The 43,026-nt window shown below is 70.8% G+C and carries 38 protein-coding genes and 1 pseudogene; 22 read left to right on the top strand and 17 right to left on the bottom strand.

The window, feature by feature from the left end; all coding sequences use genetic code 11:
• Window positions 1–304 (bottom strand): hypothetical protein (locus tag AB0389_RS34455; RefSeq protein ID WP_366399494.1); only part of this gene is annotated, 304 nt, incomplete at its 3' end.
• A 71-nt stretch (window positions 305–375) separates the two neighbouring features.
• Here AB0389_RS34455 and AB0389_RS34450 point away from each other — a divergent pair.
• The gene (locus tag AB0389_RS34450; RefSeq protein WP_366399493.1) at window positions 376–807 is read left to right on the top strand and encodes an NUDIX domain-containing protein; all 432 of its coding nucleotides are present in this window, start codon (window positions 376–378) and stop codon (window positions 805–807) included.
• An 88-nt stretch (window positions 808–895) separates the two neighbouring features.
• On the opposite strand, the gene AB0389_RS34445 is transcribed toward AB0389_RS34450, so the two are convergent.
• Window positions 896–1,930: an amino acid--tRNA ligase-related protein gene (locus tag AB0389_RS34445; RefSeq protein WP_366399492.1), complete on the bottom strand. Its 1,035-nt coding sequence runs from the start codon at window positions 1,928–1,930 to the stop codon at window positions 896–898.
• Window positions 1,930–2,811, bottom strand: a complete 882-nt coding sequence (locus tag AB0389_RS34440; RefSeq protein WP_366399491.1) for a class I SAM-dependent methyltransferase — start codon at window positions 2,809–2,811, stop codon at window positions 1,930–1,932. The genes AB0389_RS34445 and AB0389_RS34440 overlap by 1 nt, the downstream gene beginning before the upstream one ends.
• 227 nt (window positions 2,812–3,038) lie before the next feature.
• Here AB0389_RS34440 and AB0389_RS34435 point away from each other — a divergent pair, with 227 nt between their 5' ends.
• Genes AB0389_RS34435 through AB0389_RS34425 form a run of 3 tightly spaced genes read left to right on the top strand, consistent with a single transcriptional unit; the run spans window position 3,039 to window position 5,830 of the window.
• On the top strand, window positions 3,039–4,373 hold the full coding sequence (locus AB0389_RS34435; protein ID WP_366399490.1) for a helix-turn-helix transcriptional regulator: 1,335 nt from the start codon (window positions 3,039–3,041) through the stop codon (window positions 4,371–4,373).
• Window positions 4,370–5,188, top strand: a complete 819-nt coding sequence (locus tag AB0389_RS34430) for a methyltransferase domain-containing protein (protein WP_366399489.1) — start codon at window positions 4,370–4,372, stop codon at window positions 5,186–5,188. The genes AB0389_RS34435 and AB0389_RS34430 overlap by 4 nt, the downstream gene beginning before the upstream one ends.
• Window positions 5,189–5,242: 54 nt before the next feature.
• Window positions 5,243–5,830 carry an SMI1/KNR4 family protein gene (locus AB0389_RS34425; protein ID WP_366399488.1) on the top strand — a complete coding sequence of 196 codons (588 nt, stop codon included), beginning with the start codon at window positions 5,243–5,245 and terminating at the stop codon, window positions 5,828–5,830.
• Window positions 5,831–6,138: 308 nt separating this feature from the next.
• On the opposite strand, the gene AB0389_RS34420 is transcribed toward AB0389_RS34425, so the two are convergent.
• Together AB0389_RS34420 and cutA are read right to left on the bottom strand one after the other, a co-directional pair.
• Complete coding sequence (locus AB0389_RS34420) at window positions 6,139–6,732, bottom strand: hypothetical protein (RefSeq protein ID WP_366399487.1); 594 nt, start codon at window positions 6,730–6,732, stop codon at window positions 6,139–6,141.
• A 344-nt stretch (window positions 6,733–7,076) separates the two neighbouring features.
• Window positions 7,077–7,400 carry a divalent-cation tolerance protein CutA gene (gene cutA, locus AB0389_RS34415; RefSeq protein ID WP_366399486.1) on the bottom strand — a complete coding sequence of 108 codons (324 nt, stop codon included), beginning with the start codon at window positions 7,398–7,400 and terminating at the stop codon, window positions 7,077–7,079.
• Between the two features lie 345 nt (window positions 7,401–7,745).
• Here cutA and AB0389_RS34410 point away from each other — a divergent pair, with 345 nt between their 5' ends.
• Window positions 7,746–8,810: a hypothetical protein gene (locus AB0389_RS34410; RefSeq protein ID WP_366399485.1), complete on the top strand. Its 1,065-nt coding sequence runs from the start codon at window positions 7,746–7,748 to the stop codon at window positions 8,808–8,810.
• Between the two features lie 53 nt (window positions 8,811–8,863).
• On the opposite strand, the gene AB0389_RS34405 is transcribed toward AB0389_RS34410, so the two are convergent.
• Window positions 8,864–9,739: a CDP-alcohol phosphatidyltransferase family protein gene (locus tag AB0389_RS34405; RefSeq protein WP_366399484.1), complete on the bottom strand. Its 876-nt coding sequence runs from the start codon at window positions 9,737–9,739 to the stop codon at window positions 8,864–8,866.
• Between the two features lie 108 nt (window positions 9,740–9,847).
• On the opposite strand from AB0389_RS34405, the gene AB0389_RS34400 reads away from it, so the two are divergent.
• The 5 genes and pseudogenes from AB0389_RS34400 to AB0389_RS34380 all read left to right on the top strand — a co-directional run.
• Window positions 9,848–10,843 carry a zinc-binding alcohol dehydrogenase gene (locus AB0389_RS34400; protein ID WP_366399483.1) on the top strand — a complete coding sequence of 332 codons (996 nt, stop codon included), beginning with the start codon at window positions 9,848–9,850 and terminating at the stop codon, window positions 10,841–10,843.
• A 192-nt stretch (window positions 10,844–11,035) separates the two neighbouring features.
• Window positions 11,036–11,434, top strand: coding sequence for a 6-carboxytetrahydropterin synthase (locus tag AB0389_RS34395; RefSeq protein WP_366399482.1), 399 nt, complete (start codon window positions 11,036–11,038; stop codon window positions 11,432–11,434).
• Window positions 11,435–11,451: 17 nt separating this feature from the next.
• Complete coding sequence (locus AB0389_RS34390) at window positions 11,452–12,624, top strand: glycosyltransferase family 4 protein (RefSeq protein ID WP_366399499.1); 1,173 nt, start codon at window positions 11,452–11,454, stop codon at window positions 12,622–12,624.
• Window positions 12,621–13,610 (top strand): class I SAM-dependent methyltransferase, encoded by a 990-nt coding sequence (locus tag AB0389_RS34385; protein WP_366399481.1) that lies wholly within the window; start codon window positions 12,621–12,623, stop codon window positions 13,608–13,610. Before AB0389_RS34390 ends, AB0389_RS34385 begins: the two co-directional genes overlap by 4 nt.
• A gap of 29 nt (window positions 13,611–13,639) precedes the next feature.
• A pseudogene (locus tag AB0389_RS34380) lies at window positions 13,640–14,545 on the top strand (lysylphosphatidylglycerol synthase transmembrane domain-containing protein); the annotation flags it as partial.
• Between the two features lie 21 nt (window positions 14,546–14,566).
• On the opposite strand, the gene AB0389_RS34375 reads toward AB0389_RS34380, so the two are convergent.
• Both AB0389_RS34375 and AB0389_RS34370 read right to left on the bottom strand, forming a co-directional pair.
• A complete protein-coding gene (locus tag AB0389_RS34375) occupies window positions 14,567–15,562 on the bottom strand; it encodes a RibD family protein (protein WP_366399498.1) in 996 nt (331 codons plus the stop codon).
• A 32-nt stretch (window positions 15,563–15,594) separates the two neighbouring features.
• Window positions 15,595–16,320 (bottom strand): creatininase family protein, encoded by a 726-nt coding sequence (locus tag AB0389_RS34370; RefSeq protein ID WP_366399480.1) that lies wholly within the window; start codon window positions 16,318–16,320, stop codon window positions 15,595–15,597.
• Between the two features lie 155 nt (window positions 16,321–16,475).
• Between AB0389_RS34370 and ribA the strand changes: the two genes are divergently transcribed.
• On the top strand, window positions 16,476–17,141 hold the full coding sequence (gene ribA, locus AB0389_RS34365; protein ID WP_366399479.1) for a GTP cyclohydrolase II: 666 nt from the start codon (window positions 16,476–16,478) through the stop codon (window positions 17,139–17,141).
• 1 nt (window position 17,142) lies between these two features.
• Here the strand turns inward: ribA and AB0389_RS34360 are convergent, their stop codons facing one another.
• Both AB0389_RS34360 and AB0389_RS34355 read right to left on the bottom strand, forming a co-directional pair.
• Window positions 17,143–18,639, bottom strand: a complete 1,497-nt coding sequence (locus AB0389_RS34360; protein WP_366399497.1) for a HAMP domain-containing sensor histidine kinase — start codon at window positions 18,637–18,639, stop codon at window positions 17,143–17,145.
• Window positions 18,614–19,390 carry a response regulator transcription factor gene (locus AB0389_RS34355; protein WP_366399478.1) on the bottom strand — a complete coding sequence of 259 codons (777 nt, stop codon included), beginning with the start codon at window positions 19,388–19,390 and terminating at the stop codon, window positions 18,614–18,616. Before AB0389_RS34355 ends, AB0389_RS34360 begins: the two co-directional genes overlap by 26 nt.
• Before the next feature lie 131 nt (window positions 19,391–19,521).
• On the opposite strand from AB0389_RS34355, the gene AB0389_RS34350 reads away from it, so the two are divergent.
• The 3 genes from AB0389_RS34350 (at window position 19,522) to AB0389_RS34340 (ending at window position 23,635) form a co-directional block, all read left to right on the top strand.
• Window positions 19,522–21,021 (top strand): glycosyltransferase family 39 protein, encoded by a 1,500-nt coding sequence (locus AB0389_RS34350; RefSeq protein WP_366399477.1) that lies wholly within the window; start codon window positions 19,522–19,524, stop codon window positions 21,019–21,021.
• 114 nt (window positions 21,022–21,135) lie between these two features.
• Window positions 21,136–21,909 carry a glycosyltransferase gene (locus AB0389_RS34345; protein WP_366399476.1) on the top strand — a complete coding sequence of 258 codons (774 nt, stop codon included), beginning with the start codon at window positions 21,136–21,138 and terminating at the stop codon, window positions 21,907–21,909.
• A 202-nt stretch (window positions 21,910–22,111) separates the two neighbouring features.
• A complete protein-coding gene (locus AB0389_RS34340; protein ID WP_366399475.1) occupies window positions 22,112–23,635 on the top strand; it encodes an ATP-binding protein in 1,524 nt (507 codons plus the stop codon).
• Window positions 23,636–23,672: 37 nt separating this feature from the next.
• Here the strand turns inward: AB0389_RS34340 and AB0389_RS34335 are convergent, their stop codons facing one another.
• The 3 genes from AB0389_RS34335 to AB0389_RS34325 all read right to left on the bottom strand — a co-directional run bounded on the left by AB0389_RS34335 (window position 23,673) and on the right by AB0389_RS34325 (window position 26,913).
• Entirely contained in the window at window positions 23,673–24,725 is a 1,053-nt protein-coding gene (locus tag AB0389_RS34335) for a DUF4232 domain-containing protein (protein ID WP_366399474.1), read from the bottom strand.
• Window positions 24,726–24,825: 100 nt separating this feature from the next.
• Window positions 24,826–26,268 (bottom strand): S1 family peptidase, encoded by a 1,443-nt coding sequence (locus AB0389_RS34330; protein ID WP_366399473.1) that lies wholly within the window; start codon window positions 26,266–26,268, stop codon window positions 24,826–24,828.
• 141 nt (window positions 26,269–26,409) lie between these two features.
• Window positions 26,410–26,913 (bottom strand): flavoprotein, encoded by a 504-nt coding sequence (locus tag AB0389_RS34325; RefSeq protein ID WP_366399496.1) that lies wholly within the window; start codon window positions 26,911–26,913, stop codon window positions 26,410–26,412.
• Window positions 26,914–27,706: 793 nt separating this feature from the next.
• Between AB0389_RS34325 and AB0389_RS34320 the strand changes: the two genes are divergently transcribed.
• The 6 genes from AB0389_RS34320 (at window position 27,707) to AB0389_RS34295 (ending at window position 34,770) form a co-directional block, all read left to right on the top strand.
• Window positions 27,707–28,969, top strand: coding sequence for an AbfB domain-containing protein (locus AB0389_RS34320; RefSeq protein ID WP_366399472.1), 1,263 nt, complete (start codon window positions 27,707–27,709; stop codon window positions 28,967–28,969).
• Between the two features lie 273 nt (window positions 28,970–29,242).
• The gene (locus AB0389_RS34315; protein ID WP_366399471.1) at window positions 29,243–31,066 is read left to right on the top strand and encodes a glycoside hydrolase family 9 protein; all 1,824 of its coding nucleotides are present in this window, start codon (window positions 29,243–29,245) and stop codon (window positions 31,064–31,066) included.
• Window positions 31,067–31,500: 434 nt separating this feature from the next.
• Window positions 31,501–32,007, top strand: a complete 507-nt coding sequence (locus AB0389_RS34310; protein WP_366399470.1) for a hypothetical protein — start codon at window positions 31,501–31,503, stop codon at window positions 32,005–32,007.
• 149 nt (window positions 32,008–32,156) lie between these two features.
• The gene (locus tag AB0389_RS34305; RefSeq protein ID WP_366399469.1) at window positions 32,157–32,735 is read left to right on the top strand and encodes a toxin; all 579 of its coding nucleotides are present in this window, start codon (window positions 32,157–32,159) and stop codon (window positions 32,733–32,735) included.
• 122 nt (window positions 32,736–32,857) lie between these two features.
• Entirely contained in the window at window positions 32,858–34,132 is a 1,275-nt protein-coding gene (locus AB0389_RS34300) for an MAB_1171c family putative transporter (RefSeq protein WP_366399468.1), read from the top strand.
• Window positions 34,133–34,224: 92 nt separating this feature from the next.
• Window positions 34,225–34,770: a hypothetical protein gene (locus AB0389_RS34295; protein WP_366399495.1), complete on the top strand. Its 546-nt coding sequence runs from the start codon at window positions 34,225–34,227 to the stop codon at window positions 34,768–34,770.
• Window positions 34,771–34,841: 71 nt separating this feature from the next.
• Here the strand turns inward: AB0389_RS34295 and AB0389_RS34290 are convergent, their stop codons facing one another.
• A complete protein-coding gene (locus AB0389_RS34290) occupies window positions 34,842–36,452 on the bottom strand; it encodes an alginate lyase family protein (RefSeq protein ID WP_366399467.1) in 1,611 nt (536 codons plus the stop codon).
• A gap of 76 nt (window positions 36,453–36,528) precedes the next feature.
• Window positions 36,529–38,529 carry an ABC transporter ATP-binding protein gene (locus AB0389_RS34285; RefSeq protein WP_366399466.1) on the bottom strand — a complete coding sequence of 667 codons (2,001 nt, stop codon included), beginning with the start codon at window positions 38,527–38,529 and terminating at the stop codon, window positions 36,529–36,531.
• A gap of 269 nt (window positions 38,530–38,798) precedes the next feature.
• On the opposite strand from AB0389_RS34285, the gene AB0389_RS34280 reads away from it, so the two are divergent.
• A complete protein-coding gene (locus tag AB0389_RS34280; protein ID WP_366399465.1) occupies window positions 38,799–39,245 on the top strand; it encodes an SSI family serine proteinase inhibitor in 447 nt (148 codons plus the stop codon).
• 18 nt (window positions 39,246–39,263) lie between these two features.
• Here AB0389_RS34280 and AB0389_RS34275 read toward each other — a convergent pair whose 3' ends face one another.
• Both AB0389_RS34275 and AB0389_RS34270 read right to left on the bottom strand, forming a co-directional pair.
• On the bottom strand, window positions 39,264–40,322 hold the full coding sequence (locus tag AB0389_RS34275) for an L-idonate 5-dehydrogenase (RefSeq protein WP_366399464.1): 1,059 nt from the start codon (window positions 40,320–40,322) through the stop codon (window positions 39,264–39,266).
• Window positions 40,323–40,357: 35 nt separating this feature from the next.
• Entirely contained in the window at window positions 40,358–41,149 is a 792-nt protein-coding gene (locus tag AB0389_RS34270; protein WP_366399463.1) for an SDR family oxidoreductase, read from the bottom strand.
• 107 nt (window positions 41,150–41,256) lie between these two features.
• Between AB0389_RS34270 and AB0389_RS34265 the strand changes: the two genes are divergently transcribed.
• Entirely contained in the window at window positions 41,257–42,066 is an 810-nt protein-coding gene (locus AB0389_RS34265) for an IclR family transcriptional regulator (protein ID WP_366399462.1), read from the top strand.
• Window positions 42,067–43,026 lie beyond the last annotated feature (960 nt).

Here is a 43,026-nt window from a genome sequence, read left to right as displayed (position 1 = left end):
CGGGCGAATAGACCTTCATCACCATAAGAGATCCCTCCTCCCCGGCCCCTGGCGGGGCCGGGCTCAGAGGTGTCCACCCTTCGGGGACAGGTCCCAGGAACAGACGCTTTCTGTCGCTGCCCTCAATGACCATCTTCCGGCTGGTCTGCGACCGCACGTCGATCAGCGTGCAGCAGTCGCCGTCCAGGAGGATCGGGCGGAACCCGGTCAGCGGCCCCAGCCCGTACGCGTCCGAAAGCTGTTGCAGCAACCCGCCGTCGAAGGTGAAGAATCCGTACTGTGCCGGCTTGGGCAGGATTGGCATGATCAGTACACCTCTCGTATGAGGGATCGTCGCTACGATCGGCGCACCTGATGGGCGATGGAGGAGATCCCTTGAAATACGCGATCAATGTGGATGTGGCACTGCGCCGTGGCGCCGAGTGGCTGCTCATCGTCCGCGGGTTGAACGAGGAGCACGCCGCTGGGCAGTTGTCTCTGGTCGGTGGGACAGTGGACGCGGACGCTCCTGGCGGGGATGTTCTGTCTGACACCGCCCGTCGCGAAGTTCTGGAAGAGATCGGCGTGGACTTGGCGGGCGCTGATCTCAGCTACGCCGAGAGCGTGTTCTTCGTGACGGACTCCGGCAACCCGGTCATCAACGTGGTGCTCGCCGCGCAGATGCCTCCGGACGCCCAGCCCGTTGTCGCCTCCCCGGAGGAGGTTGCCGACATCCGTTGGGTGACTCTCCCCGACTTGGAGCAGGACGGAAGCTGTCCGCCGTGGACGCTGCAAGGGATCAAGCGCGCTGCGCTTGCTCTGGGCTGACACACCGAGCCGACCGCCGAGGACCCGCCCACGGTGGTTCCGCGCGGGTCCTCGGCGGCCAGGCCGCGAGAGGAAGGCGGAACAGGGTTCAAGGCGTGCAGTTCTCGCCGTTGCGACGAACCAGGATTTGCAGGTCTCTGATGTCGTCGTGATCGAGCGCCCACATCAGCAGCCGCTCCACCCCCATGCCGAACCCCGAGGTGTGCAACGGCCGGTGCTCACGCATCTCGACGTACCACTCGTACGGCTTCTCACTGATGTGGTGGAGTTCCAGCGCGTCGCGGACCTCGGCGGCCGTTGTGTGCCGCTCACCTGCGCCGACCACCTCCCCCACACCAAGGAGCAGATCCGCGTTGAGTGCAGTGCGGCGGGAGTCGTCGGCGTACGCCTGGTAGAAGGGCACCGCGAGGTGGTCGTAGTTCGTGACCCACACCGGCGAACCACAGAGGGTGAGCAGCTTCTGCTCGGCCGCGCGGGTCACGGTACGCCACGGTGCGCTGCCTGGGGCGGTGCCGGTTCGGATCAGCTCCGGATCGCCGGCGAGCAGGTGAACGGCTTCGGAGAATGTGATCCGCTCGAAGGGGCCGTCGTGGTCAGCGATCCCCTCCAGGTGTGTGACGGTCCCGGCGATGTCTCGGATGGTGTCGGCGCAAGTGATGAGCAGGTGCCGCGTCAGGTGACGGAGGTAGTCCTCCACGACCGACATGGTGGTGTCCAGTCCGCCGGGCAGTTCGGCCTCACTGTGGAAGAACTGACACAGGTGGCTGGCGTCCGGGTCCTCACCGCGGAAGGACGGCATCAGGTAGTAACAGCCGCTGTCCGAGAGCCGGCATCCGTACTCCAGCGAGAACTGCATGGAGTCCGCCAGATAGGTGGGCTGACCGAACATGTCGACCCTGACAGGCTGGGAGTCGGAGCCCAGACCCAGCGGAGAGGACACGGCGCCGGTGGTCACCGGCAGATGCAGGGTGGGTACGCCCTGAGCAGCCCAGAACTGGGCCGTGGCGAACGAGACCGCGTCCTGCACGGTGACCAGAACCTTGCCCCACGGGGAGTCCATCAGTTCCATGTACCGGTCGGGTGCAGACCACAGTGGGGGCTTGACCGAAGTGGGCTTGCTCATCAGCGGTTCTCCGATTCCGTCGACGGAATGAACGCGTGCGTGAAGTGCGGGTCGAAAGCTCCGGGTTCGAGGAACAGCTCCGGCTGCTCAGGGATGTCCGCGATGACCGGAAGTCGCAGCACCAGTTCCATCACGCCGAGGTGCCGATGGTTGTCGTTGAACACCTGGCAGGTGGTGCGCCACTGCTCACGGACCCGATCCCGCGTGGCAGCGGGCAGTGCTTTCATGCGGTTGCTGCCGCTCAGTTCCCGGACGTAGGCGTCCACGACGTCGGCGGAGCGAGCCGTCAGCGGTCGGCGATCCAGGTGGTACATCTCCCAGTCCGGCGGAGCAAGCTCAGCCAGCCACTCATCCCATCCCCAGCCCGGGACGGGAAAGCCAAGAATCTCGGCAAGCCGGCCGGACAGTTCCCGGGAGGGTGCTCGGCGGTAGTACAGGTGCGTGATCGACACCATGCCCAGCGGGCGCAGCACTCGACGGATCTCGCGGAACGCCGACTGACGGTCGTTGATGAAGCCGAGCGCTCCGCCGCAGACAACGGCGTCAAAGGTATCTTCGTCCCAGGGCATGGACCGCACGTCGCCGTGGTGGAAGGCGATCCGTTCCGCGACGCGCGAGGGCAGGGCGGTCGCGGTCCGCTTCGCTTCCGCCACAGCACCAGGGTTGATCTCCACTCCGTCGACTCGGCAACCGGTGATGGATGCCAGCTCGATCGAGGTGAACCCGGTGTTCGATCCGACGTCGAGCACGCGGTGAGCGGCTCCGATGTGCATCGTATGGGCGAGGCGGGAAATGGCGCGCTTGCCGCCGGGGCAGCGGTTCGTCTCCCCGACGATCGAGATCAGATCCACATAGCCGAGCGGCAATTCAGGCTCTTCCATGCGTCCTCCCAGGTGGGTATGGAATCTCGTGAGACGGCGGGCTGGGCCGCCCGGAATACCAGGCAGGACGTCCGTGTCATGCCTGAGCGGTCTCTACGAAACCCTTCCCAAGCGTCCCTGGCCAGAGAAGAATTGATGCACTGATGAGGCATTGATGCCGCGAACCTGGCCTTGGCCTGGTTCGTTACCCACGGAGAGCGAGCTGAAGCAGATCCGCAGGAGGACCGTTGAAGTCACCAAGGCACCAGTTCGTCGAGCGCAGGAAGGCCATCGGTCTCACTCAGGAGTCGCTGGCCGAAGCGCTCGGGGTCGACCGGACGACCGTCGGCCGGTGGGAAGCCGGAAGGGGAACTCCACAACCTTGGATGCGGCCCAGACTGGCCCAGGAGCTGAAGATCTCCATGGAGCAGTTGGCCTTGCTGCTGACGGTACGAACCCCCCAGGTGTACCGGGTCGCCGCGGCGATTCCTCTGACGCCGACCGGCCGAACACCGGCAGTCCCGGCCTTCGAAGGAACTCAGGGGATTCGGAATGTCAACCTGGCAGTGGAGACTGTTGCGGATGACGCGAACGAATCGGCCCTCTTCCTTCACTTCGCCGGCGCATCCAATGTTGACGACACGGTGCTGGAACAGCTCGACGCTGACATCGTTCGGCTGGCGACGGTCTACGTGAGTAAACCTGTCTCCGAAGTCTTCCAGGAAATCAGCAACCTCCGGCGGACCGCGTTTGCCCTTTTACGCGGTAGACAGCACCCGCATGAAACGACGCGGCTGTATCTCGCGGCCGGTCGCCTGTGCGGTCTGGCAACCCATGTGGCTCTCGACCTTGGCCAGTACGCGGCTGCGGCAACTCATTCCCGTACTGTCTGGAGGTGCGCGGAATCCGCAGACGACAACGGGCTCCGCGCCTGGGTCCGGTCCATCCAGTCATTGATCGCCTACTGGCAGCAGGACTACCGCCAAGCCGCCGATCTGGCCCGGGCCGGGCTGCTGTGCGCGCGCACGGGCACCATCGCCGCCAGACTGCTGAGTCTCGAAGCACGGGCCGATGCCGCAATGGGAAACAGCGCGCGGGCGCTACGAGCGGTGGAAGCCGCCCAGGATGCCCGAAACGCGTACGCCTCGGACTCCGAACCGGCCGGAGTGTTCGCCTTCCCCGAAGCCAAGCAGTGGGCCTACGCGGGGACGACATTTCTCGCCGTTGGCAATCGTCATCACATGGCACGAGCAGTTGAGGCGTCGACTCGTGCGATCACCCTGTACGAGTCCGCGCCGCGACAGGACCGCTCCTCCGGAGATCTCCAGGCCGCCCGCCTGGACCTCGCCACGGCGCACCTCGTGAACGGCGACATCGATGGCGTCCGCGACGCACTGGCCTTTGTACTCAATGCCGGACCCGATCGTCGTACGGCAAGCATCTCCAGGCGGCTCCAAGCGCTGCACACCCATCTCGCCGACCCCGTCTACGCCCGCTCCCCGAGGATCCTGGGTATCCGCGAGAATGTTGGGGAAGCCTGCTCCCGCCCTGCTCTCACCAACCCCCCGGAGCCAGCCGCATGACACACATCACCGAACAGCAGAGCGCGGCCGTGTCCAACAGGCGCCTCCTCGCACACACCGCCTACGCGGACGAACGCCACCTCGCTGCCAGGCAGTCCCTCTACCGATGGCAGCGGCCTCAGTACGATCTGCCGGAGATCGTCGTGGGCGAACTGGCCTACGTCAAGGGAACGGTGCTCGACATCGGCTGTGGAAACGGCACGTTCGTGAACCGGATGCGTGCGGACCGCCGGGACCTACGGGTGGTCGGCATTGATATCTCGGCGGGCATCCTCGCCCACGTCGAGAAGCCTGCTTTCGTGGCTGACGCGCACGCCCTTCCTTTCGCGGACGGGACAGCCGACGCAGTCCTGGCCCTGCACATGCTCTACCACATGGCCGACATACCGGCCGCCGTCCGGGAAATGGCGCGCGTTCTCCGGTCGTCAGGCCTGGCCGTCGCGTCGACCAACAGCGAGAACGACAAGCGTGAACTGGACCAGCTGTGGCAACGGGCAGCCGCCGACGTCCTGGGCATCCCGGAAGGACCCAGTCGGCTCTCCCTCAGTTCACGCTTCTCCCTGGAGAAGGCCCCTGCCTTTCTGGGCGCGGAGTTCAGTGACATCCGGGTACGGGAACTGCCCGGCACCGTCGAGGTGACCGACCCGGCTCCGGTCGTCGCCCACCTCGCGTCCTACGAAGCCTGGTCCGAACAGTGCGGGGTGCCCTTCCGGGAGACCGTAGCCCGAGCACACCAGCTCGTCAGTGCCACCATCGCCTCGGAAGGGTCGTTCACCATCACCTGTCTCGGCGGCTTCCTGATCTGCCGGGCGTAGACTCTCCCTCCCGGGGACCACCTATAGGGTGACCGGGACGAGAGAAGACGCACCATGGATCCCCGCGTACCCCGCCTGCGTCGCAAACTGGCCGCGATCCCGTTCCAGCCCCTGCGCAGCCACTCCTTCGGGGAAGAGGAACACAAGTTCTGCCTCGGTCCGAAGCTGGCGGAAGCCCGAATCGCCGCCTTTGAGGATGAGCACGGCATCTCCCTGCCCGACGCCTATCGGCAGTTCCTCACGCACATCGGCGGCTCGGGCGCGGCGCCGTTCTACGGCCTCAAACCTCTCAGGCAACGTTCCCTGCTGGCCATGAATCCGCGCGGAGAACCAGGGACCCCCCGAGGCTTCACCGCCGCGGACCCCGGGGCACACGAACGTGACCTCTTTCTCCACATCATCGAGATGGGCTGCGCCGACGTATGCGTCATCGCGGTCACCGGTCCTCTCACCGGCCGCGTCCTCATCGGCAACAGCGACGGCTACTGGGGCCCCAACGTCTCCTCCGCCACCGACTTCCTCGACTGGTACGAACGCTGGCTCAACCACATGAGCGCCGGTCGCGACAACCGGGCCCTGGAACTCACTTCACCTCGCCTTCGCGCCCATCCCAACCGCCACCGCATGGCCCCGAAAATCTGACCCTCCGTCAAGTTCCGCGGTTGGTGCCGCCTGGGGGCCGGTTACTTGGCCAGGTGAACGGGCGGCCGTCAGGCGCCGAGACGAGCCCCGCTGCCCCGCTGCCCCGTGGAAAGTGTGCGCAGCCCCGGAGGGTTCACTGGCCCGAGGCCACCCCCATGACATCGTCATTCATCCGCGGCACGCAACGCAGCCACATCGGTCTCGTCCCGAGCCCGCAGTCCGACCCGCTCTCCTCGCAGCCTGCCGTTCCTCTTGTCGGACCGTTACCCCGAGATCAACTCGGTTTCCACGTGCGTGCGGTCACCCTGTCAGTCCGCCGCAAACGCAAGAAACGTGGTGAGCCCCGCTCTGACAGCACCACCCCATGTGAGGTGTGCTCTGTTGGCACCTGCGAACACGACTCCAAGCGAAATATCGGCAGGGCCGGCCGGGCCATCTACGTTCACCATAATGTACTTACTTTCCCCCCTTCCCTTCTCGGTGACCAGGATGCGAACTCCACTGCGGGTGAACGTATAGCTCTTCCTGTTGACCGCAGTACACCTGTATTCGTTTCCCTCAAAGGCCAAACGTAGAGCGCGTCCCTTTTTTCTGAGCGCCCAGCTTCTCCTCCTCGTCTCGACTACCTCTCCGCCTACCCGAAGTCGCGCCAGAGTCAAGCGAGGCCGGTCTCCGAGCGAAAACCCTTCAAAGAATACGTTGGGCACAGATTCGCCACGCACCTCAGCTGCAGGGCCGCCTTCTTCTGCACTGTCCGACGAGTGCACCAACTTCATCTCGCCAAATTCGTGGGAGATGCCCTGCCAAGTGTGCTTGGGAGATCGGTGGCCGTTTCTGGCCATGGGACTGAACTTGAGGGGATCCACCTTCGACCCCTGGTATTCAAGAGTGAATTTGGGCACGCAATCTTCCTTGATTTTATGTTGATGACGCCGGGGCCGGAGAGGAGAGAAGGTGAGGGGTTCTCAGCCGGCGTGCCGTTGAGGCGAATGGCGGAGTGGTGGGCGACAGCGCGGGTGCGCGGGCGGCCGGCTCCGGGGGTACACGACGAAGCGCACCCTGCTCTCCGCGGAGGAGAGAAGGGGGCGCAGTGCGTCAGCGGTCGGCGGGCGCGCGTTGGAGTTGTGCCGCGGCGTGGCGTCCGTGCGTCCTCGGCAGCGGCTCGCCCCCGTGCTGCGACGCCTGAGCGCGCACCATGGCCTTCCCGCAGTGGACGACGCGCTGGTGAAAGCGGCGACCTGACCTGCTACTCGGGGTCGGTGCTCGACCGCACCCACCGGAGGCAGGTCTCCGCGCCGGCCACGATAGGGATGGCGCTGACCTCGGGGCTCGCCCACGGGTGATGTTCCAGCAGGTGTGCTTCGAGGGCCGGATACCGGTCGACTCGGGTCTTCATGAGGAGCTGCCACTCCTCGCCTGTGCCGAACTCTCCGTTGTGCCAGAACACGGACGTGACGGGACCGATGATCTGAGCCCCGGCGGCCAAGCGCTCGCGTACGACGGACCGCGCCAGCTGGACGGCCTGCTCGCGGGTCTCGGTGGCGGTGGACACCTGCACAAGGTCAGTCATGATCCGGAGCCTATCCAGCCCCCGAACTTCCCGAACATGACGAACATGACGACGTTTGCGCAGGTCGTTCCGGAGCTTGGGCCCCGGGTTTCAGGCTTCGGGCTTCGAGCCCTACCTCCCTGGGTGGTTCTTTGGGGAGGGAACCTCCCTACCTCCCTACCTGCTCCCGGCACCCCCACAGGCAGGCAGTATGACAATTAGTCACTGACTTGCCACGTAACGTTGTGAAGGTCTAGCGTTCGCGGCATCCGCCGCATAAAGCGGCCCCAGCCGGTGTATCAGCACCGAACCAGGGCCTGACCTACGGGTCATGTGTGGCTGTCCAACAGGAGAAAACAGGAGCACATGAACGTGGCTGCCGCCGACTTTAGCCCCGCCCTCCCCACACCCGCACACCCCTTAGCCAATCCGGGGTACGGCAAGCGCTCCGCACCCGAACAACTTCCGCGCGGCGACGCCGACTTCGCACACCTGTGCCCGCGAGAAGCGGCCATCGCCGCGTACATCGACCGGCTGCCCGAAGGCTCCGCCATCGGATACAAGGCCCTCGCCGCGAACATCGCCGCCTACGGCCAGCAGGCGTGCGCCACCTCGCTGCGTTCGCTCTCCCACACCGGGCATCTGCGCCTGATCAAGGAGCACCTGGTGCTGGCGGACAGCAGCTTCCGCTGGGTGACCCGGACCTACTTCTCTCGCACGGCCAGGGACGACGCCTGGTGGAAAGCGTTCGTGCAGGGCCTGCACGGCATCGACATCACCGAATTGGAGCGGCGCGGGCAGTGCCGGGACGCCCCGGACCAGGAGGCCGGTGAGGCTGGTGAGGCCGGCGAGGCCGACACCTCCGAGTACACGCCCGCTCCCGCGCCCGGGTCCGCCTCAGGGCCCTCCCTCGCGTACCGCACTCTCGCCCAACTCGGCCACGCCGAAGCCCGTATGACCCTGTCCGCCGCCGAGTGCGCCGCTCTCGAAGAGCTCGCCGCCGAGTGGCTGGCACGAGGCGCGACCACGGATCACCTGACCGTCGCCCTCACCGCCGGACTTCCGCAGCCCCTTCACAGCCCCGCCGCGATCGCCCGCAAACGACTGGAGACCAAAATGCCGCCCAAGCCCGTCAGCGCACAGTCCGCAGCACAGCCCGTACGCGTCCTCCGCACCATCATGATGTGCATCACCTGCGAAAACGACGAGACGAACTCCACGATCATCCGAGGCGTCTGCGTCGACTGCCGCAAGGAATCCGGCATGGAGACGGAGAACGGTGCGGAGGACGGTGCGGAGGACGGCACCGGCACTGGCCCCAGTCCCGTCGGTGCCACGCGCAGCCTCGTCGACACCGCCCGGCGCGCCGCCGAGATCCGCGCCGCCGCTGGACTCAAGTCCCGTAAGGGCCAGGGAAAGCGCAAGCGCTGACCGCAGTTCACCCGCGACCGGGTGGCGCGGCGCCTTGAGGCTCACCGGCTTCTTCAGCGCGAACCTCTGAGGCCGCCGAGGCCGCCGCCCGGCTTGCCGCCCGCCAGGGCCAGGTGGGCCGTCGGCGTCGGTACCGCAGGGGCCTGCGGGGCCACCGCAGCGGTGTGGCGGCCGTGCCACAGGCCCAGGATGTCCCGGCCGAAGGACCACACCAGCGTGGCCAGGGCCGTCAGGACCACCGCGTACAGCGGTACGCGCGGCAGTGCGCCCGTGGTCGCTGTCAGGAGCAGGACGCCCTGGAGCGCCGCCACCGTCTTGCGCGCCATGCTCGGCGGCAGCGGGGCGTTGAGCCAGGGCGCGACGCGGGCCGCCGCGACGAAGACGTACCGCATGGCGCCGATCAGCAGGACCCACGCGCCGAGCATCGTCGCCACGTACACACTGAGCACCATGATCAGGAACGCGTCGACCTCCATGTCGAAGCGCGCGCCCAGCGGGGAGGCCGTGCCCGTGCGGCGGGCGACCTTGCCGTCCACCGCGTCGAGGAAGAGCGCGACCGCCGTGAGCCCGGTGAGGAGGACGACCGGCGCCCCGGCCACGGTCTCGCCGCTCGCCACGGACTCCGCGACCAGCGCCGTCACCCCGCCGACCAGCGTCGTACGGGCCAGGGTTACGGCGTTCGCCGGGCCGAAGCGCCGGGCGGGCGGCCACTGGCGGCTCAGTGCGCGGGTGAGCAGTGCCCAGGTCGCGGCCGTGAAGGCCAGGCCCGTCAGCCACCCCGCCGGCCCCAGTCCGACCGTCGTCCCGAGCGCGGCCAGCAGCAGAAGCTGCGCGCCCGCACCGGCGGTCGTCTCCTGGCGCAACACCCTCGGCACTCTCGTGTCGTACGTGCTGTTGCAGGTGTTGTACGCGTCGTTCAGGGCGGCCACTGTGCACCCTCCGGCTGTGTGACAGAGTCGTTGTGGGCCGCGTACGGTGTGCGCGGCCTCGTGTTTATCAGAACGTGAACCATCACCCGAGCGTTCAGGAGGACGCAGATGACCCGCTCCGCGCGCGCCTTCTGGCTCCGCTCCCCCGGGGTCGGCGAGATCCGCGAGATCGCGCTGCCCGAGCCCGCCGACGGTGATGTCGTGGTGCGGACCGTGTGTTCCGGCGTGAGCCGCGGCACGGAGTCCCTCGTCTTCCGCGGTGGCGTCCCCGCGAGCCAGCACACCGCCATGCGCGCGCCGTTCCAGGACGGCGACTTCCCCGGGCCGGTCAAGTACGGCTACCTCAACGTCGGTGTCGTCGAGGAGGGCCCCGAACGGCTCGTCGGACGTACCGTCTTCAGCCTCTATCCGCACCAGACCCGCTACGTCGTGCCCGCGAGCGCCGTCACGCCCGTGCCGGACTCCGTGCCGGCCGCACGGGCCGTCCTCGCCGGGACGGTGGAGACCGCCGTCAACGCCGTGTGGGACGCGGCGCCGCTGCTCGGGGACCGGATCGCGGTCGTCGGGGCGGGCATGATCGGCTGCTCGGTCGCGGCGCTGCTGGCCCGCTTCCCGTCCGTACGGGTCCAGTTGATCGACGCAGACCCGAGCCGCGCGGCCGTCGCCGAGGCGCTCGGGGTCGGCTTCGCGCTGCCCGGGGACGCGCTCGGCGGCTGCGATCTCGTCGTCCACGCCAGCGCGAGCGAGGCGGGACTCGCGCGGTCGCTGGAGCTGCTCGGGCCCGAGGGCACCGTCCTGGAGCTGAGCTGGTACGGCGACCGGCGGGTCTCCGTGCCGCTGGGCGAGGCGTTCCACTCGGGCCGGCTGACGCTGCGGGCCAGCCAGGTGGGCGCGGTCTCGGCGGCCCGGCGCGGCAGCCGTACGTACGGCGACCGGCTCGCGCTCGCGCTGGAGCTGCTCGCGGACCCCGCCTTCGACGCGCTGATCACCGGCGAGTGCGCGTTCGAGGAGCTGCCGTCGGTCATGCCCCGCATCGCGGGGGGCGAACTGCCGGGAATGTGCCACCGGGTACGGTACGACGCGGCGGCCGACGTCGTCGCGTAACGAGTTCCTTCACGCGCGGCGCGAGCCGTCGCGCGGGGGCCCGTTCCGGTGGCATCCGCCGCCCCGGGCCCACCCGGCCGGGCTCCGTCCGGCCGCTGATTTCACCCGAACCCTGAACAAGCGGCACGTCACCGCCGTACTGGATGACGTGGCCCGGGCAGGGGCCGGCCGAGCCGACCTGGAGGTCAACCGTTGTTCAGCGTCACCGTCCGCGAGCACCTCATGATCGCCCACAGCTTCCGGGGCGAGGTCTTCGGACCCGCGCAGCGGCTGCACGGCGCGACGTTCCTGGTGGACGCCACGTTCAAGCGCGCCGAGCTGGACGACGACAACATCGTCGTCGACATCGGCCTGGCGACCAGTGAGCTGGGCGAGGTGGTGGGCGAGTTCTCGTACCGCAATCTCGACGACGAGGCCGAGTTCGACGGCATCAACACCTCGACGGAGTTCCTCGCCAAGGTCATCGCGGACAGGCTCGCCGACCGCGTGGCGGCGGGGAAGCTCGGGCCCGGCGCCCACGGTCTGACCGGCATCGCGGTCACACTGCACGAGTCACACATCGCGTGGGCGAGTTACGAGCGTACGTTGTGAGGCAGGCCCCGGGTCTGATGGCCGCCACCACCGCGCACACCTCCGCCACCACCGCTCCCCCGGTGCGTTTCATCCTGCCCGGCGGTGTGGACGACCCGGCCGCGCCGAGCGGTGGCAACACCTACGACCGCCGCGTGTGCCGGGAGCTGCCCGGCGCCGGCTGGCGGGTCCAGGCGCACGCCGTCGCCGGTGACTGGCCCCGGCCGCGCCCCGTCCACCGCGCCGAACTGGCCCGGATCCTGGCGGCGATGGCGGACGGCACCGTCGTCCTGCTCGACGGGATCGTCGCCTGCGGCGTGCCCGACATCATCGTCGCCGAGGCCGAACGGCTGCGCCTCGCCGTCCTCGTCCATCTGCCCCTGGCCGACGAGACCGGGCTCGCCCCGGCGACGGCGGCCGAGCTGGACTCGCTGGAGCGGCGGACGCTGCGGGCGGTATCGGTGACGATCGCGACCAGCGACTGGGCGGCCCGCCGGCTCACCGAACAGCACGGCCTGGACCCCGCGCGCGTCCATGTCGCGCTCCCGGGCGCCGACTTCGCGCCGCTCGCCACCGGCAGCGGTACGGACACGCCCCGGCTGCTGTGCGTCGCGTCCGTCACCCCGCGCAAAGGGCAGCACCGGCTGGTGGAGTCCCTGGCCGCGCTGACGGCACCGGAGCTGACCGCGCCAGGGGAGACGGCTTCGCGCTGGAGCTGTGTCTGCGCCGGCGGCCTCGGCCACGACCCCGCCTACGTCGCACGGCTGCGCACACTCATCGACGGGCACGGTCTCGACGGCCGCTTCCGCCTCGCGGGCCCGCAGGCCGGCCCCGCGCTGGCCGCCCACTACGCCGCCGCCGACGTCCTCGTCCTCCCGTCGTACGCCGAGACGTTCGGCATGGCCATCACCGAGGCGCTCGCGCACGGCATCCCCGTCGTCGCGACCGCCGTCGGCGGGGTGCCCGAGGCGCTCGGGCTCGCGCCCGACGGCAGCGTGCCGGGGATCCTCGTACCCCCGGAGAGCGAGGATCCCGAGGGGCTCACCAAGGCCCTGCGCACGTGGCTGCGCGACCCGGCGGTACGCCGCCGTACGAGGGCGTCCGCGCTGGGCCGGCGCACCGCGCTGGCCGGCTGGGACACCACGGCCCGGCGCCTGGCCGCCGCATTGGAACATCTCCGTCAGGAACAGGAACACAGGAGGTCCGTGTGACCGCGACCGACGCAGCCCCCTCCGACGTACCGCGCTACGCCCCCGAGTGGCTGGCGCTGCGGGAGGGCGCCGACGGCAGTGCCCGCGCTCCGGAACTGCTGGAACCGCTCTACGAGCATCTGACGCAGGCGCCGCGCGCCACGCCCGAGCTGGTGATCCGCGACCTCGGCTGCGGCACCGGCTCCATGGGCCGCTGGCTGGCGCCCCGGCTGCCGGGTCCCCAGCACTGGATCCTGCACGACCACGACCCCGAACTGCTCGCGCTGGCCGCCGCGTCGATGCCCACGACGGCCGCCGACGGCAGTGCGGTGACGGTGTCGACGGAGCGCGGCGACATCGCGCACCTCGGCGCGGCCGGGCTGGTGGGCACCTCGCTGGTGACGGCCTCCGCGCTGCTCGACCTGCTCACCCGCGAGGAGCTGGACGCGCTGGCGTCGGCGTGCGCGGGGGCGGGCTGTCCCGCTCTGCTGGCGCTGTCGGTGGCGGGCCGGGTCGAACTGACCCCGGCGGACCCGCTGGACACCGAGATCGCCGCCGCCTTCAACACCCATCAGCGCCGCATCGACGCGAACGGCCGCCGGCTCCTCGGGCCTGACGCCGTCGAGGCCGCCGCCGACTCCTTCGGCCGGTACGGGCTGACCGTACGGACGGCTGCGAGCCCGTGGCGTCTCGGCGCGGCCGAGTCGGCGCTCACGGCGGAGTGGCTGCGGGGCTGGGTGGGCGCGGCACTGGAGCAGCGGCCGTGCCTCGCCCCGCATGGAGAAGCGTTTCTGCGTCGACGGCTGGCGGCCTGCGAGGCGCGCGAGCTGGGCGCGATCGTGGCCCACGGCGACATACTGGCGCTGCCCCCGGCGTGGGGCGGCCCGACTGCGGGCGGACCGGCTGCGGGCGGACCGATGACGGGCGGCAGCGCGGCATGGGACGGCAGCGCGGCATGGGGCGGACCCTCCCCTGACTGGACGGCTCCGGGCGGGGGCGTGTTGTGATCCCGGGGGCGCTGCGGGCCCGCCTCGGCATGATCGCGGGGGTGGTCATCCTCGCCGTACTGATGTGGCGGCTGGGCACCGGCGCGTTCCTCGACGGGCTGCGTGGCATCGACGGCCCGACCCTGCTGGGCGCCCTCGGACTCGGCCTGCTCACCACGGTGTTCAGCGCGTGGCGCTGGCGCCTGGTGGCGCGCGGCCTCGGCATCCGGCTGCCGCTGGGGCGGGCCGTGGCCGACTACTACCGCTCGCTGTTCCTGAACGCGGCGCTGCCCGGCGGTGTGCTGGGCGATGTGCACCGGGCCGTACGGCACGGACGCGACGCCGGCGATGTCGGTGGCGGTGTGCGCGCGGTCGTCCTCGAACGGGTCGCGGGCCAGGCCGTGCTGATCGCGGTCGGTGTGACACTGCTGCTCACGCATCCGTCCGCGGCGGTGGCACGGGCGCGCGACGCGGCGACGGAGCCGGGGGCACTGGCGGCTGCGGCGGCGCTGGCGGGTGTGACGCTGGCGGTGGTGGCGACCGTACGGCACCGGAAGGCGCGCACGTCGAAGACGACCGGCGCGCCGAAGATGACCGGCGCGCCGAAGACGGCTGCCGAGCGTGAACCCGGCATCCGGGCGCTGTTCGCGCGCGGGTGCTGGCCGGGAGTGACGCTGGCGTCGGCCGTCGTGCTGGCCGGACACCTCGCTACGTTCCTGCTGGCCGCCCGCGCGGCCGGCGCGACCGCTCCGGCCGCCGAACTGCTGCCCCTGATGGTCCTCGCGCTGCTCGCCATGGCGCTCCCCCTGAACGTCGGCGGCTGGGGCCCGCGCGAGGGCGCCACCGCGTGGGCCTTCGGCGCGGCGGGCCTCGGCGCGGAACAGGGGCTGACGGTGGCGGTGGTGTACGGGGTGCTGGCGTTCGCGGCGAGCCTGCCGGGAGCCGCGGTGCTGCTGGCCCCCGGCTGCGCGCGGCTGCTAAGCCGTCGTCGTACCGGCGTCCGTACCCGTCTTCGTGCCGGCGTCCGTACCGGCACCCCCGCCGTCGCCCCCGCCGTCGCCCCCGCCGTCGCCCTCGCGGAGATCCAGCTCGAAGAGGGTGTCCTCGCCGAGGTGGGCGCGCCGGACCGGCGGCCGGAGGGCGTCGCGCATCCGGTCGGGGCCGCTGAAGCGCAGGCCGGGCACGCCGTCGCCGAGCAGGACCGGCGCGACCGTGACGTACAGCCGGTGCAGCGCCCGCTCGTGGAGGAAGCGCGACACGGTGTTGCCGCCGCCCTCGACGAGCACCCGGCCCAGGCCGCGGCCGGCCAGCGTGCGCAGCAGCAGGTGGGGCGCGAAGGCGTCGTGGGACGGCAGTTCGAGGACGTCGACGCCGGACCGCCCGGGGGCCCCACCGCTCCCGGCCGTCCCGCCGTGCTCACCGCCCGCACCGCGCCCGTCCGCTACTCCTTCCCCCTCACGTTCCCGCTGGCGCTCCCCGCGCTCGCCGCGCTCCCCCTGGCCACCGTCCGGGCCCACCACCCACAGCGTGGGCGCTGACCCGTCCGTGAACACATGGTGGCGTGGCGGCACACGGCGGTACGGATCGATGACGACCCGGACCGGATGCGCGCCCGTACAGGCGCGGACCGTGAGCCGCGGGTTGTCCGCGACGGCTGTCCCGGCCCCGACGACGACCGCGTCGGCGAGCGCCCGCAGCCGGTGCAGATGTTCGCGGTCCTCCTCGCCGGTGACGTAGTCGGCGTCCCCCGTACGGCTCGCGATGAATCCGTCCAGACTCTGCCCCAACTGCCCGAAGGTGAACCGTGGACCGGCCAGGCACAGCGACAGATAGCGCTCGGCGAGGAGGTGCGCCTCGGGCGAGGCGTCACGCCAGCGGCGCTGTCCAGCGGAGTCAGGGAGCAGCCCTGCCGCGTCGGCGTCGGCCGGGGAGCGTATGCCGAGGAGCAACTCCCATGCGGTGGCGGCATCCACATGGCTCACTCGGCTCTGGCTCTGGCTCTGGCTCAACGGAAATCCTCCGACGTGAGCAGCGAGTGATACGCGGCGAAGGAATCCACCAGGCCAGCCAGCAATTCCTTTCCTTTCTCGGCGGAGCCGAGGGACGGACGTCCGATGACACCGGACTCCGTATAGGCCCGCATACCGAGGGTCAGCAAATGCGGCCGGTCGTCGGCGAGATGGTCCGCGCTCTCGTATCCGGGCCGGACCAATTCCGGGGAATGGTGCAGCAGGATGGAGGTCTCCACCTCTCCCGCGTGCATATCGGCGCGCGACGACGTACGTACTCCCGCCCGCTCCCTGGCCGCGTCCCAGTCCCCGGATCCGGGAAAGAGCGCCATACGCGTACCGCTGCCGGCGGACTCCTGGACGACGTTGCGCAGGACGTAGTTCCCGCCGTGTCCGTTGACCAGGACGAGCCGGTCGGTTCCGGTCCTGCGGAGGGATTCCGCGATGTCGCGTACGACGGCGTGGAGGGTCGCGGCGGAGATGCTGACGGTCCCTGGCCAGGCCGGATCCTCGTGCTCGTGCGAGCAGGAGATGGTCAGCGGCGGCAGGAGCCGCACCGGGTGGGCGGCGGCTATCGATTCGGCTATCGCGCAGGCGACGACCGTGTCGGTCGCGAGCGGCAGGTACCGTCCGTGCTGCTCGAAGCTGCCGACGGGCAGCACGGCGACAGCGGCGTTCGCGGCCTTTACGTCCTCTGTGGTTTCTCTGCTGTACGTGCTCACCGGAGCAGGCTACGCGGAAAAGATCCACCGAACGACGGATCGCGGCAGAACGCCGGCAGAACGCTGCGGAAAGCAGCAGAAAGCGGGCCGGCGGCCAACGGCCGCCGCCTTTCCACCCATTCCTCTCTTCGCACACACCGCCGGGGGTACCGGATATGACGCAGATCATCACGGACAGCAATGGCACGCACCACCACGAAGACATCGTGGGCGCACCGGGCATCGAACGCGCGGGAGATGTCCAGTTGTCCACCGAGTACGGTGAATTCCTGGCCGTCGGATACCGGGACCTCATTCTCGGCGACGAACAAATAGCCCTGGTGTACGGCGATGTGGCGGGCGAAGGGGCGCTGACCCGGCTCCACTCCGAGTGCCTCACCGGCGACGCCTTCGGCTCCCGCCACTGCGAGTGCGGCGACCAGCTCTCGGCCGCGCTGCGCGCCATCGCCGCCGAGGGCCGGGGCGTCCTCGTCTACCTCCGGGGCCACGAGGGGCGCGGCATCGGCCTGCTCGCCAAGCTCAAGGCCATGCGCCTCCAGGCGGAGGGGCTCGACACGGTGGAGGCCAACCTCGCCCTGGGCCTCCCGGCCGACTCCCGTGACTACCGCGTGGCGGCCGAGATCCTGCACGACCTGGGCGTCAACTCCGTACGCCTGCTGTCCAACAACCCGCTCAAGCGGGCGGCGCTGCTCCGTTACGGCGTCGAGATCGCCGAGGAGGTCCCGCTGCTGATCCCGCCCCGCGAGGAGAACATCGCCTACCTCCGCACCAAGCGCGAACGCCTCGGCCACCACCTGCCCCACCTGGACTCCACCCCATGAGTCACTCGTCGGCCGGTTCGGGGGCCCGGGGCAGCCGCAGCAGGAAGCAGGCGCCGAGGGGCTTGGGGGTGGGGGTGAGGGTGAGGGTGCCCCGGTGACGGCGGGCGAGGTCGCGGGCTATGGCGAGGCCGAGGCCGGTGCCGCCCTGGTCGCGGGAGCGGGCGTCGTCGAGCCGGACAAAGCGTTCGAAGATGCGCTCGGCGTCCTCGGCGGGCACGCCGGGGCCGTCGTCCTGCACCGTGAGGACGACCCAGCCGTCCTCGTTCCGGACGGTGATCTGGATGCGGTGTGCGGCGTGGCGGGCGGCGTTGTCGACGAGGTTGCGCAGCAGCCGTTCGTACTCGCCCGGATTTCCTTGTACGAGGGCGGGTCCGTCGCTGTCGCAGGCCAGGGTCAACGGCCGCCCGGTGGGGAGATACTGCTCGGTCATCCGGGAGGCGAGGGCCCCCAGGTCGACGGTGTCGGGTCTGACTACGGGCGTGCGGGTGTCGATGCGGGCGAGGAGCAGCAGGTCCTCCGCGAGGGCCTGGAGGCGGCGGGTCTGCCGAGCGGCGGTGGTGACCGCGGCGGGCCAGTCGGTGCGTTCCGGGTAGGCGAGCGCGACTTCCAGGCTGGCCAGGAGTGTGGTGAGGGGGCTGCGCAGTTCGTGGGCGGCGTCCGCGACGAACCGGCGCTGCTGGGTGGCGGCGTTCTCGAGACGCTGGAGGGTGGTGTTGATGGTGGTGGCCAGGGCGGCGATCTCGTGTCCCGTGGTGGGGACGGTGACGCGTTCGCGGGGGTCGCTCGCGGTGACCGAGGCGGTGAGGACACGGATGGCCTCGACCGGCCGCAGCGCGATCCTGACGGCGAAGTAGGTGACTGCGGCGATCAGTACGAGGCTGACGAGCCCGGCCCGCAGCAGCAGGAGGTCGGTGGCCCTGGCGATTTCCTCGGCCGTGCGCGGGAGCACCACCACATAGACCCGGAGGAAGGCATCGTCGGCGACGCCCAAGGCGGCGGCCTTCTCACCGCCGAGTCTGTCGGCCCTGATATCGGCGTACCAGACCATGTAGGTTCCGGCGGCCACATGGGAGCTGCTGTGGGGCTCGGCGTGGCGGTTCGCCGGCAGGTGGAAGAAGTAGTTCGTCAGAGTCCTGGGCCCCCGTGCTTCCGTCGGGGCGGGCAGCACATGGCGGGTGCCGGGGTCGAAGGACTCCATGCCACCGCCGTAGGCGACGGCGGAGCGCCGGCCGCTCGCGACGACCTCGTACGGCGCGGTGCTTCTGCGGCTGGGGACCACGCCCTCGTTCAACTGGTCCACGAGAGCCAGGAGCTGTATCTGGGCCTGTGCGTCGGCGATATCCACGCTCTGGCGGTAGACGTCGCGGTGTACCCACCAGCTGATGCCCACCAGGACGACGACGGTGGCGGACGCGGCGGCCAGGGCCGTGCGGGCCCGTACGGAACGCGGCCACCAGCGGCGTCGCCGCGGCTCAGTCGCGGTCGCGGTCACGGTCATCGCCTTCGCGGTCGTCCCGCTCGCGGTCGTCCCGTTCACGATCATCCCGCCCACGGTCGTCCCGTTCGCGGTCGTCCCGTTCGCGGTCGTCCACGAGCCGGTAGCCGGTCCCCCGTACGGTCTGGAGGGACCGTCGGCCGAACGCGGCGTCCACCTTCTTGCGCAGGGCGCTGACGCGCGCCTCCACCAGGTTGGGATCCCAGGCTTCGTCGGGCCACGCGTGGTACAGCAGATCCGTTTTGGAGACCGCCTGGCCCGCCCGGCGTGCCAGCAGCTCCAGCACGGCGAACTCCCGGGGTGTCAGCTCCACCCGGGCCCCGGCCCGCCGGCAGACGCGGCCGGCGACGTCCACCGAGAGATCGCCGACGGCGAGGACGGGCGGGGCGACCGTGGCGGCCCGCCGTACCAGGGCCCGCAGCCGTGCGACGAGCACCACGTAGGAGAAGGGCTTGGCCAGGTAGTCGTCGGCCCCGGTGTCCAGCGCCTCCGCCTGGTCCCATTCGCCGTCCTTCGCGGTGAGCACCAGTATGGGCGTGGTGTTGCCCTCCCGGCGCAGTTGGGCGCAGACCTTGTAGCCGTTGAGTCCGGGCAGCATCAAGTCCAGTACGACCAGGGCGTATTCGCCGTTCCTGGCCATCCACAGTCCCTGCCGGCCGTCATGGGCGAGATCGACGCTGTAGCCCTCGGCGGTCAGACCGGTGCGCAGTGTGTGGGCAAGGTCCACCTCGTCTTCGACCACCAGGATGCGCATGGGGTGCAGCCTCGCACAGCGCCCACGCGCTTTCCTGACCGGGCGATCAGGTTGGATCAGGAAACGGTCAACGAGGTCCGGGCACGCTGGGCGGAGTGTGTTGTCGCCGCCGCTGAAAGGCCCTGTCCCCGATGTCCGTTGATGAACGTGCGCTCACCGTGGCCAGGACGACTGCCCCTCCCGTACCCGCCGTCCGTGGGCACGTAACGGGCCCGGCGACGGCTGTTGTGGTCATCGCGCCCGTGGTGCTGACCATCGTGCTCGGGCTCTGGGGCATCCGCAGGCAGAACAGCATGTGGGGGGACGAGGCCGTCACCTACCAGCTCGCGGAACGCGATCTCTCCCAGATATGGCTCACCGCCCAGAGCGTTGATCTGGTCCATGCCCTCCACTACGCGATGATGCATGAGCTGTTCGCTCTCTTCGGCGCCGGGCTGCTGACGTTGCGGCTGCCGTCCGTGCTGGCCATGTCCGCGGCGGCGGCCGGAGTCGGGCTGCTGGGGCTGCGCCTCGCGGGACCCCGTGCCGGGCTGCTGGCAGGGCTGGTGTTTCCGCTCCTTCCCATGGTCCAGATGTACACCCAGGAAGGCCGCTCGTACGCCATGGTGTGTGCCCTGGTCACCTGGGCCACCCATGCGCTGGTCGTCAGCGTCCCGCGGTCCGCTCGGTGGCGGTGGGTTGTGTACGGCGCGACGATGCTGCTCGCCTGTCTGCTCCACGAGTTCGCGGTCCTCGCCCTGGTCGCACACGGTGTCACACTGCTCGTCTCCCGTGTGCCGCGTCCGGTGCTGCGGGCGTGGAGTGTGACCGCCGCGGTCGTGGTGGCGGGGGTGCTGCCGCTGGTCATGCGCAGTGCGGGGCAGTCGGGACAGGTGGCGTGGATCGGCTGGCCCGGATGGACGCGGCTGCTGGGTTTCCTGGCCATGGTGGGCGTGGGTGTGTTGTGTGCCCGGGCGCCACTGGAGGCGAGGGGGCCCGTGCGGCTCGCCGTGCTGGCTCTGCCGATTCTTGTGCTTCCCGGCCTTCTGCTGCTGCTCGCCTCACCGCTCAAGCCCCTCTTCGTCGACCGGTACGTGCTCTACAGCTGCACCGGGGTCGCCTTGCTGCTGGGCGCCTGGATGGATCACTTCCACCGGCTGCAACCGTCCTCCCGCCACGCGTGGATCGCGGTGGTCGCCGTACTGGCCGCGCTCGTCCCGCAGACCCTTTCGCTGAGGACGCCCCAGGCCCGGAGCACCGACGTCATCGCCATCGGCGCCGCCGTACGGGAGGAAGGCCGCCCCGGCGACGGGCTGCTCTATCTCTCCGGCCGGCACCGGGTCTGGACGGCGGCCTACCCCGAGGACACCCGGTCCCTGACGGATCTGGCCCTGACCCAGGACCCCGCCGCCTCGAACACACTCGCAGGCACCGAGCTGCCCGCCCAGGACATAGCGGCGCGCATCCTGGATTTCGACCGTATCGTCGCGGTCCGCGAGACGTCGGACGCGCACGCGGCCACGGACCCGCGGGAGGTGGCGAAGACAAGCACCTTGCGGCGCTGCTTCCGTGAGCACAGGACAACTCACGTCATCGGCGCGAGGGTCACCGTCTACGTCCGTGACCCCGCCCCCGGGGCGACGGCGTGCTGACGCGCTGACGTCGCGCGCCGTCCCTCCCCCCTCCCCCCGCCGATTGACCGAGCGGTCCCCGTCGCGATGCTTGAATGGACCGTCGTTCCTGATCCTCCGGCAAGGAGAAACGCTGTGCCCCTGGTGTCTGTCGTCATGCCCGTGTACAACTCGGCGGCCACCCTCGGCGCGGCCGTCCGGTCGGTACTCACGCAGACCCACAGCGACCTGGAGCTGCTGGTCACCGACGACCGGTCCTCCGACGAGTCCATGGACCTGCTCCGCGAGTTCGCCGGGCAGGACGAGCGCGTCCTGCCCGAGTCGGCCCCCGAACAGGGCGGTGCGGGCCGGGCCCGCAACCTGGCGATCGAGCGGGCCCGCGGGGACTACATCGCCTTTCTCGACAGCGACGACATGTGGCTTCCGGAGAAGGCCGAGAAGCAGCTCGCCTTCGCCGCGGAGGCCACCGCTCCGTTGACGTTCACCTCGTACTTCAAGATGGACGCCGACTACGACGGCGAGAGCACCGACTGGGTCCCGAACGGGCGGGTCATCCGCGCGCGGGAGCACGTGGACTACCGCGCGATGCTGGTCCAGGACCACATCGGCGCGCTCACCGCCATGTACGACCGCAATGTCCTGGGCACGAGGCTGATGCCGGAGATGCGCAAGCGCCAGGACTACGCCCTCTGGCTGTCGATCATGCGGGACGGCGCCGACGCCCGGGGCCTGGCCGAACCGCTCGCGGTGTACCGGGCCCACCGGGCGGGCTCGCTGTCCTCCAACAAGCTCTCGCTCGTGCAGTACAACTGGGCCCTGTACCGCGAACACGAACACCTGTCGGTCCCACGGGCGACGCGAGCACTGACCGGCGCGGTCTGGCAGTCGCTGCGCAACTCGCGCATCTAGTGCCCCTCCCGGCACCAGCACGAAGGCTGCGGACCGCACCGTACCGCCGCCGTCCGCCGTCCGCCGTCCGCCGTCCGCCGCCTGGGCGAGCGCCCGATCGATCATCGCCAAGGACCCTGGGTGCGGGCATGGCCCGGTTCCTCTGCGCGCGCATTCCTTAGGGGTACACTCCTTAGGGGTTTAGTCCTAAGGAGTGTGTGCTGTGTTCGGTTCCATGCGCTCGGCCAAGCCGACCCATGTCTTCGATCGGAGCGCCGAGTGGGACGGCCTCGCGGCCTTCGCGAGCCATTCGCTGCCCCATGCCATGCTCGGGATCGTCAGCGGCAGACGGCGGATGGGCAAGACCTACTTGCTGCGCGCCTTGGTGGAGCGGCAGGGGGGCTTCTACTTCGGTGCCACTGCGGCGACGGAGGCGGAATCCCTGCGTCAGTTCTCTGTCGCTCTTGCCCATCACGTGGGGTCGCCGGTCCCGTTCGCCTTTGCCACCTGGGATGACGCGATCACCTACCTGTTCGGGCTGGCCTCGCCGCGAGATTCCCAGGTACCCCTGCTTGTGGTTATCGATGAATTTCCGTATCTGGCGAAGACCGCTCCGGAGCTTCCGTCCCTGATCCAGAGGGAGGTCGACCGGTCTCAGATTGAGCAGAACCGGATGAGGCTCCTTCTGTGCGGGTCGGCGATGTCCGTCATGGGCGGACTGCTGGCGAGTACCGCACCCCTGCGGGGGCGGGCTCAACTGGAACTTGTCGTACGGCCCTTCGGGTACCGGGCAGCCGCCGAGTTCTGGGGTGTCGCCGACGATCCCGCGCTCGCGGCCCGTCTCCATGCGGTGGTCGGCGGCACACCTGCCTACCGCCGGCAGTTCCTCGCGGACGACGTCCCCACCACGCTGGAGGAGTTCGACGACTGGATCTGCCGTACGGTCCTCTCGCCCCTCAGCCCTCTCTTCCGGGAAGCCCGGTACCTGCTTGCCGAGGAAGCGGACATCCGGGACACGGCCTTGTACCACTCGGTCCTCGCCGCGGTGGCCCAGGGAAATACCACGCGGGGCGGGATCGCGGGATACATCGGCCGTAAGTCGGTGGATATCTCGCACCCCCTCCACGTCCTGGAGGACAGCCACCTGCTCGTACGGGAGGCGGACATCTTCCGAGCCGGGAAGTCCGAGTACCGCATTACTGAGCCGCTGATCAATTTCTACGAGTCGGTGATGCGACCCGCTTGGGCGCGACTGGAGAGCGGACAGGCCCGAGAGGTGTGGGCACAGTCCGCGGAGCGCTTCGCGGCGCAGGTAGCCGGACCGCACTTCGAGACGGTGTGCCGCGAGTACGTACTCGGGCCGGGCAGGGCCCTGCTCCGCTCGTCGTTGGGGGAGGTGGGCAGTGGCGTGGTGACTGACCCCACGGCGCGGCGGCAGACGCAGATCGACGTAGCCGTGGTGGAACCCGGGTCCGGGGGCAGGAAGCAGGCGGTCCACCTGCTCGGCGAGGTGAAATGGGGCACCGTCATGGGGCTCAGCCACCTGGAGCGGCTGGCTCGGGCGAGGGAAGTCCTCACCGCGCGAGGCATGGACACCACCCGATGTCAGCTCGCCTGCTTCAGCGCGGCCGGCTTCAGCGACTCGTTGCGAAGCGAGGTGTCGCGTGGAGCGCGGGGCGAAGACGGTGTGCTGCTCATCGGTCTCGACGAACTCTACGGTGGGGCGTTCCGGGCGCCGCTTCCTTGACCGGGCGTCGGCCTGGCGCGACTTGGAGGCAGTGACGTTACGGACGTGGGCGTCCCGCGCCCTCTTCCAGGGGCTTCCAGGGGCCTACGCCGAGTCTGCCCGTGGTGCCCAGGTCGAATTCCGACGTCACCGTCACCGGGTCGGTGCCGGGCTTCGCGCGGACCCGGGCGTACGGGGCGTGGACGGCGTCGAGGCCCGCTTCTGTGGTGTTGCGCCAGACCAGGGTGGCGTGGGCGCGTTCGCCGGGTTTCAGGTTCACGGGGGCGGGCACGCCGTCGGCGCCGGTGCCGGTGGCTATGCCGCCGGGGCCGTCGAGGACGCGTACGCCGGTGACGGGCGCGTGGTCCTCGCCGAGGAGTGCCACGTCGGGGTAGCCGTTGAGCGGGTAGTTCCGGGTGCCGCAGTTCTCCAGGCGCAGCCCCACGACGCGCAGGCCCATGGCGGCGTCGCCCTCATCGGCGTACAGCCGCACCCCGGAGGGCGGGCAGGCGCCGCCGGTCGAGGGCTCCTCGGTGGTGGGGATGCTCCGTACCTGGAGGATCCGTACGCGCGTCGCGCCTCGGGGCGGGTCCTGGGACAGGTCCTGGGACGGGGCCTGGGACGGGTCGCCGGCCAGGTCGCTTCCCGGGTTGACCGGCAGGTTTTCCGCCGTGTCTCCGACCTGGCCCGACGCGAGGCCGGCCATGGCTACCGTGCGGCGCACGGTCTCGCCCGGTTTGACGGACCGTACGGTCTCCTTCGGGCTTGTCAGCGCCTCTCCGGAGGCCGACAGGAACGTGAAGGTGATGGTGTACGTGAGGGGCTCCGCTCCCTCGTTGGTCACCTCGAACGCTGCGCACGCGTCCGCCCCGCCGCTCATGCCGGTGATCTCCACCCCGTCCCGCTTCAGCTCGGCGGGGTCACCGACCAGGGCCGGAGCGTCGGTGGCTTCCGGGGTGCCCGAGGGGCGGACTCCGCAGGAGGACGCAGTGGGGGTGCCGGTCGCGGAGGCGGCAGCCGTGGTGCCTGCCGGGCCGCCCGCCTGCTCCGATCCGCAGGACGTGAGCAGCAGCATGCCGACTACGGCGGTGAGTGGAACAGCGTGACGCATGCTGTGAGTTGATCAGGGACGGACCCATCGGGCTGTGACGGAAGCCACTCCTCCGGTCACAGGCCCGTCACAGCACGAGCGGGGAGCCCCGTCAGCCCCGTCAGCCCCAGCTCTGCGAGTACTGGTTCCGGTAGCGGTTGCGGCCCACGCGGTCCGACAGGAACCAGTGCGCGGTCATCAGCAGCAGCAGACTGGCGCCGATGATGATCAGCCCCGGCGCGAGCGCCCTGAAGTCGATGAAACCGGCGATCGTGGTCGTCTCCCCCACGCCTCCCCCGCCGCCGAGACCCCCGGCGCCGCCCGGGGTGATCCCCGCGCCGGCGGGAGGTACGGCCGGGCTGGAGGCCGGGGTGTTCCCGCCGGAGCCGTCGGCCGCGCCGCCACCCGCGTTGCCGCCGCCCGCGCTGCCGCCGTCACCGCTGCCGCCGCTGTCCACGATGAGGTTCACCCCGAGGGCCCGCATCGCCGAGGTCATCGGCTGGAAGAACGTGACGCCGCCGGCCGTACAGTCGCCCGTACCGCCCGAGGTGATCCCCAGCGCGATGCCCTGCGAGAGCAACGGGCCGCCGCTGTCGCCCGGTTCGGCGCAGACGGTCGTCTGGATCAGGCCGGTGACCGGGCCCTCGCGGTAGTTCACCGTCGCGTTGAGCGCGGTCACCCGCCCGGTGCGCAGCCCGGTCGTACTGCCGCTGCGGAAGACCTGCTGGCCGACGACCGGATCGGCGACGCCCGTGATCCGTACCGCCTGCCCGTCGCCGATGTTCACCAGGGCGGAGTCGGAGCCCTCGACGGCCGCGCCGTCCCCGTTTCCGTACCGTACGAGCGAGTAGTCGTCGCCGGGGAAGCTGCGCTGGATCGTCGTGCCGACCTGTCCGGTCCGCTGCTCGTCACCGAACCAGTTGGTGCCGACGGGCCCGCAGTGCCCGGCCGTCAGGATGAAGTTCTCCTGGCCCTTGGTCACGTTGAAGCCGGCCGAACAGCGTCCGGCGCCGTTGAAGATCGGGGAGGCGCCGTTGGTCATCGTGTCGAACGAGCCCTCCATGCGCTCCATGCGTATGACACCGCCGAGGGTGTCCGCGAGCGCGGACAGCCGGTCCCAGTCGCCGGACGAGACGGAGCTGTCGGCGCGCACCACGACCTGGTTGGTCGCGTAATCCACCGACCAGGCGGTGCCGGGCACCCGGGGTGCCCCGCCCAGCGCCTCGGTGGCCGCACGTAAGTCGCTCATGCTGAAGCGCATCACCTTGGCCCGCGCGCCCGCCCGCCGTACCTCTTCCGCCGTGTCCTCGTCGGTCACGGCGACGACCGCGCGGCCGTCGTCCGCGATCCAGGTGCCGGCGGTACGTTCGGTGCCGAGCCGGGAGACCAGGCCCGTGCCCAGCTCGGCGGAGGCGGTCTGGTCGCCGCCGCGCGCGCTCCCGTTGGGGGCGCCGCCGTCCGGCTCGCTCGCCACCGCGCTGGAGACCATCAGGCCACCGCAGATCAGCCCGCCGACGGCCGCGAGTCGCGCGATCCGTCGGAAGGTGCGTCGTGCGTGCCTCATCCGTGGCCCCCAATGCCGTACCGGCTCGACGTCACCAGCGCCGGGCTCCGGGAAATTCGTGAGCCCTCGTTGCATACGTGCGGCGGGCCGGTTCGGTTCAACGGCGTTCGCGACGGACTTCGCCGACGAGTTCGCTACGGGTCAGAGGAGGGCCGGCGGCAGCAGCTCCAGCGCCTCTTCCCAACGGAAGCCGCCGCCCGCGCCGTTGGTCCCGGGCGCGTGCGGTACGTGGGAGCCGACGCGTACCCCCATCGCGCGCAGCCGCTCCAGGCTGAGGGCGTACGCGGGGTGGGCCGCCTGCGCCGCGTTCAGGAACGGAAGTACGGCGATGGGCACGCCGAGTCCGTACGCCTCGCAGACGATGCCGAGGGCGAGCGTGTCGGAGATGCCGGCCGCCCATTTGTTGATGGTGTTGAACGTGGCCGGGGCGACCGCGATGGCGTCCGGCGGCGGCAGCGGGCGGGGCTCGCCGGGGAGCCGCCAGGCCGAGCGGACGGGGTAGCCGGTGGCGGCCTCGACGGCGGGGCGGTCGATGAAGCCGAGGGCGTGCGGGGTGGCGACGACGCCGACGTCCCGGCCGTCGGCGTGCGCGGCGTCGATCAGGGTCCCGACATCACCGGCGATGCCCGACGCGCAGACGACGATGTAGAGAAACGGCCTCCGGGGGCGCGCCGGGTCCGCCGCCGGGTGTGGGTGTGCGTCCGGGCGCGGGTCCGGGTGCGGCGGCGTCTCCGCCCCCGCCCCCGTGGCTGATTCCGTCGCCGTATCGGCCGTGCGATGCGTCACGTGGGCCTCCCAACGTCGTTGATCAGCATAGACGTTCGACGTGTATGTCCCGGAAACAATGGATGACGACCCATTCAGGTTGATCGATTTTTCAACGATCGAGCGTTGAAACCTTCACGAGAGGGCCACTTAATCCACTACCCTTTCATTAGTCGCAACGCTCGGCGCCCCGGCCACAGTTGGGCCGTCCCACGCCCCGACCCACGCGACCACCACCTTCCTCTTGTGCTCAAGACCGTCACAAATCGCGATCCCGATCAGGGATGCGCGTACGCCGTTTGGCGACGCTGGAGGCAAACTGCGCATGCCTGAGATGAGCGGTGCCGACCCCACTCGGCCCACGGAGCACGAACACCCGGCCGCGCCGACGAACAACCTTCCGGTGCCCGTAAAACGTCCCCCCACCAGGAAGGAGCTCGCGCTGCCCGCGCAGCCTTCCGGTGCCCACCGGCGCAGCCCCGATCCGTCGGACCTGGAGCTTTTCGCGAGCATGGACAACGCCGCGCCGCCGCCCCAGGAGCCGAACGGCCAGGCCCCGGCCCCGATTCCGGGTCCGATCCCGGGTCCGGGTCAGGTCCCGGACGGGAACGCGGCTCCGGGTCCGGTTCCGGGTCCCGGTCCCGGTCCCGGTCCGGTTCCGGCCCAGGACGCGGTGGCCGGGGCTCCCCCCGGTCATGCCCTCGGGCCTGTCCCCGTCCCCGCGTTCGGTACGGCACCGACGTCCGCGTTCGGTACGCACCCGGGCGCCGCGTTCGGCTCGGGCCCCGCCTTCGGTTCGGGCACGGGCTTCGGCTCGGGCGCGGCCTTCGGTTCCGGTTCCGGTTCCGTATTCGGTTCGGGCGGCGGAGCGGGCCACGGTCCCGGTTCGGGCCCGGACCCCGACCCCGCCCGCTGGGACGACGACCCGGCGCCCGAACCCAGCAGGCTGAGCCTCGTACGGAACACGGTGCTGGTCGGCGTCGCGACCCTCGCCGTCGGCATCGGGCTGGCCTTCTACGCCGGCCCGGGGAACCGTGACGCCCACCAGGCGGCCTCTCCCCTGTCGGACGGTTCGCTGCCCCAGCCCGGCGGCCTGCGGGCCTTCCCCGCGCAGGGCACGGACACCGAGCCGGGCGACGTCACGGACAGCGGCGACAACCAGACCGGCACCGCGGGCGACTCCGAGCTGTCGCAGGTCGACGGCGGGGACAGCACGCAGACCGGCTCGACGGGCTCGGCGTCAGGTGGAACCACCACCGACAAGGGCAAGAAGAGCGACAAGAGCGACGCCAAGGACAAGGGCGACGACGATTCCGGTTCGGGCTCCGGTTCCGAGTCCGGCAAGGAATCGGAGTCCGGCAGCGGATCCGACAAGGGCTCGGGTTCGGGTTCGGGCTCCGGCGGCGGCGGCTCCGACGCGCCCCCGCCGGCCGCGTCACGCCAGCGCGCGATGCAGTCCATCAACTACCCGGACCGCTACTGGCACATCCGGGACGACTTCGCCTTCCTCGATGTCGTCAAGCGCGACGACGCCGCCTACACGGTGATCGACGGCTTCGCGGACTCCGACTGCTACTCCTTCTCCCTCGGCGGCGGCCGTTACCTGCGGCACTCCAACTTCCGGCTCCGGGCCAGCACCAACGACGGCTCCACGAGCTTCAAGCAGGACGCCACCTTCTGCCCCCGGCCCACCACGTACGCCGGCGGCAACAACGGCGGTTGGGGCAGCGGCTGGGGAGGTGGCTGGGGCGGCAGCGGCAGTGGCAGTGGCAGCACCGGCACTCAGAAGGTCAGTGACGACGACCCGATGATGCTGGAGTCGTACAACTACCCGGGCCGCTTCATCCGGCACCGCAACTTCCAGCTCTGGCTGGACTCGTACCAGTTCTCAGCTCTCTTCCAGGCCGACTCGACCTTCCGCATGGTGAAGAAGTAGGCGGCAGGCGGTAAGCCGGGCAGTAAGCAGCACGCAGCAGACGGCGGGGGTGGCCAATCGGCCACCCCCGCCGCGCTTCCCCCGCCGCGCTTCCCCCGCCGAGCCTCCCCGGCCGCGCTTCCCCCGTCACGCTTCTGCCGCCCGACCGCTGCCGCATTCATTGACCACCCGCCGGGTGCGTGCCATTCTCACGGCGCGTCCCTCCACATGGGAGCGCTCCCACCTCTGTCCCGCCCCACACCGCACCCGAGACCGCGACGGAAGGCACCCCACATGCCCGCATTCGTCATGCCCGCACTCGTCTCCGTACTCGCCTCCGCACTCCTCGCCACCGGCGGCCTGACCACCCCCGCGTCAGCCACCCCGGCCGCCTCAACCGCCCCCTCCGTGCTGGCCACCACCGCCGTACGGGTCAATCAGCTCGGCTATCTCCCCGACGGCCCCAAGCGCGCCACCGTCGTCACCACCGCCGCCTCCCCCCTCCCCTGGCAACTGCGCGACGCGGCCGGCGCCGTCGTCGCGAGCGGCTCCACCACCGTCCGGGGCGCCGACACCGCCTCCGCGCAGTCCACGCACCGGGCCGACTTCAGCGCGTACGCCGGTACCGGGACCGGCTTCACCCTGACCGTCGACGGGGTGAGCAGCCATCCGTTCGCCGTCCGCGCCGGACTGTACGACGGTCTGCGCTCGGACGCGCTGTGGTTCTTCTACCAGCAGCGCAGCGGTATCCCCATCGAGGCGTCGCTCGCGGGCGGCGCGGCCTACGCCCGGCCCGCCGGGCACCTCGGCGTCGCGCCGAACAAGGGCGACACGTCCGTCCCCTGCCAGGCCGGCGTCTGCGACTACAGCCGTGATGTACGGGGCGGCTGGTACGACGCGGGCGACCACGGCAAGTACGTCGTCAACGGCGGCATCTCCACCTGGCTCCTGGTCAATTCGTTCGAGCGATCCAAGGCGAAGGGCACGGACGCGGCCGTCGGCGACTCCACCCTCCGCGTCCCCGAGCGCGGCAACGGCGTGCCCGACCTTCTCGACGAGGCGCGCTGGGAGCTGGACTTCCTGATGCGGATGCAGGTGCCGGAGGGCCGGCCGCTGGCCGGGACGGCGTTCCACAAGATCCACGACGTCAACTGGACCGCCCTGCCCACCCGTCCGGAACGCGACGCCGAGACGCGCGAGCTGCACCGCCCCTCCACCGCCGCGACCCTCAACCTCGCCGCCACGGCCGCCCAGTGCGCCCGGGTGTACGCCCCGTACGACGCCGCCTTCGCCGCCCGCTGCCTGGACTCGGCGCGCCGCGCCTGGACGGCGGCCCGCGCCAACCCGAACCTCCTCGCCCCGGACTCGGACTCCAACGGCGGCGGCGCGTACGGGGATTCCACGGTCAGCGACGAGTTCTACTGGGCCGCCGCCGAGCTGTACGCGACGACCGGCGAGGCCGCGTACCGCGACGCCGTCACCGCCTCGCCCTGGCACACCTCCACGGGCGCCCTCACCACCTTCGGCTTCGGCTGGGCCGACACCGCCGCCCTCGGCCGACTTACCCTCGCCACCGTCCCCACCGGCCTCCCCGCCGCCGACACCGCCCGGCTGCGCGCCTCGGTGACGACCGCAGCCGACGCCCATCTCGCCACCATGGCCGGCCAGGGGTACGCCGTACCGCTTCCGGCCACCGCGTACGTCTGGGGCTCCAACGGCCAAGTGGCGGGCAACGCCGTCGTCCTGGGCACCGCGTACGACCTGACCCGGCAGCCGCGCTACCGCGCCGGTGCGATCGAGGCGCTGGACTACCTGCTGGGCCGCAACGCCCTCGGCCAGTCCTACATCAGCGGTTACGGCGTCCAGGCGGCCCACAACCAGCACCACCGCTTCTGGGCGCACCAGGCGGACGCCTCGCTCCCGAACCCGCCGGCCGGCTCGCTCGCGGGCGGCCCCAACTCCGGTCTCCAGGACCCGGTGGCGGCGGAGCGGCTGCGTGGCTGCGCGCCGGCCGCCTGCTACATCGACGACATCGAGTCGTATTCGACGAACGAAGTGGCCGTCAACTGGAACGCCCCGCTGGCCTGGGCGGCCCAATTCGCCGCCGAGCGACCGTAAGGAGCTGTTGTCCGACCCCGGCATTCCGGGCCCGGTCCGGGACCGCGCCGCGCCACCTCCCGACGCATCCCAGCGATTCTTTCCAGCCATCGGCAGCCGGAATATTCGACCAATGGGGGCTCTTGGCTTTCCGCTATCGCTGACAAGGTGTCATAATGGTTCTCGTAGCCCTTCGTGCATCCCCCGTCGCGAAGGGCTACACCCCTTTCTCCCGCGCCCCGGGAAGCCTCTCGCGCCCCACCCGCCATGGTTCCGGCATGGCGTCGGCATGGTTATCACACGGGCAAGGAACTCCCCTCGTGGCTCCCTGCCCGTGTTTTTTCGAGTTAACAGTGACGCAGAGTGTATCCGCAAGCTCAGCCCCCAATCCTGCACCGGACATCCACGGCCGGGTCCGTTAAAGTACGGCGGACCGGAACGCGGTGGGGGCTTGGATGGACAACGGCGGAGAGCACGCGCCGCAGCTGAGGACGCTGCGGCAGAAGGTCGAGTACATGGTGGATACGACCTTCCCGGGCCAGAAGGTCTCGGGACGGTTCTTCGCCGACCTGGTCAAGGAGCGCGGCGGCGCCCTCTCCCACAGCTACTTCTCCAACATCCTCGCGGGGAAGGTCACCCACCCGTCGGAGGACATCCTCCGGGCGCTCGGGCTGGGATTCGGCGTGGACTGGCGCTTCTTCAAGGAGGAGTCCGACGTCGTCGACGATGTCGTCGCCGGTCTGCAATTCCTCGCGAAACGCAGGACCGGCGAAATCAGCGGGGTGGCGGGCCGCGGAGTGGACGAGAGCGGACTCCCGCCCGAACTGCTGCGCTTCGCGATGTCCTTGCTGGAGGAGGCCAAAGCGAAGAACCCGGGCGGCGATACGGGCAGCGATACGGGCACCGATACGGGCGGCCATTCAGGCACGGTTACGGGTACCCGCGGGCAATCGGAACCGTAGAAGCGGCGCACGCGTGTTCGTGACTGCGGCTCACGGCACTCACCCGATCGATCCGATCGATCCCGATCGATCCGATCAATCCCATTCGACCCGATCGGCCGGCCCCAGAGATCGGTCGGCCCAGAGATCGGCCAGCCCAAGAGGTCCCCATGTCTCTGCGCGAACTGCGGCGGGAGTGCGAAGCCGGCCTGGCCGACCTTCCCCTCCCCACGCCGTTCAGCGTCACCGGTCTCGTGGCGAACATGGCGGCGGCCCGCGGCCGGACGATCGTGCTGCACGAACTGCCCGACCAGCTCGCCCGCGTGAACGCCGCCTGCGGGCTGCGCCTCGCCGCCGGCTCCACCAGCCTCGTGCTCTACCGGCGGCGCCCGACCGCGTACCAGACCCAGCACGTCATCCTGCACGAGCTGTGCCACGAGTGGTTCGACCACGGCACGACGCTCGACGCGGAGCAACTGGCGCGGCTGCTGCCCGTCTTCGACCCGTCGCTGATCGGCCGGATGCTGCCGGCGGACGGACCGGCCCCCACCGTCCAGGCGCGCGCGCAGTACGACACGCACGATGAGCGAGTGGCCGAATTCGGTGCGTCACTCATCCCTCGTATGATCAGGGACATGCCCACGGATGACATGGTGGGGCGGCTGGCGAACTCGCTCTCCCGGCCGGTCGCACGCCGTCGCCGGGGTATCGGTGGAGGCGGAGGCGGAGGCGGCCTCTTCCGCCCGTAACCCTTGCATCCCCCGTAACACCTGCATCCCCCATAACCCCCGTAACCCCTGTAACCCCCCGTAACAGCACCGCCACCCGCGTCACACCCCTCGCGTCACATCACCCCCCAAGGACCCCACCCGTGACCGCACTCGACCTCGCCGGCTACCTCATAGCCGCCCTGATGACAGCCGTCGCCCTCTGGCGCATGCCGGCCGCGCTGCGGGGCGACGAGGACGACAGACGGCGGCGCGCCCTCTGGGGCTGCTACGCCGGATTCGCCGTCGCCCTCTGGACGAAGACCAGCGCCGTACGGATCGGGCTCAACAACAGCCCCGTCACCGACCTGGCCGTCCTCATCAAGCACTACACGGCGACCATCGCGATCCTGGCCATCCTCAGCTACATCGTCGCCATCTACGGCCAGTACCCGGCCGACGGCGACATCCCCCGGCACGTACGGTTCGCCCGCCGGGTCCAGCGCCTCGCGGCCCGCACCGCCGCCGCCACACTGGCCCTGCTGACCACGCTGTTCTTCACGGTGGTCGACCGCTCCGTCCCCTCGGACCGCTTCGTCGCCGACCACGCGGGCGAGTGGGGCGCCACGCTCTACATGAGCGTCTTCTACCTCTATCTGGGCGCGGCGTCGGCCGTCTGCGCGTACCAGTGGGCGCTGGCCACCGCCGGGGCCACCCGCCGCCATCTGCGCGTGGGGCTGGCCATGATGACCTTCGCGATGTTCATCGGCGTCGGCTACACCGTCAGCAGGACGCTCTTCATGTGGATCAGCGTGCTCGACACCCCGAGCGAGCACTTCGCGCTGCTCTTCGACGAGATCACCGAAGCCGCGCAACTCGTGCTCTTCGCCCTCTTCGCGCTCGGCGCCTCCCTCCCCGCCCTCAGTACGGGCTGGCGCCGACTGAGGCTGCACAGGGCCCAGGCACGGCTGCACCCGCTGTGGTACGAGCTGATGACCGCCTTCCCCGACCAGCCCTTCGAACCGCCGAGGTCGCTGGTGCGCGAACTCGCCAGGTTCGACATGCCGGTGGACCTCCGGGTCGACCGGTGGGCCGCCGACATCGCGGACGCGGTGGAGAAGCTGCGGCACTACGTCCCGGACGGCCTCGTCGAGGCGGCCAAGGAGGCCGCGGCGACCGACCGTCCGGCACCGGCACCGGCACCGGCACCGACGGGACCGCTGGCCGACGCGTACTGGATCAAGTCCGCCCTGGCCGCGAAGAACGGCGGCGCGCCCGCGGGCGGCGCGGCGGCCATCGAGGCGAACCACGCCACCGACCAGGACGGCGAAGTCGCCTGGCTGGTACGGGTGGCGGGCGCGTACCGGACCATCACCGACGACCGGGTCCGGCGCGTACTGGAGACTCTGGAGACCGGGAGCAAGGAGCGGACAGCGTGAACAGCACCACCGGCACCACCGAGGCAGCGCCGGAGACGGATACGGAGGCGGATACGGAGGCCGGCAGCCCCCGCCTCACCGCCGCCCGTACGATCACCAACGTCTTCCAGCCGCGCAATCTCCTGCTGGCCGGCATGCCCGGCATCGGCTGGGCGGCGGCGGGCGACTGGACCGGGCTGCCGTGGGGGCTGCTCGCCGCCCTGTGCGCCGGGCTGATCCCCGCGGGCTACATCGAGTGGCGGCGGAAGCGCGGCGCCTGGGGCGACCGGCACGTCGTCGACCGTACGAAGCGCGCGCCGATCTTCCTCGTCATCCTCGGCTCCATCGGCACCGGGTCGCTGCTCATGGTCCTCGGCGGCGCGCCGGCCGGCATCCTCGCGGCGATGCTCGGGCTGTGGGCGATGACGGTCGTCCTGCTGGCCGTCAACACCGTGTGGAAGATCTCGGTGGACGCGGCCGTCGGCTCGGGCATCGTGGCCCTGCTCGCCGCCGCGCACTCGCCCTGGTGGCTGCTCGGGTACGGGATGACGCTGGCCGTGTGCTGGTCGCGGGTGGCGCTGACGTACCACACGGTCGCGCAGACGGTGGCGGGCACGGGGCTGGGCGCGGCGACGGCGGCGGCGTTCCTGTTCGTGTGATCTCGCTCGTGTGACGGCGGCTCCCCGGCCGTGCTCCCCGGCCGGCGGACCGGGGAGCACGGCGACGGAGGTTACGCGCCGCGGCCCGCGCGGCGCCTGCTGATCAGAAGGAACCCGCCGGTGAGGGCCGCCCCGGCGGTGACGAGAGCCGCCGCGATGCCGGTGGAGCCGGTGGCGGCGAGGTCTTGACCGGCGCCGCCCTGGGGCTTGACGCCGGAGTCGGGGGAGGCCGTGGGGGCGGTGGGGGCGGCGCTTGCCCCCGTACCGGAACCGGAACCGGAACCGGAGGCGGTGCCGGCCCCCGAGGCGGCACTCTCGCCCGCGCCCGCGCCCGCACCCGCGCCCGCAGCCACACCCGGCGCTGCCGCCGCCGTAGGCTCGCTCTCCGCGCGCCGGGGCGGCTCGGTCCGCGTCGCCGCCGGGGCCGCGTCCCGGGTGAACGCCAGGGTGCCGAAGCCCAGATGGTCGAAGCCGCCGCCCCCGGTGCCGTAGTCCCCGCCACCGCCCTCGGGCCGCACCTGGGCGTTGATGGCGGTGACGTACGGCGCGGCCAGGCCGCGGCGCTTCACGTAGTGGTTGTGGATGCCCTCCCAGATCGGCCGGACCTGCCCGCGGCCCGCCCCGGACGCCTCGGTGAAGGTGTCCGTACCTGACCAGATACCGGGCGCACCCTTCCGGTAGACGTAGGGGCTGTACGGGACGGACTCGCCGAGGTTCCACTTGGCGACGTACTCGGCGCCCTTGAGGAACCGGTTGTCGTCGTACCCGTACAGATCGATGCCCTGGTTCCAGGCCATCTCGCAGATGGTGGCCGCGATCCCGATGCCGAGCAGCGCGTGCCCCTGGTCGCGGCCCGCCTCGATCCACTGGCCGAGGCCGCCGGGGTGGATGACGGAGATGGCGTTCTTGAGGGAGCCGTTGCCCTCGCCGGTCTTGAAGTAGGTGACGGCCTGGTCGACCTTGGCGCGGTCGTCGCAGAGGATGCCAATGGCGAGGACGGAGGCGATGTTCACCAGGTCCCAGTTGGGCCAGTAGTTGGTGATGAAGGCACCGTTGTGGTTCGTGAGGAAGGAGTTGTTCATCGGGTAGAAGATCGTGAGCATCATCTTCTGGAAGCGGGCGAGGTCGAAGCCCTCGTAACCACGCATGATCTCGGCGGCGTTGGCGAACTGGTAGCCGTGGATGCCGGCCGCCAGGAACCGGTCGGCGTTCCCGTCGAGGGCGGTGAGCGTCTCCGACCAGGTGTTGAGGATGTCCCGGGCGGTGTCCGCGTGGGCGGTGTCGCCGGTGACCTTCCAGCGCAGCGCGTTCTGGTACGCGGCGTGCACGTCGAGGTAGAACTGGGCGACGTTGTCACCGTCACCGCCGCGGACGACCCGCTCCAGCGGACGCGCCCGCCAGGAACTCTGCGCGCGGCCGTTGCGCACGAGCTTGTTGAACCCCTCCATGTACGGCTCCGCGCCCGCCTTCACCTTGGCCGCCATCCGGTCGAAGTCGGCCTGGGTGTGCAGCAGTCCGGGGTGCGCGAAGGCGGACGCGGCGGGCGCGGCGGCCGAGTTGGTAGCCGCCCCGAGCACGGTCGCGCCTGCCCCCGCCCCCACCACACCCACCGCACCGGCGGCCCGCAGTACGGTGCGACGGCTGATGGTCCACGCGCTGTTCTTCTGACCCGCTTGACTCACTGATTCGCTCCTGTCGGAATCCGCCACTACACACAGGAGACGGAGCCGACGACCGCCGATCACAGAAACCGGTACCTCAATTTCGTTGGCCCGGGACGGAGCCCGGCACGGAGCCCGGGACGTCCATCGCGTACTGGGCCGCCTGGATCCCGTACAGGTTCCGGAACACCTTCGGTCCCCCGGCCTCCTCCCCCTCCCGCTCGTCCGCGAGCAGCTCCGCGAACGTGCCGCTCTCCACCACCCGCCCGCGGTCCAGCACATGAATCAGATCCGCCGCCCGTACGGAGCCGAGGCGGTGGGTGATGAGGATGACGGTCTGGCCGGCGTCCGCGAGCCGGCGGATCTGCTCGAAGAGCCGCTGCTCGGCCTTCGCGTCGAGCGCGGACGTCGGCTCGTCGACGATCAGGATGTCGCCGGCCCTGTAGTGCGCGCGGCCCAGGCCCAGGCGCTGCCACTGGCCGCCGGAGAGCTGGTGGCCGCCCTTGTACCCCCGGGTCAGCAGCGTCCGCCAGCCGCGCGGCAACTCCTTGATCAGCTCCTCGGCGCCCGCGTACCGTACGGCCTCGTCCAGCCGTTCCTGGCTCACCGGCACGTCCGAGCGGCCGATGCTGATGTTCACCGTGGCGGTGAACGGCCAGCGGTAGAAGTCCTGTCCGACCATCGCGACGCGCGAGACGAGATCGCGGCGGTCGGCGTCCGCCGCGTCGACACCGTCCCACAGGACGCGCCCCGAGTCCGGCTGGTACAGCCCGCACAGAAGCTTGACCAGGGTGGACTTACCGCTGCCGTTCTCGCCGACCAGCGCGACGATCCGGCCGGTCGGGATCGTCAGGCTGACGCCGTCGAGCGCGCGCTTGCCGTCCTCGCCCCGGTACGTGAAGACGACGTCCTCGAACGTGATCGCGGCGGGCTTCGCGGGCAGCGGCACCCCGCCGACCGGGATGGCGCGCCCGGCGGCCTCCTCGCACAGCCGGTGCAGATCCGCGACGAACAGGCTCTCCTCATGCATGGCGTTCACCTGGACGACGAGACTGTCGAGGTTGGCGGCGCCGCTGCGCAGGGCGAGCACCGCCGTACCGCCGACGGACAGCGCCATCGTCCCGGTCCACAGCAGGCCGCCGAGCGTCGCGTACGCGACGGCCGCCGCGAGCCCCGTCCAGCCGGCCGCGATCAGCCCCGTACGGGCGGCGAGCCGGGCGAGTCTGCGCTGCTCGCCCTCCTGGGACTCCGACATCGACCGGAAGTGGTGGAGCAGGAAAGGGCCGATGCCGTGGGCCCGGATCTCGGCCGCCGCGTCGGTGGAGATCAGCAGGTTACGGAGGAGCTGCCCGGCCCGCGAGTGCTGCACCCAGATCTGGAACGACACATACTGGCGGCGCGCGTTGGTCAGGGCCGCCCACCCGCTGGGCACCGTCATCGCGACGAGCAGCGGCAGCAGCACCGGGTGCAGTACGGCGAGCACCCCGGCGGCGGCGACCAGCGACAGCAGGGCGCTCACGACGTTCTGGCAGTACTGCACCATCCGGCGGGCGCCCGAGGCGCCGTACTGCGCGCTGTCGAGGAGCCGGTGGAACTCGTCGTCCTCGACCGCCTCCAGCTCGACGCGCGCGGTGTGCGTCAGATACCGCTCGGTGGCGACGCGCTCGACCTTCGGCTCCAGCCGTCCCGTACCGGCGGTGGCCAGCGCGCGCAGCACCGCGCCCAGCATGGCCGCGGAGCCGGCGACGGCGAGCGCGGGGGCGGCCTCGGTGAGCCGCTCGGCGGTCGTACCGTCGCCGAGGAGATGGCCGAGGACGCGGTTGACGGCGATCAGCCCGACCGCCTGGCCGACGCCGCGCCCGATCTCGGCGGCGGTCACCAGGCGCAGGGCGTTGCGGTCGGCCTCCCAGGCGAGGCGGGCGGTGGAGCCGACGAGGGCGGGCAGCCGGGTGATCATGGCGCGCAGACCGAGCTGGAGAAAGGCGTCCTCGTGCTTGTTCCACCCCATGTCGTAGCGGAGGGGGCCGCCGAACATGAGCTGCTCGGAGTCGGAGACGGGGGGAGTGGCAGGGGCGGTACGGGATTTCCGCAGGGGCATGGGTAGTTGGATGCCCGCGGAGGGGAGCGCTCACGGCTGTGCGCACGGGCGGAACGGGGCACGCGGGCGCTCGTGGGCGCTCGCGAGCGCTCGCGGGTAGTGACGCGCGCCGTTGCCGGGCGCCCTCGTTCGGGTGAAGGGGGCGGTGGGAGGGGGCGGGAGGGGCGGAGATGGGCTGTTCTGTACACATCGCACCGCACCACCGGCCGCACCACTGGCCCCACCACCGGCCGTGTCACCATCACCAGCCGCGTCACCTTGGAGGCACCATGCCCGTACGAACAGCCCTGGCAGCCGCACTCCTCCTGGCCGCGACCGCGACCGTACCGACCGCCGCAGCGACATCCCCCGCCCCCGTGGACCACCTCACCGTCACCGTGGCCCGCTCCGGCTCCGCCCGTACGGACGGGACCTTCGAGCTGTACTGCCATCCGGGCGGCGGCACCCACCGCTCGGTCCGGGCCGCCTGCGAGGCCCTGGACGCGCTGACGAAGTGGGGCAAGGACCCCTTCGCGCCGCCGCCCGCGCTCGCCAAGTGCACGGCGCGGGACGGCGGTCCGGCGAGCGCCCGGGTCACCGGGACCTGGGCGGCGCGCGCCGTGAACGCGCGCTTCGCGCGGACCAACGGCTGCGAGATCGAGCGCTGGGAGCGCTTCGAGCCGCTGCTGCCGACGGCCTTCTACCGGCCGGGGGCCCCGGGAAGCACCGGCCGGTAGCTGGTCGGACTGGTCGACCTAATCGGCATCGACATCGGCATCGGTCTCGGCATCGGCCACCAGATCGAGCAGCACCTTGGACGCGCGCGAGCGGTCCCCCGCCAGCTCGAACGCCTCGGTGGAGCGCGCCAGCGGGAAGGTGTGGGTGACCACCGGCTCGACGTCGATGCCGTCCGCGAGCAGCGCGATCGCGTCGTCGAAGTCCGCGTCGAAGCGGAAGGAGCCGCGCAGCTGGATCTCACGCGTGACCACGAGGTTCCCCGGGAAGCCGATCTCCCCGGGCGGCAGCAGCCCCAGCAGGACCACGGTGCCGCCGCGCCGTACCAGCTCCACGCAGGTACGGAGCCCGGCCGGCGCGCCGGACGCCTCGATCGCGAGGTCGGCGTCCTGCGCGCGCTCCCGCTCCTCGGGACGGTCGGCCCGTACGGTCGCGGTGGCGCCGACCCGGGTGGCCAGCGCGAGCGGCTCGTCGAGGAGGTCGCTGACGATGATCTCGGCGGCGCCGAGGTGCCGCAGCACCGCCACGACCAGCAGCCCGATGGGCCCGGCGCCGGTGACCAGCACCCGCTTGCCGGCCACGTCGCCCGCGCGGCGTACGGCGTGCAGCGCGACGGAGAGCGGCTCGGCGAGCACGGCCCGGCGCTCGGTCAGCCCCTCCGGCAGCGCCCGCACCTGGTCGGCGGGGACGACGATGCCCTGGGCGAAACCGCCCTGGACATGCGGCATACGGGCGGCGCTGCCCAGGTAGCGGGCGTTCGCGCAGATGTTGCGGCGGCCCTCGGCGCATTCGCGGCAGTTGTCGCAGGGGGTGGCGGGGTGGACGGCGACGGGCGTACCGACGGCGGGCCCGTCCGTACCCGTACCGAGCGCGGAGACCCGGCCCACGACCTCGTGGCCGAGCACCATGGGCTCCTGGATCCGGAAGTCACCGACCGCGCCGCGGTGGTAGTAGTGCAGGTCGGAGCCGCAGACGCCGCCGTACGAGATGGCGACGGCGATCTGGCCGGGGGCGGGGGCACCGGGATCGCGGTCCTCGACCCGCAGGTCCTTGGCACCGTGGGCAACGCATGCGCGCATGGGGAAAGCCTCCGTGTCTCTTTGGTGGTTGCGGGTCACAGAACGGACGTCATACCGCCGTCGACGTACAGGATCTGTCCGTTGACGAAGTCGGAGGCGGCGGAGGAGAGGAAGACCAGCGCGCCGACGAGGTCCTCGACCTCGCCCCAGCGCCCGGCGGGGGTACGGCCGCGCACCCAGGAGCTGAACTCCTCGTCGGCGACGAGCGCGGAGGTCAGTTCCGTACGGAAGTAACCGGGCCCGAGCGCGTTGACCTGGATGCCGGAGGGGCCGAGGTCCGCGCACATGCCCTTGGTGAGCATCTTGAGCCCGCCCTTGGTCGCGGCGTACGGGGCGATGCCGGGGCGTACGACCTCGCTCTGGAGCGAGCAGACGTTGACGATCTTGCCGTGGCCGCGCGGCATCATCCGGCGGGCGACCTCGCGGCCGACGAGGAAGGCGCTGGTGAGGTTGGTGTCGAGCAGCCGGTACCAGTCGTCGTCGGCGAACTCGGCGAGGGGCGCGCGGTGCTGGGCGCCGGTGTTGTTGACCAGGATGTCGATGGGCCCGGCGCGGTCCTCGACGCGGGCGATGCCCTCGACGACGGCGGCGGGCACGGTGACGTCGAAGGCCTCGGCGAGCACGGTACCGCCGGCGCCGGCGGCCTCGGCGACCTCGGTCAGCTCCAGCCGGGCCCGTTCGAGCGCGTCGGCGTCACGGCCGTTGAGCACGACGGTGCACCCGGCCTCCAGAAGCCCCTGCGCGAGGGCGCGGCCGATGCCCCGGCTGGAGCCGGTGACGAGGGCGACGCGCCCGTCGATGGAGAAAAGCGGATGACCGTGCGCCATACCAGAGACTCCCATTCTTTCTACTGAGTGGAAAAGTAATCCATTCAATGGAAACATGGTTGGCATCAGGGGCCATAGATGTCAACCACTGAGGTAATTTGTGCGGCGTGCAGACCAACGACGACACGGGCGACTCGGACGGCAGGGGCAACACGGCAGCCGAAGTCCCGGCAGACGTCGTGGGCCGGGCGATGCGCCTCCTGATCCTGGTGGGCGAGCACCCGCACGGCATCACACTGTCGGAGCTGGCCCGGGAGAGCGGCGTACCGGTCAGCACGTCCCACCGCCTGGTCAACTCGCTCTGCCGGGAGGGCCTCGTCGACTTCGACCCGAGCGGCAAGCGCTACCGCCCCGGCCTGCGCCTCTTCCAGCTCGGCCAACAGGCGGGCCAGGCCTACGGTTTCGCCGGAACGGCCCTGCCGGTCATGCAGCGCGTGACGGAGCGGACGGAGGAGGCGACCCTGCTCTCCGTCCTGGACGGCACGCGCCACCTGTACGTCCACTACGTGGACGGTCCGCTGCCGGTCGGCGTACGCAGCGAACCGGGCCGGCACGGCCCCCTGCACTGCACGTCGATGGGGAAGGTACTGATGGCCTTCGCGCCGGAGGAGGTACGGTCCGACCTGCTGGCCCGCATCGACCTCACCCCGTACGGCCCGAACAGCATCACGGACCGCGCCACCCTGCGCGAGGCGGTACGCCTGGCCCGCGAGAACGGCTATGCCACCGCCGACGAGGAACACCACGCGGGCCTGCGCGCCGTGGCGGTCCCCGTCCTGCGCCCCGACGGCACCGTCTTCGCCGCCCTCTCCACCGCGGCCCCCGCCTTCCGCCGCACCCTGGCCGACCTGATCGCCCTGGTCCCCCTGCTCCAGTCAGCAGCCACAGAACTGGGCGCCCGCCTACCGGGACGGTGAGGACGCGGTGGCGCGGGTTGTTGGGATGGGGGCCGCCCCTCCTGCTGTGAGTGTCGCGACTCCGTGCCAGGTGTAAAGGGCGCTCCTGTCGTCGCGTCGGCTGCGCCGATTTCGCTTCGCTCACCCTTGACACCTACCCCGGAGCCGCAAGTGCGGCTTTTCGGGAGGGGCGGCCGGGTGGGAGGGGGTTGCCCGGAGGGCCGGATGCCCTGCCACTCGGCTCAGGGTCCGACGGCCCGGCGGACCCTGCGGGGCCACGCGACAGAGGAGAGGGGCGGTCCGGCCGGCCTCAGCGGCTTGACGGCCGTCCGCTGGTCGAGACTCATGCCCCGCTGGTCACCGCCGGTGGGGGTGATGGTGTGGGTGGTGTTTGTGTGGCGACGAGTGGGCTCCTGAAGGTGGGTCTTGTGTCCTGGGGTGCGCAAGCGGCACCTGAGGGCATCCGTCCGGCCCAATTCCCGCCCCTGGGGGCACATATGGTGCATGTTGCCCAGGGACCGCCTCCCGCCACCTCCGACGGCCCCCGGGACCACCAATGCATCCTGAGAGTGCGACTTACGCACCCCAGGACACAAGACCCCTGGGAAGCAGCCCACAACGTCCCGCCATATAGGGACATATGGGGCATTCGGCGAGGTGGGGGGCGGCCACAGCAGGGCTTACCGGCCCGAGGACCCGGCCGGACAGCAACTCCCGCCCGCCTTCCGGGCACCACGACGCGACGGTAACCAGCGGGGCATGAGTCTCAGCAAACAGCGGACCGCCGGCCGCCGAGACGGGGCCGAGTCACCCCTCTCCTCTGCCGCGCAGCCCCGCAGGGCCCACCGGCCCGCCGGACCCCGAACCGACCGGCAGCCCGGCCGGTCCCCCGGGCAACCCCTCACCCCCCAGCCGCCCCTCCCACACCCGCACTTGCGACTCCGGGACAGGAGTCAAGGGTGACCGAAGGTCATCGCGCAG

Source organism: Streptomyces sp. NPDC093109 (assembly GCF_040701725.1).
Taxonomy (GTDB): Bacteria; Actinomycetota; Actinomycetes; order Streptomycetales; family Streptomycetaceae; genus Streptomyces.
This window is presented reverse-complemented; position numbering and strand designations above follow the sequence as displayed.

Coding starts and splice junctions, on each gene's coding strand:
- AB0389_RS34445 (WP_366399492.1), bottom strand. CDS start 1,930: ATGAGCAAGCCCACTTCGGTCAAGCCCCCACTGTGGTCTGCACCCGAC.
- AB0389_RS34440 (WP_366399491.1), bottom strand. CDS start 2,811: ATGGAAGAGCCTGAATTGCCGCTCGGCTATGTGGATCTGATCTCGATC.
- AB0389_RS34430 (WP_366399489.1), top strand. CDS start 4,370: ATGACACACATCACCGAACAGCAGAGCGCGGCCGTGTCCAACAGGCGC.
- AB0389_RS34425 (WP_366399488.1), top strand. CDS start 5,243: ATGGATCCCCGCGTACCCCGCCTGCGTCGCAAACTGGCCGCGATCCCG.
- cutA (WP_366399486.1), bottom strand. CDS start 7,400: ATGACTGACCTTGTGCAGGTGTCCACCGCCACCGAGACCCGCGAGCAG.
- AB0389_RS34410 (WP_366399485.1), top strand. CDS start 7,746: ATGAACGTGGCTGCCGCCGACTTTAGCCCCGCCCTCCCCACACCCGCA.
- AB0389_RS34400 (WP_366399483.1), top strand. CDS start 9,848: ATGACCCGCTCCGCGCGCGCCTTCTGGCTCCGCTCCCCCGGGGTCGGC.
- AB0389_RS34390 (WP_366399499.1), top strand. CDS start 11,452: ATGGCCGCCACCACCGCGCACACCTCCGCCACCACCGCTCCCCCGGTG.
- ribA (WP_366399479.1), top strand. CDS start 16,476: ATGACGCAGATCATCACGGACAGCAATGGCACGCACCACCACGAAGAC.
- AB0389_RS34360 (WP_366399497.1), bottom strand. CDS start 18,639: ATGACCGTGACCGCGACCGCGACTGAGCCGCGGCGACGCCGCTGGTGG.
- AB0389_RS34355 (WP_366399478.1), bottom strand. CDS start 19,390: ATGCGCATCCTGGTGGTCGAAGACGAGGTGGACCTTGCCCACACACTG.
- AB0389_RS34350 (WP_366399477.1), top strand. CDS start 19,522: ATGTCCGTTGATGAACGTGCGCTCACCGTGGCCAGGACGACTGCCCCT.
- AB0389_RS34335 (WP_366399474.1), bottom strand. CDS start 24,725: ATGCGTCACGCTGTTCCACTCACCGCCGTAGTCGGCATGCTGCTGCTC.
- AB0389_RS34330 (WP_366399473.1), bottom strand. CDS start 26,268: ATGAGGCACGCACGACGCACCTTCCGACGGATCGCGCGACTCGCGGCC.
- AB0389_RS34315 (WP_366399471.1), top strand. CDS start 29,243: ATGCCCGCATTCGTCATGCCCGCACTCGTCTCCGTACTCGCCTCCGCA.
- AB0389_RS34310 (WP_366399470.1), top strand. CDS start 31,501: ATGGACAACGGCGGAGAGCACGCGCCGCAGCTGAGGACGCTGCGGCAG.
- AB0389_RS34305 (WP_366399469.1), top strand. CDS start 32,157: ATGTCTCTGCGCGAACTGCGGCGGGAGTGCGAAGCCGGCCTGGCCGAC.
- AB0389_RS34285 (WP_366399466.1), bottom strand. CDS start 38,529: ATGCCCCTGCGGAAATCCCGTACCGCCCCTGCCACTCCCCCCGTCTCC.
- AB0389_RS34280 (WP_366399465.1), top strand. CDS start 38,799: ATGCCCGTACGAACAGCCCTGGCAGCCGCACTCCTCCTGGCCGCGACC.
- AB0389_RS34275 (WP_366399464.1), bottom strand. CDS start 40,322: ATGCGCGCATGCGTTGCCCACGGTGCCAAGGACCTGCGGGTCGAGGAC.
- AB0389_RS34270 (WP_366399463.1), bottom strand. CDS start 41,149: ATGGCGCACGGTCATCCGCTTTTCTCCATCGACGGGCGCGTCGCCCTC.